Annotated in this window: 47 protein-coding genes, 2 tRNA genes and 3 pseudogenes (2 of these 52 cut by a window edge); 8 read left to right on the forward strand and 44 right to left on the reverse strand. The window is 40.1% G+C overall.

Features of this window, described 5'->3' with window-relative positions:
* The 9 genes from DW152_RS04865 to DW152_RS13720 all read right to left on the reverse strand — a co-directional run.
* Positions 1-203, reverse strand: the 5' portion of a protein-coding gene (locus DW152_RS04865) for a hypothetical protein (RefSeq protein WP_118288092.1). The gene continues 34 nt to the left of window position 1, outside the view; 203 of the gene's 237 nt are visible here — the first part of the coding sequence; the start codon lies at positions 201-203; its stop codon lies beyond the left edge, outside the window.
* 40 nt (positions 204-243) lie between these two features.
* Positions 244-807 (reverse strand): HD domain-containing protein, encoded by a 564-nt coding sequence (locus DW152_RS04870; protein WP_118288093.1) that lies wholly within the window; start codon positions 805-807, stop codon positions 244-246.
* Between the two features lie 534 nt (positions 808-1,341).
* Positions 1,342-3,180, reverse strand: coding sequence for a fibronectin type III domain-containing protein (locus DW152_RS04875; protein ID WP_118288094.1), 1,839 nt, complete (start codon positions 3,178-3,180; stop codon positions 1,342-1,344).
* Between the two features lie 73 nt (positions 3,181-3,253).
* Positions 3,254-6,073, reverse strand: coding sequence for a transglutaminase domain-containing protein (locus DW152_RS04880; RefSeq protein WP_158570020.1), 2,820 nt, complete (start codon positions 6,071-6,073; stop codon positions 3,254-3,256).
* A gap of 510 nt (positions 6,074-6,583) precedes the next feature.
* A complete protein-coding gene (locus DW152_RS04885) occupies positions 6,584-9,028 on the reverse strand; it encodes an ABC transporter permease (protein ID WP_118288096.1) in 2,445 nt (814 codons plus the stop codon).
* Entirely contained in the window at positions 9,025-9,699 is a 675-nt protein-coding gene (locus tag DW152_RS04890; RefSeq protein WP_006426335.1) for an ABC transporter ATP-binding protein, read from the reverse strand. The genes DW152_RS04885 and DW152_RS04890 overlap by 4 nt, the downstream gene beginning before the upstream one ends.
* Positions 9,700-9,877: 178 nt before the next feature.
* Entirely contained in the window at positions 9,878-11,143 is a 1,266-nt protein-coding gene (locus DW152_RS04895; RefSeq protein ID WP_118288097.1) for a sensor histidine kinase, read from the reverse strand.
* On the reverse strand, positions 11,119-11,808 hold the full coding sequence (locus tag DW152_RS04900; protein ID WP_118288098.1) for a response regulator transcription factor: 690 nt from the start codon (positions 11,806-11,808) through the stop codon (positions 11,119-11,121). The genes DW152_RS04895 and DW152_RS04900 overlap by 25 nt, the downstream gene beginning before the upstream one ends.
* 40 nt (positions 11,809-11,848) lie before the next feature.
* On the reverse strand, positions 11,849-11,989 hold the full coding sequence (locus DW152_RS13720) for a DUF6783 domain-containing protein (protein ID WP_334294653.1): 141 nt from the start codon (positions 11,987-11,989) through the stop codon (positions 11,849-11,851).
* Between DW152_RS13720 and DW152_RS13725 the strand changes: the two are divergent.
* Positions 11,927-12,079, forward strand: a pseudogene (locus DW152_RS13725) (DUF6783 domain-containing protein); the annotation flags it as partial. The gene DW152_RS13720 and the pseudogene DW152_RS13725 overlap by 63 nt on opposite strands.
* Positions 12,080-13,222: 1,143 nt before the next feature.
* Here DW152_RS13725 and DW152_RS04910 read toward each other — a convergent pair.
* The 8 genes and pseudogenes from DW152_RS04910 to DW152_RS04950 all read right to left on the reverse strand — a co-directional run bounded on the left by DW152_RS04910 (position 13,223) and on the right by DW152_RS04950 (position 20,885).
* Positions 13,223-13,678 (reverse strand): XRE family transcriptional regulator, encoded by a 456-nt coding sequence (locus DW152_RS04910; protein WP_199663804.1) that lies wholly within the window; start codon positions 13,676-13,678, stop codon positions 13,223-13,225.
* A gap of 64 nt (positions 13,679-13,742) precedes the next feature.
* Entirely contained in the window at positions 13,743-15,356 is a 1,614-nt protein-coding gene (locus DW152_RS04915) for a recombinase family protein (RefSeq protein WP_117518367.1), read from the reverse strand.
* Positions 15,357-15,467: 111 nt separating this feature from the next.
* Entirely contained in the window at positions 15,468-15,695 is a 228-nt protein-coding gene (locus DW152_RS04920) for a hypothetical protein (protein WP_009273378.1), read from the reverse strand.
* A 653-nt stretch (positions 15,696-16,348) separates the two neighbouring features.
* Positions 16,349-17,371, reverse strand: a complete 1,023-nt coding sequence (locus tag DW152_RS04935; RefSeq protein WP_279209161.1) for a replication initiation factor domain-containing protein — start codon at positions 17,369-17,371, stop codon at positions 16,349-16,351.
* Between the two features lie 9 nt (positions 17,372-17,380).
* Positions 17,381-17,476: pseudogene (locus tag DW152_RS13570) on the reverse strand (helix-turn-helix domain-containing protein); the annotation flags it as partial.
* Positions 17,477-17,702: 226 nt separating this feature from the next.
* The gene (locus tag DW152_RS04940; protein ID WP_118288099.1) at positions 17,703-19,814 is read right to left on the reverse strand and encodes an immunoglobulin-like domain-containing protein; all 2,112 of its coding nucleotides are present in this window, start codon (positions 19,812-19,814) and stop codon (positions 17,703-17,705) included.
* Positions 19,815-19,874: 60 nt separating this feature from the next.
* Positions 19,875-20,030: a hypothetical protein gene (locus tag DW152_RS04945; RefSeq protein ID WP_158552490.1), complete on the reverse strand. Its 156-nt coding sequence runs from the start codon at positions 20,028-20,030 to the stop codon at positions 19,875-19,877.
* Between the two features lie 234 nt (positions 20,031-20,264).
* On the reverse strand, positions 20,265-20,885 hold the full coding sequence (locus DW152_RS04950) for a helix-turn-helix domain-containing protein (protein ID WP_009242236.1): 621 nt from the start codon (positions 20,883-20,885) through the stop codon (positions 20,265-20,267).
* Positions 20,886-21,411: 526 nt separating this feature from the next.
* On the opposite strand from DW152_RS04950, the gene DW152_RS04955 reads away from it, so the two are divergent.
* The 3 genes from DW152_RS04955 to DW152_RS04965 all read left to right on the forward strand — a co-directional run bounded on the left by DW152_RS04955 (position 21,412) and on the right by DW152_RS04965 (position 24,025).
* Positions 21,412-22,554, forward strand: coding sequence for an XRE family transcriptional regulator (locus tag DW152_RS04955; protein ID WP_004610987.1), 1,143 nt, complete (start codon positions 21,412-21,414; stop codon positions 22,552-22,554).
* Positions 22,547-22,753 (forward strand): excisionase, encoded by a 207-nt coding sequence (locus DW152_RS04960; RefSeq protein WP_002341493.1) that lies wholly within the window; start codon positions 22,547-22,549, stop codon positions 22,751-22,753. The genes DW152_RS04955 and DW152_RS04960 overlap by 8 nt, the downstream gene beginning before the upstream one ends.
* Before the next feature lie 78 nt (positions 22,754-22,831).
* Complete coding sequence (locus tag DW152_RS04965; RefSeq protein ID WP_009242235.1) at positions 22,832-24,025, forward strand: site-specific integrase; 1,194 nt, start codon at positions 22,832-22,834, stop codon at positions 24,023-24,025.
* Positions 24,026-24,578: 553 nt separating this feature from the next.
* Here the strand turns inward: DW152_RS04965 and DW152_RS04975 are convergent.
* The 16 genes and pseudogenes from DW152_RS04975 to DW152_RS05055 form a co-directional block, all read right to left on the reverse strand.
* On the reverse strand, positions 24,579-25,109 hold the full coding sequence (locus DW152_RS04975) for a dihydrofolate reductase family protein (RefSeq protein WP_002303421.1): 531 nt from the start codon (positions 25,107-25,109) through the stop codon (positions 24,579-24,581).
* Positions 25,110-25,290: 181 nt separating this feature from the next.
* Complete coding sequence (locus DW152_RS04980) at positions 25,291-25,947, reverse strand: hypothetical protein (RefSeq protein ID WP_002303420.1); 657 nt, start codon at positions 25,945-25,947, stop codon at positions 25,291-25,293.
* A gap of 50 nt (positions 25,948-25,997) precedes the next feature.
* Positions 25,998-26,705: a nicotinamide riboside transporter PnuC gene (pnuC, locus tag DW152_RS04985; protein WP_199484358.1), complete on the reverse strand. Its 708-nt coding sequence runs from the start codon at positions 26,703-26,705 to the stop codon at positions 25,998-26,000.
* A 97-nt stretch (positions 26,706-26,802) separates the two neighbouring features.
* Positions 26,803-27,303 carry a pyridoxamine 5'-phosphate oxidase family protein gene (locus DW152_RS04990; protein WP_118288100.1) on the reverse strand — a complete coding sequence of 167 codons (501 nt, stop codon included), beginning with the start codon at positions 27,301-27,303 and terminating at the stop codon, positions 26,803-26,805.
* Between the two features lie 486 nt (positions 27,304-27,789).
* Positions 27,790-27,912 (reverse strand): annotated as a pseudogene (locus tag DW152_RS04995) (helix-turn-helix transcriptional regulator); the annotation flags it as partial.
* A gap of 149 nt (positions 27,913-28,061) precedes the next feature.
* Positions 28,062-28,808, reverse strand: coding sequence for a hypothetical protein (locus DW152_RS05000; protein ID WP_118288101.1), 747 nt, complete (start codon positions 28,806-28,808; stop codon positions 28,062-28,064).
* 85 nt (positions 28,809-28,893) lie between these two features.
* A complete protein-coding gene (locus DW152_RS05005; protein ID WP_118288102.1) occupies positions 28,894-29,259 on the reverse strand; it encodes an SdpI family protein in 366 nt (121 codons plus the stop codon).
* 55 nt (positions 29,260-29,314) lie between these two features.
* Entirely contained in the window at positions 29,315-29,659 is a 345-nt protein-coding gene (locus tag DW152_RS05010) for a DUF2116 family Zn-ribbon domain-containing protein (protein WP_118288153.1), read from the reverse strand.
* Positions 29,660-29,789: 130 nt separating this feature from the next.
* Positions 29,790-30,164 carry a TnpV protein gene (locus DW152_RS05015; RefSeq protein ID WP_118288154.1) on the reverse strand — a complete coding sequence of 125 codons (375 nt, stop codon included), beginning with the start codon at positions 30,162-30,164 and terminating at the stop codon, positions 29,790-29,792.
* Between the two features lie 4 nt (positions 30,165-30,168).
* Positions 30,169-30,906: a hypothetical protein gene (locus tag DW152_RS05020; protein WP_243059804.1), complete on the reverse strand. Its 738-nt coding sequence runs from the start codon at positions 30,904-30,906 to the stop codon at positions 30,169-30,171.
* 807 nt (positions 30,907-31,713) lie between these two features.
* Complete coding sequence (gene tuf, locus DW152_RS05030) at positions 31,714-32,907, reverse strand: elongation factor Tu (RefSeq protein WP_117537566.1); 1,194 nt, start codon at positions 32,905-32,907, stop codon at positions 31,714-31,716.
* 137 nt (positions 32,908-33,044) lie between these two features.
* Positions 33,045-35,162, reverse strand: coding sequence for an elongation factor G (gene fusA / locus DW152_RS05035; protein WP_118288103.1), 2,118 nt, complete (start codon positions 35,160-35,162; stop codon positions 33,045-33,047).
* Between the two features lie 17 nt (positions 35,163-35,179).
* Entirely contained in the window at positions 35,180-35,650 is a 471-nt protein-coding gene (gene rpsG / locus DW152_RS05040) for a 30S ribosomal protein S7 (RefSeq protein ID WP_021861466.1), read from the reverse strand.
* A 161-nt stretch (positions 35,651-35,811) separates the two neighbouring features.
* The gene (gene rpsL, locus DW152_RS05045; protein ID WP_021861467.1) at positions 35,812-36,234 is read right to left on the reverse strand and encodes a 30S ribosomal protein S12; all 423 of its coding nucleotides are present in this window, start codon (positions 36,232-36,234) and stop codon (positions 35,812-35,814) included.
* Between the two features lie 193 nt (positions 36,235-36,427).
* On the reverse strand, positions 36,428-36,991 hold the full coding sequence (locus DW152_RS05050) for an HD domain-containing protein (protein ID WP_118288104.1): 564 nt from the start codon (positions 36,989-36,991) through the stop codon (positions 36,428-36,430).
* A gap of 80 nt (positions 36,992-37,071) precedes the next feature.
* Positions 37,072-38,292, reverse strand: coding sequence for a substrate-binding domain-containing protein (locus DW152_RS05055; RefSeq protein WP_118288105.1), 1,221 nt, complete (start codon positions 38,290-38,292; stop codon positions 37,072-37,074).
* Positions 38,293-38,518: 226 nt separating this feature from the next.
* On the opposite strand from DW152_RS05055, the gene DW152_RS05060 reads away from it, so the two are divergent.
* Positions 38,519-38,689 (forward strand): DUF362 domain-containing protein, encoded by a 171-nt coding sequence (locus DW152_RS05060; RefSeq protein WP_021861470.1) that lies wholly within the window; start codon positions 38,519-38,521, stop codon positions 38,687-38,689.
* Between the two features lie 185 nt (positions 38,690-38,874).
* Entirely contained in the window at positions 38,875-39,231 is a 357-nt protein-coding gene (locus tag DW152_RS05065; protein WP_118288106.1) for a hypothetical protein, read from the forward strand.
* On the opposite strand, the gene dnaB is transcribed toward DW152_RS05065, so the two are convergent.
* The 5 genes from dnaB to DW152_RS05090 all read right to left on the reverse strand — a co-directional run bounded on the left by dnaB (position 39,205) and on the right by DW152_RS05090 (position 45,283).
* Positions 39,205-40,554: a replicative DNA helicase gene (dnaB, locus tag DW152_RS05070; protein WP_118288107.1), complete on the reverse strand. Its 1,350-nt coding sequence runs from the start codon at positions 40,552-40,554 to the stop codon at positions 39,205-39,207. The genes DW152_RS05065 and dnaB overlap by 27 nt on opposite strands.
* Positions 40,555-40,564: 10 nt before the next feature.
* Complete coding sequence (rplI, locus tag DW152_RS05075) at positions 40,565-41,014, reverse strand: 50S ribosomal protein L9 (RefSeq protein WP_021861473.1); 450 nt, start codon at positions 41,012-41,014, stop codon at positions 40,565-40,567.
* Positions 41,014-43,083, reverse strand: a complete 2,070-nt coding sequence (locus tag DW152_RS05080; protein WP_118288108.1) for a DHH family phosphoesterase — start codon at positions 43,081-43,083, stop codon at positions 41,014-41,016. Before DW152_RS05080 ends, rplI begins: the two co-directional genes overlap by 1 nt.
* 153 nt (positions 43,084-43,236) lie before the next feature.
* Entirely contained in the window at positions 43,237-44,256 is a 1,020-nt protein-coding gene (gene galE / locus DW152_RS05085; protein ID WP_021861475.1) for a UDP-glucose 4-epimerase GalE, read from the reverse strand.
* Between the two features lie 103 nt (positions 44,257-44,359).
* On the reverse strand, positions 44,360-45,283 hold the full coding sequence (locus DW152_RS05090; protein ID WP_117537558.1) for a sugar phosphate nucleotidyltransferase: 924 nt from the start codon (positions 45,281-45,283) through the stop codon (positions 44,360-44,362).
* Between the two features lie 357 nt (positions 45,284-45,640).
* Between DW152_RS05090 and gnpA the strand changes: the two genes are divergently transcribed.
* Positions 45,641-47,803: a 1,3-beta-galactosyl-N-acetylhexosamine phosphorylase gene (gnpA, locus tag DW152_RS05095; protein ID WP_117537556.1), complete on the forward strand. Its 2,163-nt coding sequence runs from the start codon at positions 45,641-45,643 to the stop codon at positions 47,801-47,803.
* Between the two features lie 421 nt (positions 47,804-48,224).
* Here the strand turns inward: gnpA and DW152_RS05100 are convergent, their stop codons facing one another.
* From DW152_RS05100 to DW152_RS05120, 5 genes are all read right to left on the reverse strand, one after another.
* Positions 48,225-52,061, reverse strand: coding sequence for a S8 family serine peptidase (locus tag DW152_RS05100; protein WP_158570021.1), 3,837 nt, complete (start codon positions 52,059-52,061; stop codon positions 48,225-48,227).
* 329 nt (positions 52,062-52,390) lie between these two features.
* The gene (locus DW152_RS05105) at positions 52,391-52,903 is read right to left on the reverse strand and encodes a nitroreductase family protein (RefSeq protein ID WP_118288110.1); all 513 of its coding nucleotides are present in this window, start codon (positions 52,901-52,903) and stop codon (positions 52,391-52,393) included.
* Positions 52,904-52,981: 78 nt separating this feature from the next.
* Positions 52,982-54,466: an AAA family ATPase gene (locus tag DW152_RS05110; protein WP_118288111.1), complete on the reverse strand. Its 1,485-nt coding sequence runs from the start codon at positions 54,464-54,466 to the stop codon at positions 52,982-52,984.
* A gap of 223 nt (positions 54,467-54,689) precedes the next feature.
* Positions 54,690-54,760: transfer RNA gene (locus DW152_RS05115), tRNA-Cys, on the reverse strand.
* Between the two features lie 42 nt (positions 54,761-54,802).
* Positions 54,803-54,874, reverse strand: a tRNA-Glu gene (locus DW152_RS05120).
* 175 nt (positions 54,875-55,049) lie between these two features.
* Between DW152_RS05120 and DW152_RS05125 the strand changes: the two genes are divergently transcribed.
* Entirely contained in the window at positions 55,050-57,299 is a 2,250-nt protein-coding gene (locus DW152_RS05125) for a DNA topoisomerase III (RefSeq protein ID WP_118288112.1), read from the forward strand.
* Positions 57,300-57,319: 20 nt separating this feature from the next.
* Here DW152_RS05125 and DW152_RS05130 read toward each other — a convergent pair whose 3' ends face one another.
* On the reverse strand, positions 57,320-57,671 hold the end of the coding sequence (locus DW152_RS05130) for a S66 peptidase family protein (RefSeq protein WP_243059806.1). 572 nt of this gene lie beyond the right edge of the window; only the last 352 of its 924 coding nucleotides appear in the window; its start codon lies beyond the right edge, outside the window; its stop codon occupies positions 57,320-57,322.

Here is a 57,671-nt window from a genome sequence, read left to right on the forward strand (position 1 = left end):
ATGTTTCCGCTCACTTCTCCGATATCTTTTGGCACTCTCGTCAGCAGAAAAATGACCGGTGTCAGGAAAAATGTTCCTCCCAGTGACACCGCCAGAAACAGATTGGCATAATCGTTTCCCATCATAAATAATATTATTGTAATGATATATAGCACCGGTATTGCCAGTGCCGCAATAAGTGCAATCACTCGTTTTGCGTTCATAGTATATCTCCTTTATAATTCATCCGTTTATTTTTTATACTCATGATCTTCCTTTGTCTCTCTGTAGATTTTCATAATACTTCCTGAAAATCTGCAAATACTCTGCCTCCGCCACATCAAACGAACACACCGTATAATCCAGCTCAATGCGAAGCTCCGGCTTCTTCTCCTGCTGTTTTTCTTTCAGTAGCACTTCCAGATCATATAAGACCAGAGCATGATCAATTTCATCTAACTGCTCCTGTTCTTCTTCCGTCAATGCCGAGCCAAGAAATTTCTCATAAATCATGCGAAGCAGACGTTCTTCGCGCTCCTCGTACTCCGGGAGCTGCTTCTTAAAAGGTGTCGGGACATCCGACATATAACACTCGCTGGCGTCATGAAGCAGGCACGCAAGCACCATGCGGTCCGGCAAACCTCTGGCTGCCGCTTCCTTCGCACAACAGATGCAATGTTCTGCCACCGACCAGAATGTATGCACATGTCCATTTCCCCGGCAAATCATCGAGAGCGCATGCGCAATGTCTTCCACCCGGATTAGCTCCGGTTCCGGTTCTGTCGGTTTAAAATGTATTCCTGTATAAGTCGTTATATATTCACTCATATGACTGTTCCTTCGTTTTGTACTTTATTTTATAGTTTAAGTTCTATCTCCAGTTAAACAAGTCCAGTATAACACAATCACTAGCAATAAAAAAAGATGCCAGAACCATCTGACACCTCTTCCTGTCATTTATTTTTCATTTATAATACCAACAATAATGCACTCGCAATTGTTATAACCGCGCCACCCCCGTTTCGCTTGGTCGCGCCTTTCTCTACCAGTACTACCTTTTCTCCCTTGACTACCTTTCGTTTTCATCTTTTATTTGCATTTTGCAAAATGCATAATATATCATGTTAAATAGACTATGTTACTTCTCGCATTAATGTCAAGCAGTGGTACCCCCATGCATAACCTCATATGAGATTTCTGTTCGTCAGACCAGAGATTTGTCCATGAGTTAGTCGGCTATATCCTTCCCACTATCGGGTGGATTCGGAACTTTAACCCGTTAGAAACGTGCGCCGCTAGGCGCACATATGCAAAAAAGGATTTCCAGAAACCTCCTGGAAATCCTTTTCGCATCTCATTCTTTTACTTTGTAATCTTTATTTTTTTTACAGTACTCCATCCAGAGTAGTATGTCTTTTTCGCAACTTTCTTACAAGTGCGGATACGTACATAGTATGTCTTGTTTTTGCTCAGTTTACTGATCGTACAGCTTGTTGTACTATTTTTACTGATTGTCTTTGTCTTATTTCCTTTGGCAAATTTACTGCTTGTAGAATACTGGATCTGGTAACCATTTCCGGATGTATTCTTTTTCCATTTTACCAGCATCTTTTTGCCTTTTACATTTTTCACGCTGGAAAGAGTTGTCATCTTAACTGAAACTTTGTTTGTGATCTTAACCTTTTTTGTCACAGTTTTGAAAGCTTTTCCATTGCGGTAAATCATTCCGGTGATTGTCAATGTTCCCGCTTTCTTTGGAGTCAGGATACGGTTTGGTACACCTCCGCCGGCACCAATACCAATATTGGCAAAATCTGATTTCAAACCCTTTTCATTGTCATCAATGTTAAGTGTTTTACCGTTTTGTGAAAGCTTGATCTTATAGAATGTATGAGATCCATTCTTATAGTTCCAGCCCCAGTCTGCACCACCCAAGTTAAGCCAATAAGTTTCTCCTACCTTTAATGGTTCTGTTGCTTTCTTAAATGTCTTCATATCATTGATGGAAACAGCTAATTTGCAGTTTCTAACATTCACAGCTTGCTCGTATGAATATTGCACAGGTTCTCCGTCAAAACATGGAGAGATATCTACTGTACCTTCGCCAAGAGAAGATGGTGCTTTTACCGTACAAGTAGATCCACCCTGGGCAATATTATATGCCATTGAATTCCACATATATGTAACTTTCTTACTCTCATATCCTTTAATATTGGCTTTCAGCGTCATACTTTCTTTCGGAAGCATGTTAATCCACCCGTACGGCGAATCACATCCTTCTACCGACAGTTCAAAACAAGTACATGGTAACGTCTGTTTGAACAATGTAACTCCTGTTTCCGGAGATGTAATTTCATAAGTAATTTGGGTAGAACCTGTTTTTTCTGTTGAAAGTATGTCATCCTCTGTGCTTACAATCTTTGGCGAAGCACTTGTAAGATCCAGTGCGAAAATATCTCCCAATACACCATCACTTGTGAATTCTACCGGCATCTTACCTTCATCTGCTTTGATCGTGATCCAGTAGCTGAACTTTGCTGTACAATTCTTCGGAATGAACACCTTGTTAGTTTCTGTTGTGAGGCTATTTGTCACTTCTCCATCTTCATTTTTCAAACCAACATCAAATGTAAATTGTACTGCCTCATCTGAGAGTTTCTTATAGGATACAATTGCACCGTCATCATTAAACTCTAATATTGTATAGTATGGTTTGAGATCTGGCTCTTCAGGATCAACCCAGACACCATAGTCATCGTTTCCGTCTTCTGATTGTCCAAGCTCAATGCACTGCAATGAGTCTCCACCATATACTCCTTTGATTGTCACTTCCTGCGTAGCACTGTCATAGGAAAAGAAATCATTTTCTCCGATATTTGCCAATTTCGATTCATCAAAATCTGTCGCTCCTGCAAAAGTATTCTTTACCTGATCGCAAAAATCATCTGCAGAAACTGATTTCACATCATCCCAAAAATATTCTGCTGCAGTATAGCTTGCAACTGTTTTGTCTGTTGGTTTTTCCGTGAAATAAGCGTCCTCGCCAAGCATTGCTGCAACCAACGACCACTTCTTCAACCGACTCATCTCTTCGGCAGCAGATACTTTCATCTGTGGCAATGCAGCTAATGAAAATAACATCGACATTGCTACAGCAAGCGAAAGTACTACCGCTCCTGCCCTTTTCATCATCTTTCTCATGGCATATCCTCCTCATAAATTCTAACACTTTAAGTATATAACTCGTGATACGTAAACACAAGAAGATTGTTTTTTATTTTGTCACAACCGTTTTCTTGCCACTCCATCCAGAATAATATTTTACTTTGGACACTGTTTTATATGTACGAATCTGAACATAATATTTCTTATTTTTCTTAAGATGTGTGATCTTTTTGGATGTCGTCTTGTAGTTTTTAACTGTCACTACTTTTGATCCAGCCATGGAAGATTTCATGCTGTATCGAATCTGATATCCAGAAGCTTGCGTAGCTACTTTTCCCCATTTTGCTGTAAATCCATTTAATCCTCTTTTGAGTGAGGTCAGCTTTGCTGATTTTGGATTGATCGTGAAGTAAGCTATCTTTTTCCCTTTGTATCCATTTTTAAATGTTATTGTATATTTGTATTTACCAACATTTTTACGGCCAGATGACTTCTTTACTGTGTAATATTTGGAAGAAATCTGTTTGCCTTCTGTATTGTATACTTTGATCGTTGGATTTTTCACTTTTCCATCGTAAGTATAAGATGTTTTGGATAGCGATACTGCTTTGATTGTTGGTGCCGTGCTTGGTGTCACATTTGGTTTTGGGTGTTCATCGGATGAAACCTTTGAATCTTTATAGCTGTATGCCGGCTTATCTTTATTTGTAATGTTAAACATAATAGAATCACCAGTTGTTATCCAGCCCTCTTCACCTTTTTCGCGAACAGCAATTGTATACCATACATACCCTGGTTTCAAAGTTGTAACTGTATGCTTATCACGATCAATCTTAAGCAGAGTCTTTCCATCTACCGTATCCCCTTTTTCATCAAAGGCCTGCACATATTCATATACAATCTCATATTTGGGGTTGTCTAAATATGATCCTGCAATATCCGTAGTGACAATTCGTCCACTTACCCCTGTTTTTACGTAAAGTTGTCCTTTGTACATATAATATTGATCTGTTTTCATATTTAAAGTCTGTTTCTTACCATTTTGATCAAAATAATATGTTTTCCCATCAATGGTTCCGATATCCATATTTCTTAAAACACTATCAGGATCTGCAAAATACTTACCATTGCCGTAGCTTACCCATCCATCAACATAATTATAACCACTTTCTGGATTTTTTCTTCCATCTTCATACTTAAATCCATCATGCCTACCTAACCTATCACTATACGGATAATATTGCTGGAACGATGCAAGTGTTGGAAAATATAAATCTTCCATCCAAATAGAGCAAAGCCCAACTGTAGCCTCTTCATATGTTGAGCTGCATACTTCTCCATCCTGATCTACGCTATAATCATTTCCACGATTGCATAAAAGGCCGCCGTCAAGCGTAACAATATCTCCCTTATAGTATGCGGCTGTGATGGTTCTTCCAAGCGAATCGTCCATTCCAATCAAAGCTGGGTCTACACCATTTCCCACAATTGATATTCCTTCCACCCAGCAAAAATAATATCCTAAGTCTGCCATCTTTTTGGCATCTGTCATATCATAGTTATCAAATAAAACATCATACATATGCCATTTTCCATCGAAATAAATCATATCCCATCCATGCCCGGCAAACTTGTGGCGGTCATAAGAATGATACAGATCATCGATCGTCCATTTTGTAAGATCAGCTTTCCATCCAGATGCATATGCTGCAGGCATTCCTAATGCACGGCAAAAATCTGCGATCAACGAAGACATTCCCTGACAGTCTCCTCTTCGATTTTTAAAGACTGCGGTAGAATAAGAACTTGTATTGGTATCATAAGTAATATTATTTTTTACCCATTTTGCAATGGCATCTACTTTCTGTTTGTCTGTAGTACATCCTTTGGTAATGATACCTGCCATCTTTTTAAATGCTGCAATATCATTCTGATCCACATGATCAATGCGTGTTGAAAACGATGGATCAGGTGCATAAATTTTATTCAAATATTCAATACTTGTCTGAGCTTGTGCTTTTGCGATTGTTGAAGCTTTTGTTTTTTTTCTTATTGCAAAGGTATGTTTTTTATTGAGATAAGTTCTTGTCTGACTGATTTTCTTTATGGAAACATTGTATGACGTTGCTCCTTCAAAACTTGTACAGGCAATATAACATACAGCTCCCTCTTTTAAATCATAATAAGAAACTCCATCTCGCACAACCTCGCGTCCTGACAGATATTCCAGACGATTCTCGGATACATTCAATAAATCCAACCGTGCCGTGTTTTTTGTATCTTTATAGGTAATCTTATAACGTCCTTTTTCCGGTACCTTAAATTTAAACCAGTGAATATCTTCCGAAGAAGATACATCTACATGTTTGCTTTGTGAATTACTAAGTTGCTGTGCATTCGAAGGTATCTCTATTCCTTCCCATGTATTATATATATTCCCTTGGCTTCTAATTTCAAAGTTTCCACAACAGTCATCTACGCCGCCTAAATAAACATAATAGTCGGTATCTTTATCCATATGAAAATTGAATTGCTTGTAGCCCTTATTAAGATCCATCTCTTTTATCTTTTCATAAGAATTGCCCGATTTTTTCCAAAATTCAAAGGTCATAAGAATCTTGTCTGATTCATAATCCTTCATTGTATATTCTTTATCTGGCCAGAATTCTATCCTATGCCAGTTTGTATCTGCTCCTTTGAAATGATACCAACCTGGTAATACATCATTTTCATTCGCCTTGTCTCTCCATTCTTTGATATCATTTGCATCGACTTTTCCGGGATTTGTATTACTGCCGTATGTCGTATTTGCCGATTGTTCTGCAGATTGATCTACAGTTGTTTCCGCCTTCACACTTAATGGAACTGCGGAAGAAATGGTCGTTGCCACAACCACCGATAACAGTACTGATAGTATTCGTTTTTTCATACTCTTCCTCCTCGAATATTTATAAATATTTCTCCTTTTCATCTGCTTCTTCTTGCATTATAATTAAAAAAGGCTCTCAACAAGAGCGGGTTATCCATTATTCGTCCTCTCGATCCCATATATCATGCCAGTCTTTGGCACTTTCCCACAAGAATACCTTTCCTTTGATCAGTCTTCTCTGTGGCACAATTGCCGGTTCAATTCTTTCCACGCGCATGTCCTCCTAATCTGTAAAAAATATGTCAGCTTACGCTGACCCTAATCACACGCCAAGTCTCGCGGCTGCTCGACTTGAATATGTTGCTTATATAATAATTTTATTCTGCATATGAAGATGAAGCAATGTTTTTTTTATGCAAATATATAAATTGTCTATCTCGACATTTCAGTGCGATATTCGATTACTCTTTGTGCATGATCTTTTAGCATATCAATTATATATTGGTCCATACATTTTTATCCCTTTTGAACCATATTGGTGACAAGCGCTATGCATTTTCTATTTACTTGCTATCCCTGATACCTTATTCTTTCTACCAGCGTTTCCTTTTTCAGATTACTGCTTAAAACGCAGGAAAGTACAATCTGCAACAGACCGACCAAAAAAATCATAATAAAAATTGGTACGATTGGAACATGATAGATATTCATTCCAAATATTCCATTATGTTTTGCATAGGAAAAAAGTGCATAGCCGAGCGGCAGACCAATGATCAAAGCTACGCATATGGTACCAACCGTAAACATCATTCCCTGTAACTGCAGACATAAATTTAATTGTTTATTTGTCATACCCACAGCCTGTAATACACCATATTCCTGCTTTTTTGTCGTAATATTCATGATTATGGTGTTTGCCATATTCATAAAACCGATGAGTCCTACAACCGCCATAAACAGATAACAGCCAAGCTTCATCATGCGAGCTGTGAATTCTGCAGATTGTAACTGTGCATGATAGGTATCCATTTTTATATGCGAAGTATTAGAAATCAAAGTATTCAGACTCTGTTCCACAGATGCAACATCTTTTTTATCACAGTCCACCCACAGATAGCCATAGGCTGTTCCCCTCGGATTCATGGAACGGTATACACCTTCCGGAATGACAAGATAAGTGTCCGCACTTACAAAGGATCCTGCAATCTTTCCCTGATAGGTATAGGTTCCACTTCCATTCTCAAAGTCAAATGCAATGGATTCACCCGGAGCATATCCATCTTGTTCCATCCATGCCGACCAACCAAAGAAAATATCACCATTCTTTACCGCCTTATCATAGTCCATAGAGCCAATATCACCGTCTTGGCGCATAAAATCAAAATCATTTTTACTCACAATATCAGCCGGAAATCTTGTTCCGTTCAGATTTACAGAGACAATCTCTCTCGTCATGACATCTGTCACTCCTGGAATGCTTTTGATTTCTTCAATCATTGAATCATTCAATGGATTATCCGTCAGAATCGTATCCAGATTATTCTCCGGATATCTTTCATCGTACTCAGCAGAATAGTCAAGCTGCAGTTCAAATTGTCCATGATTAACGGAAAGACGTGCTTCATGCTCCGTATCAATATTTCCTACATAATTAGAGATAATCACAAACAATGCGCAGGAAAGCCCCAGTGTGAGAATGGTACCAATGGTTCTTTTTGGATTACCCGTTATATTTGCCATTGCCATAGAAAACACGGTGACATTTTTTCTGCCATTTCGTTTTCCTTTTTTGTGTGTTTCTGCATTTTCTAAATACCGTGTTGCTTCGATAGGTGAAATCCGTGAAACAATTTTCATTGGTTTACGCAGTGCCAAAGCAACGGTAAAAAATGACACGAAAATACATAGAAGCATAACAGGCAGGGAAAACAGAGGCACCTGCTGATTTTGAACTCCCATAGAGCCAGTTCCGGTTGATACAAGGTTCCCCTGTTCTACCAGCCAGTTAAAACCGCATTTTGCAATCAGAAAGCCAAAAAGCAATCCAACTGGTATTGAAAAAAATGTCAAAAAAATGCCCTCTCTGAAGATCAGTTGTTTCATCTGCTTTTTTGTCGCTCCCAGAGCCTTGATTTTTCCATACTCCTGTATCTTGTTGGCAATACCGACCTGAAAAATATTATAAATGACCACAACAGAGAAAAGTACAATTGCAAGAATCAAAACCCCGCATACCGCAATCGTTTCATAACTCGGCTGCAAGACCCATTGCAAATAGAGATCATTGACTATAACGTTTTTTTCTTCGATCCCACAAGCTGCTGCAATCTGCTTTATAACCGAATCAATATTATTCATAGATACATTTGCAGAATCATTTAAAGTAAAATAAATATTATACTGTCTGTCATTCTCTGCGACGTGCTCATCATAAAACTCCTGTGACCCGAAAGCAACATAAGATGCCTCGATGGTATACTCATCCCGGTCATATAGGATTCCGCTGACAACAAATTCTTCCGGCTTATATTCTGACTGCATCCCTGCGCGGTAATCCAGTGTAACCGTATCTCCGATCTTTACATCACCATACCCCATTGCACGAAAAAATGCTCTTCCTGCGGCAATTTCCTGCATTTTTTCCGGATACTTTCCTTCCTTCATCTCATATTCTTTATTATAAGGAAGCATTTTTCTTGCAGTCTCATCCATGCAGACAAACCCGCCTTTTTCATTGCCTTTTATGATACCTTCGGTGCACATAGTGCCTGTAGCATCTATTTCCGCACGGCGGTTTACTTCTTTTAGCTGCGATCCGTCTGCGGAAACAAACAGACCATAATTGCTTCCATATGATCCTGCCGCTTGACTTTTCTGTAAATGAATTACCCCATTTCCCACAGTACTGATGATAACAAGCAGCATCGTGGTCAGACAGATTGCCATCATGATCAGTATACTTCTTGTCCTGTTCCTTTTGTCATTGCTATATGCAATCCTGCTTATTGTCTTCATCTGAAATCCACCACCTGTCCGTCCTCAATCACCAGAATACGGTCAGCGACCTGTGCAATTTCGTCATCATGGGTAATCATTACAATTGTCTGTCCATATTTTTTTGCTGTCATCTTAAGCAGAGCGATTACCTCATCACTGGTCTTAGAATCAAGATTTCCTGTCGGCTCATCTGCAAATATAATTTCCGGACGATTCACCAGTGCTCTTGCAATTGCTACTCTCTGCTGCTGTCCTCCGGATAACTGATTTGGCAGATTATAAATCCGGTTTTCAATCCCCAGAGTTGCAATGATATCATTTACATACGCTTCATCCACTTTTCTTCCATCCAGCCCCAGTGGCAGTACAATATTTTCCCAGACATTAACAGATGAAACCAGATTAAATGCCTGAAAAACAAATCCGATTTTTCTTCTGCGGAAAACAGCAAGGGCATCTTCCTTCATCCTGTATAAATCTTTCCCTGCTAAAGTAACACTGCCTTTTGTCGGGGTGTCTAGCCCTCCAAGCATATGAAGTAATGTACTTTTACCGGAACCTGACTTTCCGACAATTGCGACAAATTCTCCCTGCTCAATCTGAATGTCCACCTGATTGACCGCTTTGACCTGATTCTCACCCGCGCCATAAAACTTACAAAGCTGCTTGGTTTCTAATATCACACTCAATGTGCTACCTCCTTTTCAATTCTGTAAAACGTACCTTTTCAGCACACTTTCTTTGCCTGTTTATATAATTGGTCATTTTTCAACCTACATCCAAATTGTATCAGGATAATCTTTCATTTCACTTTCAAAAAACGAGCAGAAGTCTTACAGAATTGTAAGATTTCTGCCCACTTAAAATTTAACCAACATATGGTAATTGAATCACAAACGTGCTTCCTTTTTTCTTTTTGCCGGAGGTTACCATGATTGTACCTCCGTGTTTTTCGATAATTTCTCTCGATAGAAAAAGTCCGATTCCTGTACCACTCTTTTCCATGACCTTCCTGGAACTTCCTCTGTAAAATCGTTGAAAAATTTTGTGATACTCATTCTGCGGAATACCAATTCCCTGATCCTCAATTTCCATTCTTACAAGATCGTTTCTTTTTTGTAACCGGATAAATATTTTTGAACCACACGGACTGTACTTGACCGCATTATCCAGAACGTTGATCACAGCTTCACCAAGCCACCTTTTATCCTGCATAATCGTGCATGTTTCCAGCTCTTTTGCATAGTCAAAAACGAATTCAATTTCTTTCTCATCCGCTTTTGGATAAGTACAGTTCACAGCAGATATGACAGTATCCATAAGCGGAAGTTTTTTCTTATTAATCTGAATCAGTCCAGTTTCCATCTTGGATATATCAAGAAGCGACTGCAATAATGTCTCCAGTCCATCCAGAGCACTCCGACAACGGATACGAAACTCCTCCTGTTCTGTGGCACTTAAGTCATTCTGCATCAGCACACTAAAACATGTATCCAAAGCTGCAACCGGTGTCTTTAACTGGTGAGAGATATCAGAAACCATTTCTTTCGTGCTCTCTTTTTCTTCCCGTGCTTCTTCCTTTAGCAACTGAATATGATGTCCGATTGCTTCAAGCTGGTCATTCAATTTTTCCAGTTCTGCTGGATTTTCCGTTTTCAGTAAAGCATCAAATTTATTTTCACGGAATCTGATCAGAATTTCTTCCAACTGGTCTAAAATTTTCTGATGACACGCATCTTCTTTTTTCTTCCAATAAAGTAAAAAAGTCAAAAGAAGCACGCATATCACAGTACTTACAGCACCGGTCACCATAACCTGATGCCGGAATTGTGAATAAAATGCATTCCCTTTATTCCCCCAGTATCCATATTGCTCCAATAATCGCCTTCCCTGTTCGTTAGTTTCAATATCCTTATCCTTAAGCAATTCCGAAACAGCATCCAGCCCGGAAAATTCTTCCTTTGCAGCAATCTCTGTCATAAGATTCATTTTATATTTATAATCTTCATAAAACACATACGTGGTAAAGCAATTTAATATTGCAAACAATAATATGACAGGCAAAACCAAGGAGAGCGCTACTGTGATCTTCTTGCAATATCTCTTTATCACTGCCTTACCTCCTGATTCCATATATACCCAAGACCTCTGATATTCTTTATATAGACCGGTGCAGCCGGATTGTCTTCAATTTTCTCACGGAGTCTTCTGATATTAACAGCGATTGTATTTTCATCCACAAAATCCCCTTCCAGATCAAACACATTTTCCAATATTTGTGTTTTTGAAAGAATCTTTTTCGGATTCTGAAGAAAAAAAGTCAGCATTTTCAACTCCGTTTTTGTCAGACTGATTTCACGACTCTTTATCAGGACTTTCATTTCTCCTGCGATAAATACGATATCTCCCGAAATCATCTTTCTAGCTTCCGTTTTCTCCTGTCTGCGACGGAAATATGCTTCTATTTTCAAAAGAAGTACCGAAAGACTAAACGGCTTTGTAATATAATCATCTGCCCCTGCTTCATATCCCATAACCTGATCCATCTCCTGGTCTAGTGCTGTAAGGCAAATAATGTATGTATTATAATTGCATCTCATCCACCTTACAAATTCCAGTCCATTCCCATCCGGAAGATTCACATCACAAATGATAACATCCACATTATTATCACTTGCAATTCTTTTCGCTTTTTTCACTGATTCTGCTGAAAAAACCTCATATCCGGATTTTTTCAGTGAGAATGTAATTCCACGATTTAAATTTTCATCATCTTCAACCACGAGTATCCCTGGCATAGCATATGCACCTCTCTTTGTTAACTATTTCTCCTCTTCGTTAAGACCTAGAGCGTGTCTGAAAAAGGCTTTTCGTGAGCTGCGAGTCCCAGTTTGTGGGAGATTTTATCCGAATAAGGGCGGCGTAGCGGGCTACGGCAACCGAATGAGGGTAAAATATACCGCAAAGTGGGGCTTGCAGATTGCGGAAATGATTTTTCAGACACGCTCTAGGTCATTACCTCTGTCAATTCCGATTTTCATCACTTTATTTTACCATAGTGTTTTCTAAAGTGCTATTCCAATATATACAAAAGTGTAAATGAACGATCATACCTATCAGAAACACCTTATAATATATCTTTTTCGGCATCTGAATCATTGTTCTCACTGTCAGCTAGATAAGCTGAACGCTACCCAGGAAGAATGGAAACTGCGTGCTACGGGAACTACAATAGGTTGTCATACCATCGTTAGGAAGGGCACTGAAGGTAATTCCATCAAGACATATGATCTGACATAATTTTTGCAAAAGAAAAAGAGCCTTTATGAGCTCTGAGTTTTTAGTGGTCTGGGTGGGAGTCTGCTTAGTATGTTAAACCGTGCAACCATTACACTTCACCATCGCATACTCCCAGACCAAATATTAATATATATTCTTTTCTCATCGAATCAAGTCCTTTCTTGCAAATATGTTTGACTGCATCATAAATCAATCCAGAAACTAGGCAATTCGACAATGCTCCCAATATTGGTTTGATGGTGTTTGGAATCGAACCAAATCCTGTTACTAACTATGTTATATTCATAGTATAACATAGTTTTAAAAATTGTTACTTTTCATATTTTGTTATCATTCTGTTATCACAAACGGTTGTCAGGACACTCTCCAAAATACAGTGAAAAACGGCTGAATTGCACCACCTATTTTGATTTGCCTGATTTCTTGGCACCGTTTTGGCACCGGAGAATACTCAAACCGATTCTCTTCTGTAGATACTAGATACTTCTCTACCAACTTTATATTGCACCGGTAATTTTTAACTGTTATAATCGAAACATGGGTGCTACCATAACGGTAGGCGGTTAGTCCTTCTCCAGAGGGACTGTGACCCTCTGATTACATAGAAACCTGTAAAGGAATCCAGTGGAAAGGAGGGCTAAGCCAATGAGTATTATTGACTTCATAGCAGTAGTGAGCTTCGGCTTAACCTGCTTTGGTATCGGATATACATTAGGCAAAGATAATCATAAACCACAAAAATAACCGCCCTGGTCTGGTAAACTAAGCGGTTATCTTTGATAGATATTCTAAATAGTAAAACGGACTAACCGTCTATCGGTAGCACTCTTTTTCTATAATCATATTAGCACGCATCTGTGGAAATGTCAAAAAGTTCTTTTTCCATAGTATGTAATACGAATTTGAAAATACTTATAAGCCGAAAAAATACACCAGTACCAGCTTGATCACAGCAGCTCCACTAAAAGCAACAACTGCAGTTACAACTAATTGCATAGGTTTTGGAAAATTTTCGAACACAAAAACTTTCCTACTCTTGCTCCGCACCTTGCTTAAAGATCCTGTCGTAAATGCTGCCATCATTATGACTGACACAGATACCAAGGTCTCACAATAGCCGGCAAGCTTTCCTAACACATCATTATACATATATGCACCTGTTTCATGCAGAATCCAGTATAGAACCAATGCACAAACTCCCATAACACTTTGGAGCTTCATTTCCTTAAAAATCTTTTCTTTCTCTGTAGTTGCATAATCTGACATTGTTTTAGCAATTTTTCTTTCTTCTTCGTTCATCATCTCGCTTTTCCTTTCTCCACTGATAATCTCAGGAATGCTGATATCATAATAATCTGCAATATCCACAAGAATACTGATATCCGGCATATTGTTTCCAGTTTCCCTTAGTTAAAGATATGAACCCTATTTATCAGTCTACTTTTCCAATAAATCGGTAGTATATCTCTATTTCCTGTATTCTTTCATTGTCCTCATTCGTTGTTGCTTCGTGAATAAGGATTTTTTCTATCATTGCATTTAATAACGGTGCTGTCAGTTCCTTTGGTACGGAATACTCCTTGATTAACTCAATCCACTTTTCAGCACCTATCATATCCTGTTCCATTTTACTTAATTCTTCTCTTAGGTTGGTTATCTGCTGTTCCAGTTCTATCTGCTCCTTTTGATATTTCCCCGACAGCATGATGAAGTTTCGTTCCGTTATCTTCTCACAGGCTCTATCTTCATACATTTTCGCAAACAAGCGGTCAATCTCATTTTGTCGGTTCTCGGCTTTCTTCAAAGCACTTGCCTTTTTCTTCTTTGCCCGTATTCGCTCTGCATTGCCAGCCTTTTGTATCTTATTCACCACCTTTTCTTCGTCCTGCTGTACTGCCTTAGTCCAATATTGCAATCGTTCCAATACTGCTTGATACAACACATCATAACGGATATAGTGCATAGAACAAGTACCTTTTCCAAACTGTCCGTAGTAACTGCAAGCATAATAACTGTAAGGCGTTTTATTTGCCTTATTTGTCGCAAACCGCATAGACCAGCCACAATCCGCACACTTGACAAGCCCTGCAAATATCGGCGTTGCTTTTTCCTTTGTCTGTCTACGCCTTGATTTTATCTGTTCCTGCACACGATAGAATACTTCTTTGTCAATAATCGGCTCATGCGTGTTTTCTACTCGAAACCATTCACTTTCGGGTTTTCGTACTTTCTTCTTGCTTTTGAAAGAAATAGTTGACTGTCGATTATGAACGCTGTTGCCGATATAGACTTCACTTTTTAAAATTGCCTTAACATGAGCAATCGTCCATTCATAACGCTTGCTGTCGGGCTTTCCCTCAAAGATATGTGCAAAAGTACCATACCTTGTAAAATTCAGCCAAGACGCTGTCGGAACTTTTTCTTCTCGCAGTACCTTTGTGATTTTGGCACTACCGTAACCTTGATAGGCTAGGGAGAAGATTTTTTCAACAATCCATTTTGTTTCCTCATCAACCAGCAGTTTTCCTTTGATGTCGGGGTGTTTCTTATATCCTAACGGAGCATAAGCCCCATAATACGCACCCTCTGCAAATTTTGTCTTAAATGCAGATTTCACTTTACGGCTTGTATCTCTTGCCACCCATTCATTGATGATATTCTTAAATGGTGCAATCTCACTTTCGCCTTTTTCGCTGTCTACACCGTCGTCAATCGCTATGTAACGGACATTATGGCTGGGAAAATACAATTCTGTATATTGTCCTGTCATAATATAATTTCTGCCAAGTCGGGAAAGGTCTTTCGTTACAACACAGTTGATTTTTCCTGCCTCTATATCTTCAATCATTCTCTGGAAACTCGGTCTTTCAAAATTTGTTCCCGACCAGCCGTCATCAATATATTCATCAATCACATTCAAATGATGTTCTTTTGCATATAGACGCAACATACTTCTTTGTGTGGTAATGCTGGAACTTTCGCCCTGTAATTCATCATCTCGGCTTAACCTAAGATAAAGTGCAGTATTGTAAATCTGTTGTTTCATTGTCAGTTATCCTCCTTTATAACTAACCCGTGTTTACAATACCTGCTTGCAAGTAAAGTATAACACGGGTACTTTTTGTCATTCAATCTATTTCTTACAACTGCACCGATTTTATGCGATTGTCTGCTTTGCTTTTTCCAGCATAACATCTGTCAGAAGTTCTCCCATTGTCTTTCCCTTTTCGGAAAAATGCTCTTTTATAACAATCTTTGTTTTTCCTCTGTTGCCAATGCCACGCTTATTATTTGTCTTTTCCTGCCTTGTTTTTACAATATCAGCAATAACACATACCCCCTTTCTGTAAAAATCTTTTCTAAGCAATTCAACGGCTTTTGTCATAGCCCACAGGAGTTCCACCTCTGCATAGTTCTTATGTAGCCGTACCCATTGCGTGCGACGCTCTGAACGCTCAAGCTGTGGCTGTACGGGAGTATCATTATCAGACAGGACAGGTCATGGCGATAAAAGAGAACAAATCTTTTACAGGAACACAAATAAGTTGTCGCTCGCTTTTGCAGGGGAAAGGTCATGGCGTATCTGTTTCAACGGCTCGCTGTCTGTCAAACGTATTGAACTGCTTTATTCAGTTGTCAAAGAACATGAAAGAAGAAAATCGTCTTTCCTATATACCGCGTTGGAAAAGAGCAGAAGCGTAACCAATCTTCAAAACTTTTCTCTTTTCCTGCACCATATAGGGAAAGAAAGTGTCATTCTGCTAAGTTGGTGATGAAAAAATCTGATTTTCTTTTCACACCCTAACTACCCATGCAACACTATTACTACCAACTATGGAATGAAAGATTTTCTTTGCTCCATATAGGGAATGGAAACTACGGATTGTTAAGTTGAAATTGAAAATCGTTTCTTCTTTCACATCATATAGGGACAGCAACCACCGATTTAATGACCTGTTTTCAAAAAAAGTCAGATTTCCTTTCCTTGCACCATATCTGTACGCAAGTAACCGTTTTGTTGCAGATTTTTTGAAGAAATTAAAAAATACCGTCATTCCCTTGTGGAACAGCGGTATCTTTCTCAATCATATCTGCTATGTCTGTTGTCATTTGTTTAATTTTTAATTCCTGCTTTTCTGTTAGTCTTGTATGTCTGTCGATTTCTTCCAGATAATTTGCTCCTGTTTTCTTTTCAATCTCTTTTATCATCAATAAAGAGGGCATGACCTGTCTTTCTAACCAGCGTTTTGTTTTCTCCATATTGACAGCAACAGGCGTCATAATAAACGGAAGTGAGGTCGTTACATTATCTAAAAATATATCCCATAAAATATAATCGGGAAAATCTATCTGTGTGAGGATAAGGCTTGCTATGGTCTGTTCGGGATTTCTTGTAAAAACAAGTTGTTCTATCGTTTGTTCTGCTTTTCCATTTTTTAAACGAATTTCAAAGCGGTTCTTAATGTTTGTTTTTATACCTTTGCTTTTTTGTTCCTTTTCTTTTTCATACAGGCAAAAGTAGATGGAACTATTCTTTGAACCGATATAAAAGGTTTTTGCAGTATCTCCATGTGTACCCGATAATTTCCCGCTGTCTACTGCTTCATGGGTTCTTGAACGTTTCCATACCTTGTTGGCATAATAGCGTTCCCTTAGAATTTCTATATCCAGCAGTCCGCCCATATCATTGACCGCTAAATCTATGCGTTTAAAAACACCTTGATAATCTATACAACATCTTAAAAAGTAATACCAGTCTATCCCTCTTGCCTGTAAAACATATTCCAAGTTCCGACACCCCATACCTCTTAATTCCAATAAAACACCCATAGAACTATCTTTAGAAGCATTTACACTAATATCCCCATAGACATACTGTTCTTCATAGCCATACATTCCGTAATCTTCATGGATAAAATATTCGCTCTTCATTGCCAGTACATTTTTTATAATTTCCAATGCGTCTGTGGTGAGAAAACGAACACGCAGGTAGTCAATCGTTAAAGTGAAAGGCTGAGTACAATTACAATAATCAAGATAATGTAGAAGTATATGTTTCATTTCTTTACTGGCTTTTGTTTTTCCGTTTTCAATTTCATTTAAGTTCTGCCTGCTGATTTGCAATTCCTGTGCCAGTCGTGATTGCGAATAATCACAGTCTTTTCTCTTTTGCTTTAATGTCTACATAAATTTTATATCTGATTTTTGATTATCCGCATAAACACTATACTTTCAAGCATTTTGAAATATAGGAAAGCACTCATTTTACCACGAATTTACCACGATTGAATGAGCCTTGATATGACGTAAGAATTTGAAAAGGACACCGTATAGTTTGGTGTCCTTTTACATGAAAATCATTAGTCGCTATTGATTGTTATTATACATTTTGTTAATTGTTCTTATTTCTTTTACGTTTTTTACCGAATAAAACAGCTAATACACCGGTTGAACCAGCAAACATAGAAGTAAACAATCCTACGTTTGTCATATCACCTGTTTTTACAGGGTTCTTTTGTCCGCTAGGCTTTGTTGGAGTAGTTGGCTTGCTCGGTTTCTGTGGCTGTTGTGGACTTACAGGTTTATTTGTTGCTTTTTCTTTTACGGTAACTGTAATTGTTTTTTCAGTAATTGCACCATTTTTATCTACTACACGGAAAGTTACATGATAAGTGCCAGCCTTAGAAGTATCTACATCATTTGCAATAATGTTATCTTTTGTTAAAATAATCGTTCCGTCCTCTTTATCTGTTGCTGTCACATTTGCCAATGGATCGAACGTATCGCCTACATTCAATGTAACATCATTTGCTGAAATGATTGGAGCAGAGTTAAGGTCGCCTGTATTTTGTTTCACAGTTACAGTAATCGTTTTTTTAGCAGAAGCTCCGTTTTTATCTGTTACTTTATAAGTCACATGGTAAGTACCAGCCTTAGAAGTATCTACATCATTTGCAACAATATTATCTTTTGTCAAAGTGATAGTTCCGTCCTCTTTATCTGTTGCTGTTACATTTGCCAATGGGTCGAAAGTATCGCCTACATTCAATGTAACATCATTTGCAGAAATAGTTGGTGCTGTATTATCTTCTCCTTGTGAGTTTAACGATAATTCTACTTTTAAAACAACGTTTCCGTCTTTATAAGTACCGCAATCATACTCATAAGTAACTGGTTTTTTTACATCATCTACCGTTATAATTCCTGTATCTTTATCTAAAGTTCCATTTGCAGTAACTTTTACTTTTGAAATATCTATTCCTTGTTCAACATCTTTTTTTAAGTCGATTTTATTCCCTTTAATATCAATATAACCGTTGCCTACAAAAGCATGATTATTTTCAAGAACTTTATTCTCTCCGACATTTAACCAGTATAAATCATCGCAAATTAATTTTTTAATTTTTGTGTTTTTACTTATATCAAGACCTCTTATCCCTTGTTCAAAAATTTCACCGCAACGTAGCATTTCAAGTTCTAAATTATTGCTTAAATCTAATTTTTTAATAGTTGTATCATGACAAAAAAGGCGTGTCAGTTTTGTGTTTTTTGTTACATCTAATTCAGCTATATTTGTCATATAACATGATAGTTGTTTCAAATTAGGGTTCTTACTTATATCAAGTGTTTTTACTTTTGTATCTCCTATATCTAAAGTGACTAATTGCGGATTATGTGTGACATCAAGTTCCATTAATCCTGTATTGCTACAAGATAGTTGTTCTAAGTTAGGATTGTTTGTTACATCTAAATTGGAAATAGAGGTACTATCTGCAAATAACGTATTCAATTTTTCATTCTTAGATACATCAAGACTGTTAATTGATGTATTATCGCAAAGGAAAGCTTCCAAATTCGGATAACGTGTTAAATCAACGCTTCCTACTTTTGAAGAACGACAATCTAATCTTTTTAAAGATGAGTTTTTAACCGGACTTAAGTCTGAAACAGAAGTCGTAGAAACATCTAAAGACTGCAAATTTGTTAGATATTGAATACCCTCTAATGAAGATATCGTTTTCATACCATGTAAGTTTAAGAATTGGGCTTTTGATATTTCATCAACAGATAACACACTATCGCCGTCTTTATCAAATTCTGCAATGATTTGTTCTCTAAATACTTTGTCTGGAAAATGTGTTTCATCAATAGCAATGCTTCCAGCTTTTACTTCTGTATTTTTGCTTGCTTCAACGGTCTTATCTTCGGTAACCACTTCTTTTTCTGGTGTTGCAGGTGTTTCCTGTTTTGCACTTTCTTCTTTTAAAGTTTCTGCATTTTCAGCAGTTTCTTCCTGTTCCTTGTCTGTTATATTCTCTTGTACTTCTGCGTTTTCTGTTTTCTGTTCCACAGGAACTTGCTCTGTCTTGTTTTCTTCTACAACGGCTTCCTGCACAACTTCTGTGTTTTCCTGTGCCATGACAGGAGTAGGAAGCCCTGTAAGTGCAGTTGTTGTTCCAATCATCAATGCGGAACTTACTGCAAGGACTTGTTTTTTCTTCATAGTTTGTTCACTCCTTATTTTTCATAAATTCTTTGCATAGAAAAACGCACAAACTCCCCCTTATAACTGGATAATCTGTGCGTTCTGTTTATTATTGATAGAATTGAAAAAAGGGCAGAATTTACTTGTCTGTCTGTCTGTCTGTCTGTCTGTCTGTCTGTCTGTCTGTCGCAAGCGTAACAATGTGTGAACATGACTGTCAACCCTTTCTTTCAAAAAAATTCAATCCTTGCTTCTATACAAAAAACATTATACTGGAAACAAACACCTCTTTCAATCTTTTTATGCGTGCAAGATAAAAAAATTGAGACATCACACTTTTCCTTTTTTCCTCTTGAGTACCCACAACAGAAAAGAAAAAGCCCTGTCAAGAGCTTGCCACCATTGGTGGTGCTTTGCACTCTTGATCGGGCTTTTTGTTTGCTGTATCTTCTCGCAAGAGGAAAAAGATTACTCGTCCTCATCATCAAAATGGTTATTCCTTAATACTTCCCGTAACAGTTCCATATCCTCTTTTGAGTTCGGATTTATCATTTTCACGACTTGATAAGGTGTCCTATATTTATGTCCCTCTATGCTTTCCCCAAACATATCCATACTGTATAAATCATCATAGCGGTCTAGTAATTTTTGAAACTTCAAATGCTGGATAAATTCTTTGATTGGGTAAAGGTCGGACGCTTCAATGCTTTTCCCGTTGATATAGTCTGTAATGTATTCCCGTAACTTTTCCAACTCATATTCCAGCCATTCTTCCTCGCTGTCAAAGAAGTTATCATAGTGTCCGTGTTTCAGTTCTGCATTTAGACGTTCTTCTGTTCTTAAAAACTGACAGACTTCTTTTTCAGACTGATTGACATACTTCCATTCTCCCGATAATAATTCATTCGGCGTTACGTCCAGCACTTCCATTATCTTTTCCAGCGTTTCATAAGCAGGATAGTTCAACCCTCTTTCAATCTTGGAAAGGCTCTGCATATTGATACCGATTTTGTCCGCAAGTTCCTGTTGTTTCATTCCCCTAAATTTTCTTATGGTCTGTATATTATTTCCTAAATGGCTTATTTTCATTGCACAACCCTCCATATCTCGTTATATCTTCACTGTTATAAGTCTATCATGCTTAATATGATTTGTAAAGACAAAAAAAGATATTGACAAATAAGCATATAAGAATTACTATGCTATTGTGAGTGAATAAGCACAATAGAATGAAATACAAAAACATTCAAAAAGAAATACCCATCTGATTAAACCCGTAGATATGAATATTGGTTGAAATGGAACTTGTTAGAAAAGGCAAAACAGGACTTGCTGACAAAGTATTTCTGACACGGTGGCGGAAGCCTCTCAGGCTTACCGCCATGACACCTTGTGTCAAGGGGAAGAAATGCTTTGTCGGCTGGCGAGCCTGCGAGCCTTGACTGTGCCCCCGTTATCTAACAGGGGGGCACTATTTCACAAAAGACAAGTCAAAAACCATACAACCCCAAACCTGTGAGTAGTAATGAGAAGTTTTAAGAAGATAGTAATTTCACATTCTTTTGAATAGTGGTTTACAGGTATTTCAAGGCTGTTGTGGGATTGGAGGAATACAATGAACAATTTAGAATTTGCACTTGAAATGAAGAACAAACGTCTTGCAAGCGGTCTTTCACAAGGAGAACTTGCAAGTCTTACCCATGTATCAAGATATAGTATCAACCGCTTTGAGAACGGAAAAGCCAACGCAAGTAAAGAAACACAGAACATTATCCTGCGTTGTCTGAATTACTATGTCTGTGACAAGCCTTTTTATCTGCTCGTTGATTATCTGTCTGTCCGTTTTCCAACGACTGACGCATTAGAAGTTATCCGAAAGGTGCTTGGCATGAAAGCGGACTATTTTATCCATTATGACTATGGGTATTATGGCTATAAGGAGCATTATGCCTACGGGGAAATCAAGGTCATGGCTTCTGATGATGAACACATGGGTGTATTTTTAGAATTAAAAGGGGCAGGCTCACGCAACATGGAATATGTCTTACAGGCACAGAACAGGGATTGGTATTCATTTTTAAACCGCTGTCTTGACTGTGGCGGTGTTATCCGACGTTTTGACTTGGCAATCAATGATATGTGCGGTCTGCTGGATATTCCCGTTTTGTCTGAAAAATACAAAAATGGCGGTGCGGATTGTCGCTGTAAAAACTATGAAAATGTACAAGGTGGAAAACTAAGCGGAAAAAACCGTAATTTAGCAAGTACCCTTTATATCGGCTCAAAGGCAAGCACAAAATATTTCTGCCTGTATGAAAAACAAAAGGAACAGGCAACCAAAAAGAAACATACGGATATTATCAACCGTTTTGAAATTCGTCTGCGTGATAAAAAGGCAGTACAGGCAGTTGAGGAATTGTTATTGACATATAACCCTCATGGGTTGGTGTTTTACCTTATTACTGATTTTGTGCAATTTCCCGATTATCCGCTGTGGGAGATATTCATTTCCCATGACAGTTTACCTTTTGAAATGAACCCCGTACCTGTCAATATGGAACGCACTCTGCAATGGCTGGAAAGACAGGTCATGCCGTCAATCGTGATGATAGAGGAAATCGACAGGCTGACAGGCTCAAACTACATGAAAATGATTGATGAATGTACCCACCTTTCCGAAAAACAGGAAATGCTTGTAGAACAGATGTGTACGGATATAGCAGATGTAATCGAAAGTGAGGGGGTGTTTTATGAGTAATGCACAGGATATTCCCGTATGGGAAAAATATACCCTTACCATTGAAGAAGCGTCAAAGTATTTCCGTATCGGAGAAAACAAGTTAAGACGCTTGGCAGAGGAAAACAAGGACGCTGGCTGGCTCATTATGAATGGCAACCGCATACAGATTAAACGCCGACAGTTTGAACAGGTTATTGACAAATTGGACGCAATCTAATGCAAATGAGCCTTGTATGTGTTATGATGAACACAAGTCATATCAAGGCTCTTTCCAACAAGGAAAGGAGCAGACACCATGAAAGAAAAAAGACGGGATAGTAAAGGACGTATCCTGCATACTGGAGAGAGCCAACGAACAGACGGAAAATACTTATATAAATATGTAGACGCATTTGGAAACACAAAATATGTGTATGCTTGGAGATTGACACCCACAGACCCGACACCAAAGGAAAAACGGGAAAAACCCTCACTTCGTGAACTGGAACAGCAGATAAGACGGGATATTGAGGACGGTATCGACAGCACAGGCAAGAAAATGACACTTTGCCAACTTTATGCCAAACAGAACGCACAGAGAGCAAATGTGAAGAAAAGTACACAGAAACAACGGGAACAACTCATGCGGTTATTGAAAGAGGACAAGTTAGGTGCTAGGAGCATTGATACGATAAAACCCTCTGACGCTAAGGAATGGGCGTTACGCATGAAAGATAAAGGCTTTTCCTATAACACCATTAACAACCATAAACGCTCGTTAAAAGCGTCATTCTATATCGCCATACAAGACGATTGTGTAAGGAAGAACCCTTTTGATTTTAAGTTAAGTGAAGTCCTAGAAAATGATACCAAAGAGAAAGTCGCATTAACAGAGGAACAGGAACAAGCCTTACTCTCATTTATCAAGACAGACAATGTGTATCACAAGCATTATGATGATGTGCTGATACTGTTAAAGACTGGACTTCGTATCTCGGAACTGTGCGGACTGACAGTAGCTGATATTGATTTCAAGAATGAAGTTGTAATTATCGACCACCAGTTACTAAAGAGCAAGGAACAGGGCTATTATATTGAAACGCCTAAGACGAAAAGCGGAATAAGACAAGTGCCATTAAGTAGAGAAACAATACAGGCATTTCAACGGGTTATGAAGAAACGCCCAAAGGCAGAACCATTTGTGATAGACGGACAGAGCAATTTCTTATTTGTCAATCATAAAGGCAAGCCCAAAGTTGCGATTGATTACAACGCCTTATTTGTCCGTATGGTAAAGAAATATAACAAGCACCACAAGGACAATCCCTTGCCACATATCACACCGCATACGCTACGCCATACATTCTGCACAAGACTGGCAAGCAAGAACATGAACCCAAAAGATTTACAGTATATCATGGGACATTCAAACATTAGTATCACAATGAACTGGTACGCTCATGCGTCCATAGATACCGCAAAATCAGAGGTTCAGCGTCTAATCGCATAGAAGTATTTACCACGATTTTAACCACGCTTGATAGCGAAAATATAAGAAGATAGACCTAGATATGTGAGGTTCACCACAAAAGCAAAATGCCCGTAGAGCCTATAAAATAAGGCTTTGCGGACATTTAAGGAGATATAAAAAGATAGTCAAAAAGACATATATAATTTTTCAATAAATTTCATATCATTCATGCTTTATTCCTCCAATCAAAAAAGGCATATACTCATAGAAGCATACGCCTTGTATCTTATCATTATTTGCTATTGATATGCTGTTTTAGACCTGTCGGATCGAAAAAATAGGATGTGAAGTGAAATAAGTTCTTATAACCTTGTAAATCGTTGCATATCAGCAGTTTTGTATTTGTTTTTGCTCTTGTCTTTTGTAATAGTACCCCCCTGTTAGATAACGGGGGCTTTGAACGGCTCGCAAGCTCGCCGAACCGCCGAAGCGAACCGCCCCCTTGCAAGCATGGCGGAAAAATCTTAAGGATTTTCCCGCCAACGTGGTCGGATCGCTCCGTCGGTTTAACAGCTTTTCTGTTTCTCTCTAGTTATCTACGCATATAAATCAAATCGGTTATTCCGTTATAAGTCTGTGTTTTACAAAGCCTTAACTTTATTTCCCTGTCTATGTTGCCCAAAAGACGAACCCCATTTCCTAACAGAGTAGGAATAACAGAAATGTAATATTTATCAATCATATTTTTGCTTACCAACTGCTGAACAAGATTTGCTCCGCCACAAATCCAGATATCCTTTCCTGCTTCTTGTTTTAGCCGTTCCAATAATAAAACAGGATTTTCACTTGTAAAATGAATTTGTTGGGAAGAATTGCACTCTTTATGTGTTAATACATAAGTTGTAAATTTATTATATACCCATTCTTGCGGAGAAAGTTCAGTAACAACCTGATGAGAAGTATTCCACCCCATTAAGACAGTATCTATATCTTTGGTAAATTCTGTATAAGTGTCGATGTTTTCATTGTCATTTCCATGACCATTTAGCCAAGCTACTCCACCATTACCGTCCGCAATATATCCGTCAAGGCTCATGGCAATAAATAAAACTACTTTTCTCATTTTTTCTCTTTTATAAATACAAACAGGAATTTATTTCTCTTTTTTACTCATAAGGGAACAACTGATTGCTACAAATAAACCCATTAAAATCCATGGAAATGCTGCTCTTATAAAATCACTAACCATACTTTATTCCTCCTTAAATTCCAATTTCCTTAGTTCTACAAACTGAAATTTTTGCCTATGAATGTATCTTGTTCTTTATACGCAAACAGGCTTCTGTGTGCATAATCCAATGTCTTGAAAACGGCATTTGAATTAGTCCACAAATATCTTTATTACACCAATAATCAATCAGCCAAATTGCTTTTTCATTGTCGTTTACTACATTCAACGATTCTAAGTATCCTTTTCTTTCTTTCGGTATTTTTCTTTTCAATTCATCATAAGATAACCGTTCAAGCATTTTCTCAGTGCTTTCCCATACTTCGAAAATATATAAATATAATTCTTCCAGATTAAGCTGTTTTGAAAAGTCTGCAATCTGCTGTTTCATGAGTTCATTTCCTGTTGTAATGATAGGTGAATTGATACGCTCTTGATAATTGCCTGCAAAAAATACTTGTTCATCTTCATTTATCACTGTATGCACAACTATATCTTCAATGCGGAAAATATGCCAAATAGAATAAGCAATCGTCTTACTATGATAACCATCAGCGTTTATGAAGGGGATTGAGTTAAAATCTTCTCTGCATAATTCTTCTTTGAAAGATACTAAGGTTTGTATTAACTGACTTCGTAAAGTAAGTAAAGTATCAATACCCCTCTTATAAGTATCTTTCTTTTTTATTTGTGCCTGCATTGTTTTATTAAGTTCAGACCATTCCTTATTCATATTCAATCCTCTCTCAAATTCTGATTTTATCGCCCCATACAAACTGGAATTTACATTATGCTCACAACATTAGTTATTTCTTGCTGTCTGGTTTTCATTTTTCTCCAACTTACAAATCCGTATATATCATTAGCAAAGAACGCAATAAAACATACTACCACCGAAACATATCTAATATCATACAGACTTGCCAATATCCATAATATAATCAAAACAATATCATTGGCAGCGTATGCCAATGCAAAATACGGACTTCTCCTAAAGGTAAGGTATACTGCAAGAAAACTTGTTGTTACCGATATAGTGCTCGGGATGATGTTAGCTGTATTAAAACACTTCAAAATCAAATAGAATAGAAATGTAACAACAAATGTCACAATCCACATACAGACATTTTCTCTTTTTCCAATGCTATTAACTTTAACCTCCGCTTTGTTTCCGTTATACGGATTCTTCAGCCATGATATTAAGGCAAAAATTGCCATCGGCATTGTCATTCCAAGATATGTAATCATCTCCCCATAATACGAAAAGGTATATGAAATAATCCCATACAGCAAACTGAATACAACCATAAGTAATTGTCCAAACGGATTTCCCTTTGCGTTAAATATCAAAGATGTTACTCCTATTAGCGATGCACACAAAGTCATATAATTTATTCTGTCAAAAACACAGAATGAAATTATAATAACCATTACAGAAGAACTCCACAAAACAATTTCACTTTTTGAAAAATAGTCCTTAAACTCTTTCATAATAACCTCCAAAAAAATAAGCATCCGAATATACATCTTCAAAGACCTAACGATGTACAGTCGAATGCTTTACGCATCTACTACCCGGTGGCAGTGCTTATTCTTTATCAACTTTTTTCATTTTAACCAGTTCAATTGCTTCTTTACCAGTCAGGTGTTCAATTGTCATTTCAATGATTGCCATGTTTCTGATAGAAGAATCAATTTCTTTAGGAATTCCATCTTTGTAATCTGCTGAATATTTCATAAAAAGCAAGGTTGCAATACGACGCATTTCATTCATATCTTCTACAAGATGTACTTTACCGAACGCAATGACGCTTCTGAAATATGTAGTATATTTCTCCGGCACAATATGATCTTGATCAATTACGCAAAAAGATGCTTTTTCATGTTTAATAATTGCATCAATTTTGTGTCCGCTTTTAGCAGAATGGAAATACAGTTTTCCATCTATATAAACATAGCTTATAGGAACGGCGTATGGATAATCATTATCTCCGATTAACGCTAAAGTTCCGCTTGTATTTCTGTTCAAAATTTCTATAGCGGTTTCTTGTGGCAATAACTGCTTAAATCTTCTCATTTCTCTAAACATGGTTCTTCTCCTTTTAATGTTATAAAAGAAAAAGCATTTGAATTCACATCTTCAAAGACCTAACGATGTACAAACAAATGCTTTACGCATTCACTACCCGTTGGCAGTTTTTATTCTATATTAACATTATCTATTATAATAAATAACACCTCAAAAAACAATAGAAAATTCCTTTTTTGTCTTCATCTGCATTATATCATATTGTTATAAGCATTGCCATTTCTTTTCTGCTTTTGAAAAGTTACTTATCAGCCTATGTTTTGTAAAGGGTGATATTCAGCATTTCTCACGCAACAAGCCCTTGACAAACCATAGACTAATAAGTTTTAAGGTAATCAAGCAGAAATGAAATAGTCTGCTGTTTCACGGCAACAAAAAAGAGATACCAACACACTTATGTAGTATCTCTTAGTCTAGTAGCAATATTCTTTTGTTTGCAAGCAGGTAAACATGGGCTGTTTCTTAATATCTTTTTGTTTGGGAAACACCGGTTTCCCATCTGGATACGGTCCTTCCAGAGACATTTAATATTTCTGCCAACTGCTCCTGTGTAATGCCTTTTTCTTTGCGAAGTTTTTTTAAAAAATTCCCGATTTTTACTTGGTCCACCTCAACTCCTCCTTTCATCATCAAATATAGAAGCTGTTATCTGCAAATAATACGACACAAAGCGAGAAATGTCGTATTTTCACTAATAGACACAGTTGTCTATGCGTTTTTCATTTTTTCAATTATACAAACTGGAATTATCTTGCAGCTTATAACCTATCATTAGGGGTTAGCAAATACTTTTCTAGCCAATCATATTTGTTTTTTATAGATTTCTGCATTTCTTCTGTTTCTCTTGTTTTGTTTCTTTCTGTATCACATAATTGAAGAGCCGTTTCTATAACATTCATATATTCCATTTGATCCATACCTAATTTTCCACTGTTTAAATAATTTAAATATATGAAATCATCCATATCGCGGCACAAAATTTTACCATTAAACATTTTTCGTTCAGGATTACTGCGATATTTGTTTTCATTAAATTCAAATAAATTATCTGCGTATTCAGGATCTATAATAATTCTAGGAAATATCGCTTGTTTTGATTCTAGATAATAAGCACGATTCATTGCTGGACCAAACCAAATATTCTTTTCATTATCATAAAATAAATCGCCATACGTAATGGCACCACGAGCAATAAATCCATTCTTTAAAAATTCATATAACACTTTTTCGGTGTTATAGCATGCTATTCCCATTAATTCATACATATCTTTTCGACTATCTTCAATATCATCTTTATAGTCATAAATAATGTAGGCACAATCTGAAAAAATATGTGTCTCCCTTTTATAAACAGTCCATGAATGATTATTATCCAGTTTTTTTTCTCGCTCTACCATCCGGCTAAAAACGCTCATAACATTATACCATTCATCAAAATTTACTCTGCTCTGTGAACCTAGGATATCTATGAATATGACCACTACTTTTCTAAATTTTTTCTCCATATAGCCACCTCTTGTAAAATATATATTATATTTTATAATTTTTCTCCACATCTTCCAATTTTCATTTCCACCAATCGGAAGTTAGCTATTTTTTCATTCCTTGCTTTGTAAAATGCTTATGCAACATAAATTCTGTCGGAATAATTGTAAGCACCATAATTCCTAGTTGTGAAAACACCAAATAAACAGAAATCATTTCAAAGTTTGTATCATTTTTCGTTAAGATCAAAATAAAAATCGATAGTATCACCATGATGATTCCTAAAACAAAGTTTATCCTGCCCCAACATCTGTGTGCATATTTCCATGTTTCATCATTCATCCTTGACATAGTAGTTCGATATCCTGAAAGCCCCTGCCGATTTTTAGGAGGCCTATCTTTCCACGTATACCCCAATATAATCATAGATAACGGTACTAAAAGTGAACACACGGATAAAAATATAAACATCACAGAGACCTCCTCTCAACTTCTGATTAATTTGCTCTAAAGACTGAAGTTGTCATCAAATAAACCTTACCCATATTCCAACCGCTATAAGTATCATTCCTAATATTCTTCCTATAAATCTCGACTTTTTATTTCCAAATAAAGCAATTGTTTCTGGAGTAGTAAATGGAAGTAAAACAACAGTGATACCCATTACTATAATTCCACTTCCAATCATGCAATTGCGACTTGTCACAATGCCATAAAACATAACTAAAAACCCTAAAATAATACCAAAAATAAAATACTTAATTTTATGTCTATCGTTTTCAATTATCTTTCTATAGCTGTTTTCACATTCATTGCTGCAAAATTCCAAATTATTATCTAATTCTTTACCACAATACCTACATTTTTTCATAGTAACTCCCTCGATAATTTTCAAAATTTTATTCAAAAAATTCCGATTTATCTCTTACATTTTATCATATTCTATCCCATAACTCTATTCTTAGATTGCCAAAGAGCAGCCTTCCGACTGCCCTTTCTGCTCACATATACACGCTCTCTTTCAACACAATTTTCTCCGCACATGCCTTTATATTATTTATCAATCCAACCCATTTCATCAGATCCTGCATTTTCAGTTGTTCCGTCACACCTTGTTTTTCCTCAATCTGCTTTACCAAGGTTTCCACCTGCTCTCTGGTCTCCTGATCGACTCGGTTCAGATGTGCCGTCAGCTCCCCAGTCATCAATAAATACTGGTATCGTGCCGGTCTATGCTCTTTCAGGAACTGTTTCCGCAACATTCCGTATTTACCATATGTCGGTTCTCCCTCATTCACTGCCAGATCTGGCAGGTAATAGTCTCCATGCAGTGTGTAACTTAATCCATTGCTTTCATCATAAATGTGCTTTTTCATCATCTTATCTCTCCATTCCTCTGTTTTTTATTTTATTTTTCTTACGCTGCTGATTCTCCATCTCGCTCTTTCTGGCTCCCCAGGCAAGTCTTTCGTGAATACTTCCTGTTGGCATTTGCTCCATTTGTCGCTTTTCTTCTAATACCTTCTGCTCCTGTATATCCTGTTGTACCGCATCATCTACAGCATTTTCTCCAAGAACACGCACTACCCGGTCATATCTATCAGAAACATCCTGCAATTGTTGTTTTTCATCAAATAACTGCTCTTCTTCTTCACGCACTGTATCTAGCTCTCTTTGTATTCGGTTATATGCTTGCTTTGTTTTCTGATATTTGTGTTTCCATTTTTCTACTTCTTCGGCAAGTTCTTTAACCTGTGCAGCCATCGCAGCAATTTTATTTTTCACCTGAGTAAACAGTGGTTTTATTTTCTTATCCCGGTAGGTTGTTGCACGTTCCAATGCACCAGCTTCTGGAAGTAGAGTTTTCACTGTTCCATATTCCTTTATTTCTTTGCTGACATTATCCATTACCGGCTGTAACCGTTCTCTGCGTTCTTCCAGGCTATACAGATCTTTCTCGGCTTTTTCCGCACGCTTCTCAGCTTCCTCTTTATCTTTAACTGCCTGCTCCTTGCCATCTTTTAAAAGCTGGATATCAGCTCTTGTTTCCGCAATCTGTGCAGTCAGTCCTTCATTCTCAGCAGTAAGATATTCTTTCTCCTGTTCCAGTGCCTGCACTTCCTTTTTACGCTCTTTTTTCTTAAAATTATAAACGTCCAGATGTTCCTCATGAGTACCTTTCTGTTTCCATTCAATTCCATGATGCTTTGCAATCTCTGCCAGGACTTCTTTTTCATGATTTATCCACTGATTCAGTTCCGTATCATGCTTATTTCCACCTTGAAATCCAAGACAGGACTTTTTCAGGAAATGGTGTCAATTTAAAAATGTCTATGAAAAGGAAAAAGCTGAAATATTAGCTATTGAAGATAAAGATAAAAAACAGGAAGAACTTAATAAGCTGAACGCTACCCAGGGCGAATGGAAACTGCGTGCTATGGGAACTACGATAGGTTGTCATACCATCGTTAAGAAGGGCACTGAAGATAATTCCATCAAGACATATGATCTGACTTAATCCACAGTCACATCTCTGATTTGTGGATAAATCCACTTTATCTGTTATCATATTTACGAAAATTATATATTTTGTTATCATTCTGTTATCACAAACGGTTGTCAGGATACTCTCCCGGCAACCGTTTTTCTATACTGTTCGTTATTTTTTACTACTCTTTTACATATTTTCGAGCAACAGAAAAACCCGTAGAACCGAAGTTCTACGGGTTTCTTACGTTTGGACACAACGTTATCTTGCGATAACAAATCTATTGTATATGCGCCAATCTCACGACTTCGTCGTTCGTTCGCGGGCATTCGTAAAATGCCCACTTCCAAAGCGATAAAAAAAGAGACTTGCAAGCAAGCTTGCAGTCTCTTTTTTTATCGCCTTGATTGGCGCTTTATTCATTGCTTTCGCGTATATTACTCGATGATTGTAGCAACACGTCCTGATCCTACAGTACGTCCACCTTCACGGATAGCGAAACGAAGTCCCTGCTCCATAGCAACTGGGTGAATCAGTTCGATTGTCATTTCTACGTTGTCACCAGGCATGCACATTTCAACACCTTCTGGAAGTTCGCAAACACCTGTAACGTCTGTTGTTCTGAAGTAGAACTGTGGACGATAGTTGTTGAAGAATGGAGTATGACGTCCACCTTCATCTTTTGTCAGAACGTAAACCTGAGCTGTGAATTTGTGGTGGCATGTTACTGAACCTGGTTTAACAAGAACCTGTCCTCTTTCGATTTCAGTTCTCTGGATACCACGAAGCAGAGCTCCGATGTTATCTCCAGCCTGAGCCTCATCAAGAAGCTTACGGAACATCTCAACACCTGTTACAACAGTTTTCTTTGTTTCTTCGTGAATACCAACGATTTCAACCTCGTCAGATACATGAAGAACACCACGCTCTACTCTACCAGTAGCAACTGTTCCACGTCCTGTGATAGAGAATACATCCTCTACAGGCATCAGGAATGGCTGGTCTGTTGCACGCTGTGGGTCTGGAATGTAGTTGTCAACAGCATCCATAAGTTCCATGATCTTGTCTCCCCACTCTCCTGAAGGATCTTCAAGAGCTTTAAGAGCTGATCCCTGGATGATCGGTGTGTCATCTCCTGGGAACTCATACTCGTCTAACAGTTCACGAATTTCCATCTCTACTAATTCAAGAAGTTCTTCGTCATCTACCATATCACATTTGTTCATGAATACAACGATGTAAGGAACACCTACCTGACGAGAAAGCAGGATGTGTTCTCTTGTCTGAGCCATAACACCATCAGTAGCAGCTACAACAAGGATAGCTCCATCCATCTGAGCAGCTCCTGTAATCATGTTCTTTACGTAGTCAGCATGTCCTGGGCAGTCAACGTGTGCATAGTGACGTTTCTCTGTCTGGTACTCAACGTGAGCTGTAGAAATTGTGATACCACGTTCTCTCTCTTCTGGAGCTTTATCGATATCTTCAAAGTTCTCTGCTGTGTTTCCTGGTACTCTTGCTGCAAGTGTCTTTGTGATAGCAGCTGTAAGAGTTGTTTTACCGTGGTCAACGTGACCGATAGTACCGATATTACAATGCGGTTTTGTTCTTTCAAATTTAGCTTTAGCCATTTTGAATAATCCTCCTTATTATAGTGCCATAAAAGGCAAATTTATAATTTACGTTTGCTCGGCTATCTCTGATTATATTTCATATCAGTAGGTTTTTCAAGCACTTTTCAAGCTTTTTTCAAGCTTTTTAACGATTATTAGTCGTTTTTGCTGGATAATACTTTTTCCTGTACAGACTTCGGAACTGGTTCATATTTCTCGAAGAACATTGAGTAGTTACCACGTCCCTGTGTTCTGGAACGAAGATCTGTAGAATATCCGAACATCTCGGACAACGGAACATATCCACGAACGATCTTACCGCCGCCAAGATCATCCATTCCTTCGATACGTCCACGACGTGAGTTAATGTCACCAATAACGTCACCCATGTACTCTTCCGGCATAGTAACTTCAACCTTCATAATAGGCTCAAGAAGTACCGGAGCTGCCTTCTTCATAGCATCCTTGAATGCTAATGATCCGGCAATGTGGAATGCCATTTCACTTGAATCGACTTCATGGTAAGAACCATCATATACGTTAGCCTTAAGACCAACAACCGGGAATCCTCCAAGGATACCAGACTGCATAGCCTCTTCGATACCTTCACCAATCTTCGGAATGTATTCTTTCGGAATAGCTCCTCCGACTACAGAAGATTCGAATTTGAATGTCTCCTCACCGTTAACATCCATTGGCTCAAATTTAACTTTACAGTGTCCGTACTGTCCACGTCCACCTGACTGTTTAGCATATTTGCTGTCAACGTCAACTGCTTTTGTAAATGCTTCTTTGTAAGCAACCTGTGGAGCACCTACATTAGCCTCTACCTTAAACTCACGCAGAAGTCTGTCTACGATGATTTCCAGGTGAAGCTCACCCATTCCGGCGATGATTGTCTGACCAGTTTCCTGATCTGTATGAGCACGGAATGTCGGGTCTTCTTCAGCAAGTTTTGCTAAAGACTCACCAAGTTTACCCTGAGAAGCTTTTGTCTTAGGCTCGATAGCGAGCTCGATAACCGGCTCTGGGAATTCCATGGACTCCAGAATTACCGGATGCTGCTCGTCACAGATTGTATCACCTGTTGAAGTGAACTTAAATCCGATTGCTGCAGCAATATCTCCAGAATATACTTTTGAAAGTTCTTCTCTCTTATTAGCATGCATCTGCAGGATACGTCCCACACGCTCTTTTTTGTTCTTTGTTGCATTCAGTACATAGGAACCTGCGTTCATTGTACCAGAGTAAACTCTGAAGTATGCCAGTTTACCAACGAATGGATCTGTCATAATCTTAAATGCAAGTGCTGAGAACGGTTCTTCATCTGAAGAATGTCTTACAACATCATTTCCGTCTTCGTCAACACCCTCGATTGGAGGAATGTCTGTCGGAGCCGGCATGTATTCAAGAATAGCATCCAACAGTTTCTGTACACCTTTGTTTCTGTAAGCAGATCCGCAGCATACCGGAACAGCTGTACACTCACATGTAGCTTTTCTTAAAACTTTCTTCATATCTTCGATAGAAGGTTCGTTTCCTTCCAGATATTCCATCATAAGATCATCATCCAGATCACAGATCTTCTCTACTAATTCTGTACGATAAAGTTCTGCATCATCTTTCATATCTTCCGGAATATCTACGATAGAAATGTCATCACCTTTTTCATCATTGTAGATGTAAGCTTTCATTTCCATCAGGTCGATGATTCCCTTGAAATCATCTTCTTTACCGATTGGCAGCTGCAGACAGATAGCATTCTTGCCAAGTCTTGTCTTAATCTGCTCTACGGCATTGTAAAAATCTGCACCAAGGATATCCATCTTATTGATGAATGCCATACGTGGTACGTTATATGTGTCAGCCTGACGCCAAACGTTCTCTGACTGTGGCTCAACACCACCCTTTGCGCAGAACACACCTACAGCTCCGTCAAGTACACGAAGTGAACGCTCAACCTCAACTGTAAAGTCAACGTGTCCCGGTGTATCAATGATATTGATACGGTGCTCTAAAGCGCCCGGTTTCGGTTTGCAATTCTCTTCCAATGTCCAGTGACAAGTTGTAGCTGCTGAAGTGATTGTGATACCTCTTTCCTGCTCCTGTTCCATCCAGTCCATGGTAGCAGTTCCTTCATGAGTATCACCAATTTTATAGTTTACACCGGTATAGTAAAGAATACGCTCTGTAAGTGTAGTCTTTCCTGCATCAATATGAGCCATGATACCGATATTTCTGGTTCTCTCTAATGGGTATTCTCTTCCAGCCATTGTAGCCTCCTAAATAATTAGAAACGATAATGAGCAAATGCTTTGTTTGCTTCTGCCATCTTGTGCATATCTTCTTTCTTCTTTACAGATGCGCCTGTATTGTTTGCTGCATCCAGAAGTTCGTTTGCCAGTCTCTCTTCCATTGTCTTTTCTCCTCTTTTACGAGAATACAATGTGATCCAACGAAGTGCTAAAGCCTGTCTTCTGTCAGCTCTGACCTCGATCGGTACCTGGTATGTTGCTCCACCGATACGTCTTGCCTTTACCTCAAGTACTGGCATGATGTTGTTCATAGCCTCTTCGAATACTTCGATAGCTGGCTTATCGGCTTTTTCCGCAATTCTTTCAAATGCTCCATATACAATCTTCTGAGCTACGCCTTTCTTACCATCAAGCATGATGTTGTTGATCAGCTTTGTAACCACTTTATTGTTGTATAACGGATCCGCTAATACGTCTCTTTTCTGAGTATGTCCTTTACGTGGCACGGTCCTTCCCTCCTTAAACATATAATTTAATTCATCGGTACTCACATGTGTCTTTCTAATGATCATGTGTAGCGCTGGGCATACATATCTATATACCTTGCAGCTTACTTAATCATAGTTCTGTTTGTGACTACAGTTTCTAGATTCGCTAATTATTTGATTTATTTCTTAGCGTCTTTTGGTCTCTTAGCACCGTATTTAGAACGTGCCTGTCTTCTCTTAGCTACACCTGCTGTATCAAGTGTACCTCTGACGATGTGATAACGTGTACCTGGAAGGTCTTTTACTCTTCCTCCACGAATCAGAACAACGCTATGCTCCTGAAGGTTGTGTCCTTCACCTGGGATGTAGCTTGTTACTTCAATACCGTTTGAAAGACGAACTCTGGCGATTTTTCTAAGTGCTGAGTTAGGCTTCTTCGGTGTTGCTGTCTTAACAGCTGTACATACACCTCTCTTCTGTGGGGAAGATGCGTCTGTACTTCTCTTTCTTAAAGAGTTATACCCTTTCTGAAGCGCTGGAGCTGTAGACTTCTTTACAGATGTCTGACGTCCCTTCTTTACTAACTGGTTAAATGTTGGCATTCTCTTTCACCTCCTATGATTTTAATAAGCTGCTTCATTTTCATGAATCTTTGGCGCACAAAAACACAATGCATTTTCATGCACGCCTGTTTATCTTAGTACGAATCCTCGCTGTTGTCAAGGGTTTTCACTAGTTTTTCCTGTTTTTTTAGCGGAACCTTTCTCTTGCTTTTTCACTGTAAAGCGTCACGTTTTAAAGTCCCAGTTCATCTGCAATCGCACACATTTCTTCCAGCGCCACATCGATCAGATTGTCCAGGCTCAGACCTGTAAATTCGATTGCTTCCATATAATCTCTGTTAGCGCCTGCTGCAAAACGCAATTCATTAAATCGTTTCATCACGGATTTATGTTTTACACTTGCGACTTTTTTATCCGGATAAATCTGTGCTACAGCCTTTACAAATCCGCTCATCGGATCTGCTGCCAGAAGTGCATACTGGATATTTGTCTTTGCCTTCACTCCGCTTTTCGGATTGTGTGCACAGATCGCATCAAACAGCACCTGATCTTCCACACCTTCTTTTTTCAGGATTTCCACAGAAGTCGGTCCGTGTACGCTCAGGTCATTCTGCCAGTCGCACTGTTCCTCATCCAGGTCATGCAGAAGTCCCGCGATTCCCCAGTATTCCACATCATCCGGAGCCAGTTTCTTCGCAAGCCCTCTCATAATCGCTTCCACTGCATAAGAATGTTGAAGGTAACGCTCTCCTTTCATATATTTGTGTAAAATCTCATATGCCTGTTCTCCGTTCATTTTCTTTTCCTCCCTTGCGTTTCTTATCTTATGATGTCTGCCGATCACTTTTCATTGTGTACTCTCACAATTCATTTTCTTTATTCATTATATAGCATTTTCTTAACTTCATTATCATTCAGATTACTCTTCGTGATCCATGTATATCCGGTATCCACGACAGATTCATTTCCCATGGAAAGGGCTGATCTCGCCGCTGCGATCACAGATGCATATCCCATTGCGTATGGATTCTGTACAACCAGGCCATCAACTTTTCCTTTTTTGAGCATATCGATTTCTTCTTTGTCCGCATCATAGCCAACTACCATAACATTGTCTTTTTTTGTTCTGTCCATGCCGGAAACAATGGTCTTTACAGCAGTCGCGTTCGTTGCAAAGCATCCGCACACATCTGGATGTTTCTGCAAATAATAATCAATGATATCATCTTCTGTGATATCAGTCGGATTGATTTTCTCATCACCGGTACGCAGTCTTGCGTCTCCGTCCGTACTTCTTGCATAAGTACCAGTGTTGATCTCAGCAGCAACATTTTTCTGTAATTTTTCAATGTTATCCATATAATAAACGCTTGCAACTGACATCTTCGGATATTTCTTTTTTAATTCTGCCTTGAATCCTGCAACTCTCTCTTTTGCCGCCATGGATTTTGAATCATGTGCAAGGATAAGAACTTTGCCTTTGCTGCTCATCGCCTCTGCCAGTTTATCTGCTGCTTCTTTTGCCGACTTGGTGTTATCTGTCGATACCGTTGCCATCAGTCCCTGATAATCACTTCCGCAGTCATATGCCACAATCGGAATCTCATTGTCTGCCGCCATATCAAACTGTACTTTGCAGGACTGCTCATCGGCTATGGAAATTGCAAGTGCCGCCGGCTCTCTCGCCAGTTCTTCGTCCAGAAGATTCACCTGCTGGTCTACATCGTCCGCATCCGCCGGTGCATTGAAAGTTATTTTCACTTTATCTTTGCCTGTATAGCCCAGATTCTCATTGATATCATCAGTGGCTTTCTCTACACCTTTCTTTACTTCGCTCCAGTACTCACCGGTACTCGCCTTACCTATAATAGAAATATAAGTTCCTTTTTCCAGTTTTAATCCTTCTGCATTATTGTAAGCAGCCGGATTAACCACATCCAGCTTCGCCTGCGCAGATTCTTCTTTAGTAATTTTTTTATTCTCTGCTTTCTTCGTCGTTTCTTTCTCCTCTTCAGAAGAACTCTTCTGCGAACCGCATCCTGCTGCCAGAAGTGTTATGCTTATCAATAACGCAACGATCTTTTTGAAATTTTTCATGATTTCTTCTCTCCCTCTTCTGATCTGTCACATTTTTTTCATATTATTAAATGCAGATGTAATCTTAACAACAAACACTATACACCATAATTTTGAAAATTTGTTGAAAAATTTCTTAAATTTTCTTTTGAATTGATTTTTCTTTTGTCCTCTTGTATATTTTTTTCATTTGTATTATTATAGTGAGAGACGTAAATTGTCAATCATAAAAAGGAGGTACATACCTATGGCACACGTAATTGGTGATGAATGTGTTAGCTGTGGAGCATGCGAAGCAGAATGTCCAGTAGGAGCTATTTCTCAGGGAGCAGATCATTACGAGATCAATGCTGATTCTTGTGTTGACTGTGGAGCTTGTGCAGCTCAGTGTCCTACAGGAGCTATCTCTCAGGGCTAATCGTTATTCATATGAACGTAACAAAGAGCATTGTTTCCGGATTTTCCGGGAGCAGTGCTCTTTTCATGTAATTAAGAAACTTCGTTTTTATTTATTCACCTTTCACCGTTTGACGTATTTCGCACATTGCACATGCTATACTTGTCCCGTCAGAAGTTCTATTATTATAATAAGGGGGTTTTACAATGAGCAAGGCACTGGAACAACTCAGACGTGAAACAAAGGACGATGCCAGACTGTATAACTGTGTAAAAGAATTATACGAACAGGGAGTACCTTTTTCCGAACTCAAAGCATTGATCCCGGATATCCGCCGCACAAAAGAACAGTTACATATGAAGCGGATGCTGGAAAATAACAACGAAGTACTGCTCTCCATGTTCAGTAAGGAAATGTCATTCCTACTGGATGCAAAGGAGCGTCAGGAAGAACAGCAGTTTAAAAAACTGGACCAGCTAATCCGGCAACAGCAATCCTTCCGGAGAGCTGCCGCAGACCACGGTCCAGTCAGTAAACTAAGGCGTATTTTCTTGCCTGCTTAGATTTGCGAACTTCGTGTATTCGCCGAGCCAAGCCAGATGAACGGTCCCTACCGGGCCGTTTCTTTGTTTTGCAATAATAATCTCTGCCTGCTTCTTATATTCAGAATCTTTGTTGTAATATTCATCACGGTAAATAAACATAACAACGTCCGCATCCTGTTCGATTGCTCCGGATTCACGCAGATCCGAAAGCATTGGACGCTTATCCGGTCGCTGTTCTACTGCACGGCTAAGCTGTGACAGCGCGATCACCGGCACATTCAGCTCTCTGGCGAGCGCTTTTAAAGATCTGGAAATATCCGAAATCTCCTGCTGTCTCGATTCGGAACGTCCTCCGACACTTCCGCTCATCAACTGCAAGTAGTCAATGATGATTAAATCCAGTCCGTGTTCCATCTTGTATTTTCTGCATTTGGACCGCAGTTCTGAAATCGAAATACTCGGTGTATCATCAATGATCAGATTCGACTGCCCGATAATTCCTGCTGCTTCAATCAGTTTCTCCCAGTCAGAATCCTTCATATTACCGGTTCTGAGTGCCTGCGCATCTACCTGTGATTCCAACGAGAACAGTCGGTTTACCAGCTGTTCCTTCGACATCTCAAGGCTGAAAATAGCGGTGCATTTATCTTTCTTAAATGCAACGTACTGTGCAATATTCAAAACAAACGCCGTCTTACCCATGGAAGGTCTTGCCGCAACCAGAACGAGATCCGATGGCTGCAATCCGGACAGTTTATAATCCAGATCAATAAATCCGGTCGGAATTCCCGTAACAGTTCCCTTGCTCTTCGATGCTTTTTCAACTTTCTCCAGTGCATTCATAACAACCTGTCTGATTGGCACATACTCTCCGGCATTCCGGTTCTGAAGTAGCTGAAATACAGATTTTTCTGTCTTCTCCAACACAGATTCCAGTGGTTCATTTCCCGCATAGCAAATATTCGACAACTCGTCATTCATCTTGATCAGCTTACGCATGACTGCTTTATCCGACACGATCTGCGCATAGTAACGCACATTTGCCGATGTCGGCACTGCCGCAACCAGATCACGCACAAATTCCAGACTGGAGATCTCCGGCGGCACTTCCTTCTCTTTCAGACGTTCCTGCAAAGTGATCAGATCCACCGGCTTGCCTTCATTAAAAAGCTCTACCATAGAATCAAAGATTACACCGTACGCATTCTGGTAAAAATCGTCACCGCAAACAATCTCCGAAGCTGCAAGAATGGCATCCTTGTCCATCAGCATCGCACCAACTACTGACTGCTCTGCTTCCACGCTGTGAGGCATCACCCGTTTGATGAGTGTCTCTTCCATCGTTTTCCTCCTACGCTTCCTCTTTCACGACAACCTTTAATTTGGCTGTTACTTTCGGATGTAATTTGATCGGCACTTCGTATGTTCCAAGTGCTTTGATCGCATCTTTCAACTGTACTTTCTTCTTATCTACTTCCAGTTCCATCTGTGCTTTTACTTCTGTTGCGATCTCTTTGGAAGATACAGAGCCAAAGGCTTTTCCGCCTTCTCCTGTCTTAATGGAAACCTCAATCTTACCTGCTTCGATCTTCTTGCCAAGTTCTACAGCAGCCTCGTAATGCTCCTGTGCTACTTTGTCATCATTTGCTTTCTTGAGTTTCAGATCGTTTAGGTTCTTCGTATTTGCTTCGATACCTTTTCCTGTCTTCAGGATGAAGTTTCTTGCATATCCGTCACTTACATTTACAATCTCACCTTTTTTCCCAAGGGATTTTACATCTTCTTTTAAAATTACTTTCATTATTCGATTTCTCCTCCTTCTATCACGTCATCGATGACCTGTTTCAAATCTGCAACAGCCTCATCCATGTCTGTGTGGTCAAACTGTGCCCCGGATGCGTTCATATGACCGCCACCACCGAGACGCTCCATAATGATCTGTACATTAACTTCATCAATTGATCTGGCACTTACATAGATTCTTCCATTGTAAGTAGTCAGTACAAAAGAAGCTTTTACTTCGTTAATATCCAATAATTCATTTGCTGCCTGTGCACCGATAATCGTCGGGCTCTCAATCGTCAGATTCTCTCCTCTGGCGATCGCATATTTGTTATGGTATACTTCCGCACTGCTGATGATCTGCGCTTTTGCACGGTAAGATTCCATATCGTCACGGAACATCTTACGCACCAGTGTAATATCCGCACCGCTTCTTCTCAGAAATGCGGCTGCTTCAAATGTACGCACACCTGTCTTATTCATAAAATTATTCGTGTCGATCATAATACCGGCATAGAGACTGCTTGCCTCCAGATTCGGAATCTTAATATCATCCACAATATACTGCAGAACTTCCGAAACCATCTCGCACGCCGAAGACGCATACGGTTCAATGTAAGACAGCAGCGCATTGTCAATATTATCACTGCTCTGTCTGTGGTGGTCAAGCACAACGATCGTCTTCGCAACATGAAGCAGTTCTTCACATTCTGTCATACCCGGGCGGTTCGTATCCACAACAACTACCATCGAACTTTCATCTGCGAGTTCCAGCGCTTCTGCTGAATTTAGGAACAGGCGCTCCGGATAATCCGGATTGTTCTCATAAGCAGTATACAGTGGTTTCAGAGAGGCAGACACTTCGTTGATAACGATATATGCTCGTTTCTCCAGTGCGTTTGCCGCACGGTAAATACCGATCGCCGCACCAAAAGAATCCACGTCCGTAAGCTGATGTCCCATAACAAAGATCTTATCCTTGACGGTAATGAACTCACGCAGCGCTTCTGCTTTCACGCGGGCTTTTACACGTGTATTACGGGAAGTCTGATCCCGCTTGCCGCCGTAATATGTAATTCCATTGCAGTCTTTAATAACCGCCTGATCGCCGCCTCTTGCAAGTGCTAGGTCAATAGCTACACGGGCATAGTTATAACTCTGCGAATATGCTTCACTGCTAAGTCCCAGTCCGATACTTAATGTCGCCGGTATTCCATTTCCTATATTCACAGACTTCACATCTTCCAGAATCGAAAAACGGTCGTCTTCCAGCTGTTTGAAATATTGTTTCTGGACAACGATAAAGTATTTATCATTCTCCATCTTCTTCACAATTCCATCTACTTTGGCAATATACTGATTGATCTTACGATCCACAAGCGCCATCAGAAGTGATTGTCGGACTTCTTCTACACTGTTGATCACTTCATCATAATTATCAATATAAATAAGTCCCGCTACAAGCCTCTGTTCTTCATTTGCACGGAGCGCCTTATTCAGATTCGTCACATCCTGTAAATAAACAGCGATAAAATATTCTTTTTCCTCCGGCAGTTCCAGAACCTGTTCCCTCTCGCTGAATCCTCTTGCAGAAACTCTCCTGAGTTCTGCCTGATACTCCCGTTCCTCAAAAAATACATCCATATGTACCACATCATTCTCCTGACGTGGGTAAATAGATCGGTTCAGTTCCGGCATGATCTTGCTGATATATGTGTCACCTTTTGCACGGTCGCCTATCAGCTCTTCAAACTGACTGTTCAGCCATATGATCTTCCCGTCTTCAAGCAGAATCGCATACGGAACTGCCAGTTCCTTCAGCAGCGTATTCTGTATAATGCCATATTGCGCAGCAAATTCGATCAGATCCTTTACCATCAGCGAGTTCGTGTACAAATACATAACCGCCGAAAGTATAATATAGATCAGCACAAATACACCCATTAAAAGACCTGCGCCCTTATTGATGGCATAAATCCATATGTTAAGTGCTACCAGTACGACCGCCATGATCGCCGGCCACTGCATATAGAATTTGAGCTGTCCTTTCAATCGAATCTTCTGTCTGTCTTTCTTCTTTTCTTCCATGACTATCCCCTAATTTGTGAATTCAGACTTTTCAACATATGGTAACATTATACCACTCCTGCCAGAAAATGAAAAGCAACAAAAAGATCAAAAAATGCGAAGGCTTTTTCATCCTTCGCATTCTCATCTCGTATTTATTTTTTTGTTATAAATCTATGCTTCATATCCTTTCGGATTTGCAGACTGCCATCTCCAGGAATCTGCACACATCTCATCCAGACCTCTCTCCGCTTTCCAGCCAAGCACTTTCCATGCCTTCTCCGGATCCGCATAGCACATAGCAATATCTCCGGCTCTGCGAGGCTTGATCTCATACGGAATCTCTTTGCCGCATGCCTTTGAAAATGCTTTTACCATATCAAGAACAGAATATCCGACGCCAGTTCCGAGGTTGATCACTTCCAATCCCGGATTTGTAAAAATGTAGTTGATCGCTTTTACATGTCCGATTGCAAGGTCTACAACATGGATGTAATCGCGGACACCGGTTCCGTCCGGTGTGTCGTAATCGTCTCCGAATACACCCAGTTTTTCAAGTTTACCGACTGCAACCTGTGAAATATACGGCATCAAATTGTTCGGGATACCTTTCGGATCTTCTCCGATTCTTCCGCTCTCATGCGCGCCAACCGGATTGAAATAACGAAGCAGGATTACATTCATCTTCGGATTGGCTTTCTGCACATCTGTCATGATCTGCTCCATCATGGATTTAGTCCATCCATACGGATTCGTGCACTGTCCTTTTGGGCAGTCCTCTGTGATCGGCATTGTCTCCGGATTGCCATATACTGTTGCGGAAGAACTGAATACTATATTCTTCACGCCAACCTGCTGCATAACTTCCATTAGCGTCAGTGTACCTGTTATATTATTACGATAGTATTCCAATGGCTTCTGCACAGATTCTCCAACTGCTTTTAATGCTGCGCAATGGATAACCGCATCGATCTTCTCTGCTTCAAACATTGCTTTCAAAGCTTCTGCATCCATTACATCTCCTTCATAAAATGTAATGCTTTTTCCAGTCAGCTCTTCCACTCTCTTCAGTGATTCTCTAGAAGAATTGCAGAGATTATCGTATACAACAACCTCATAACCTTCTTTCAGAAGTTCCAGTGCAGTGTGACTTCCAATATATCCTGCGCCACCTGTTATTAATATCTTTGCCATTTTATTGCCTCCTAATCGTCCTGTGCTCATTTCATTTCCTGCAAAGTATAGCACTTTTCGCCTGTACTCTTCAAGAAATCTGCACATTCCTGCTAATATCCTTTTATTTTTCCCATAAATTCTTAGGATACAACCCTTCCTCTTTCATACGTTTCATCGCCGCAACAACAACCGGTTTATCTTCTTTGTAAGTAACACCGTACCATTTATCCTTTGATTCCAGAACTGCTGCCGTTGCCTTCTCCTCTCCGAGCAGTCTGCTGACAACTGCCGGCAGGAAATATTCACATTTCATCGGATTTTCTTTTAATCCTTCATCCAAAAATGCCGGAAATCCTGCTTTAATCTCACGCAGAATACTCTCTGTAAATCCCCACATATTCATGGAAACAAGTGTATCTGCCGGAACTTCCGTCCAGTTTGCGCCGTCATCTTCTGTATAAGCGATGCCACCATTTCTCTTCTCAATACGGGTTCTCTCGTTGATCGCCTCCAGCTCGCCACTCTCATTTAACGTGCATACACCACGCGCTACATGTCCGTTGTCAGTCACAGTATTTCCAAGATGGTATCCGACCATTGCATAGCGGTATTTCTCATCGTCCGGATGACTGGATAGATAATCGTAGATCAGGCGGAATGCTTCAACGCCATAGTAGTCATCTGCGTTGATGACGGCAAATGGTCCATCAATCTGATCGATGCAGCTTAACACTGCGTGCGCAGTTCCCCATGGTTTCACTCTTCCTTCCGGAACTTCATATCCCTCCGGAATGTTAGAAAGCTCTTGAAATGCATATGAAACTTCCATGTATTCTGACATCCGGTCACCGACTGCTGCCCGGAAACTTTCTTCATTTTCTCTCTTAATAATAAAAATTACCTTTTCAAATCCGGCTCTCTTTGCATCATACATGGAAAAATCCATAATGATATGTCCTTCTTCATCTACCGGGTCAATCTGTTTCAATCCACCATAACGGCTACCCATTCCTGCCGCCATAATGACCAATACTGGTTTGTTCATAAATCTGTACCTCCATATCAATATCAAAAAATCTGATACTATTTCTTATCATAACGAAACGCGCAAAAAAAAGCAATCCCACAACTTGTTTTCCCTACTATTGCGTCCGGGAAATCTGTGGTATACTGATGATATCAGGGTTCCAAAGTCATACGACCACATGAGCTTGCTCATAAGTGGATGTATGACTTTGGAACCCGCCCCGACATGAGCATAAAAGCGGGATTTTAATCCTGCGATATGCGAATGGTGGGGATAGATTGTGAGAGTGCGTAGCACGGAGCAATCTATAGATATCATAGCCGAGAGTTTTAACTATAACATTACCATATTACGCAATATAAGGGGAGATATATTATGTCAAGAACCAGAGGCAGAGTGACTCTGCCAGTCCAATCTATTTTTTCAGAAGATGCGAAAACATTCACCGAGCGGTGGGGCGCTGATGTGCTTCGTCTTGATGGAAACAAAACACCGGATGAACACTCCAAATCTCTGGATGTTAAGATCTGTACAACATACACACCCGTAAAAGGCGACAACGATTTTGCCATGGAGCATATGGATGAATGCCAGCAGGTACTTCTGATGTCCAGACATTTTCTGGCAAAAAATACAACTTTAACAATTGATTTTCTGGACGGATTTTACCGCGAACAATTCGTTGCCGATTATATCCACGATCCGAAGAGATGGTGGGAAGTCATCGACCGCACAGCCGGCAAGACCGTTCCTTCCCACAAATGGGAATACGACCGCATACATGACAATCTGACGATCACAGATGCCATTCCATTTCACGAATATACGGTATCTTTCTTCGTCTTTATCATATGGGATCCGACGCAGATGTACGAGCTTCTCTCAGATGATCTGACAAATGAGCCGCATCACATTCCGATCGATGTGCGCCAGCCACTCTCAGCAGCTTATTCCAAAGAACGTCTGAAGAAATGGCTCAGCAAACATTCTCATACAGATATTGTGCGTTTTACTTCTTTCTTCTATCATTATATTTTGATTTTCAACGAAGAAGCAAACGAACAGTATACGAACTGGTTCGGCTATGGCACTACGGTTTCCACACAGGCGCTGGAAACTTTCGAGCAGGAATACGGATATGCCCTGAAGCCGGAAGATCTGGTCGATAACGGATACTTCAACTCTACTTTCCGTGTGCCGACCAAGGCTTACCGGGATTACACTCATTTTATCCAGAGATTCGTATCCCGCCGTGCAAAAGAACTGGTGGACATGGTACATGCAGCTGGCAAACAGGCTTCCATGTTCTTCGGTGAGAGCTGGATCGGAACAGAGCCTTACGGCCCATATTTTCAGGATATCAGCGTAGACTGCATTTCCGGAAATGTATATAACGGAACAACGCTCCGGATGCTCTCTGATATTCCGGGTATCCATGACACAGAGGGACGGCTTCTTCCATATCTGTCCGAAGAGACATTTGAAGATGAGAATCATGCATGTATCACGGCTTCTGCAAACTGGATCGCAGCAAGACGTGCCATGATGCGAAGCCCGCTGGACCGCCTTACTTTTGACGGTGATCCTGGAACTGCCACATCTTCAACCACTTTTGTAAACTACATTGAGAAAATAACCGACGAATACCGTACCATTTACGACAATGTAAAGGGACGCAAACCATACAGCGGACTGAAAGTTGCCGTCCTTAATTCCTGGGGTACACTTCGTTCCTGGCAGGCGTACACCGTTCTTCCGGGACGAAGTTACAAGAAAACCAATCCTTATTTCGGTATTCTAGAAGCACTCAGCGGTTCGCCTGTCGATGTATGCTTTTTAAGCTTTGCGGATATCCGCAGGGACGGTGTGCCGGATGATGTTGATGTGATCATCAATGCCGGAGATGCTGGAACTGCTTTTTCCGGTGGAAGAGAATGGCTGGATGCAGACCTCGTTACGATCATACGAAAATGGGTTTATGACGGCGGCGGATTTATCGGTATCGGAGAACCATCGGCTGTTTTACACGGTGGTCGTTTCTTCCAGCTTGCCGATGTACTCGGTGTAGACCGTGAACTTGGCTTCACACTTTCGACTGCCAAATACCACATTGTTCCGAGACTTGCGCATTTTATTACAGATGAGCACTGGGGAGCTTACCAGCTCGGTGAAGGCACACCAGACGTGTACGCACTTACCGGCAGTACAGAGATCATTGATTATTCCAATGATGAAGTCCACATTGCCGCAAATGCATACGGAGACGGACGCGGTGTATATTTCTCTGCACTCGCTAACGATCCGGACAACACAAGACTTCTTCTGCGCGCCTTATATTACGCTTCCCACAAGGAAGATAATTATTACATCTGGAATGCAGACAATATCAACTGCGAAGTCCACGCTTATCCGGAAAGCGGTAAATACGCAATCCTGAACAACTCTGATTCCCCGCAAACAACCGATGTCTACGACGGAAACGGATCCCGCGAAACCATCAACCTCGAACCACGCGAGATCATGTGGAGAATCATGTGATACCAGAGTACCAGATCTGAGTACACATGAGCTTGCTCAAATGTGGACGAAAGATCTTGGGACTCGCCCCGTCATGAGCAATACAGCAGGATGCTAATCCTGCGTTTTGCGAATGTCGGGTAGGATTGCGAGAGTGCTCTGCACGCAGCAATCCGATGGTATCACATTAACTCCCTCGAGCACATCTGCAGGATGCTAATCCTGCGTTTTGCGAATGTCGGGTAGGATTGCGAGAGTGCTCTGCACGCAGCAATCCGATGGTATCACTATAACTCCCTTGAGCACATCTGCAGGATGCTAATCCTGCGTTTTTTTGCGAATGAAACTTCATTATATAAAAAGAACAACTGCTCCACGGAAACTCCACAGAGCAGTTGTTCTTTTATTTTAAATTATTGAAATTCAATGAGTACTCCGGCGCCTACTGGATCTTCACTTTGCAAACAACTTTCTTTCCAGAACCATCTGTTGCTTTAACAGTAATCTTCACCGTCTTACCTTTTCCAGCTTTCAGCGCATGCACTACACCTTTAGAAGATACTGTTGCATATCTCTTGTTGCTGGATGTGTAAGATAACTTCTTATTCACCGCACTCTTCGGTGTGACTTTCACCTGAATCTTTGCTTTCTTTCCGGCTTTTAAAGTCAGCTCTTTGTCTTTCAGTGTCAGTTTGGAAACTGCTTTGCCAAAGCTTGCAGAAGCAGTTGTATTTCCAGTCAGGCGGATCGTTTTAGACGTACCGCTTACTTTCTTACCTGCCACTTTGAAAGATTTCACTGCATAACCTTTATTTGCTTTTGCAGTAAGTCTTACTTTATTTCCCGGAAGGATACCTCTGTTCGCTCCGGAAATCTTACCGGCTTTGGATGCCTTTGCAGTTACTTTTACAAGCCCACTGCCAATGGTTGCCTTGTAGCCTTGTCCGTCCTCATCGAAGATGTAGAGCGTACTGCCGACAGCAATAGCATCGTAATCTATGCATTCTTCATCTGCATCATCGTCATAGTCATAATCATAATCCTCATCATAAACATCCAGATTTGTTATCTGATTATATTTCGTAGAATTATAAGTATCTTTTGCTACATTATAAGTAAATGTATCACCTAATCCAACCATAGGATTACCCACATATACAAGTCCTCCCGCACAGATATTTACACTGACATCATACTTTTTAAATGCTTTACTTCCATTTACGACTTTTGTAACAGCTCCATATGTCGATAAGGTCTTCTTGGATGCTGTCCACTTATTTCCACTTAATATCAAATTAACCGGACAAGTCTGTTTTTCATATTCCACACCATCCTGTTTTTCACCATATCCGAGTGTATAAATCAGTTTTCCACCACTCTGCAATGCTTTTCCACCGGCTCTTCCTTCCGGAAGGGATGGACCCTGATTCCATTTCTTTGTACCCGGATTGTAGATGTAAACTTTCTTACTGCATGCTTTCTGCTGGTAATCATATCCGCCAATGAGGTAAATTCTTCCATTATAAGCTGCAAGCGTCCAGTCTTCCGCTCTCTTCACTGCTGACGGAAGTGCTCCAATACACTGTACCTTTCCGTTTGAAGTATTAAATGCAAATAATTTATATTCGGAAGAATATGCCGATTCCGTAGTATCGTCATCATCGTCGTCATCACCCTCATCTATATCATCATCTGTACTTCCCTGTACTTCTGAATATGCGCCAATGTTGTATAACATTCCATCAGCATAGACAAGATCATTTCCAAATGCAAAATCATATCTGCCCTGACTGTCTGCCTCTTTCTTGAAATATTTTGTCGGCTTTACAACTGTCAGTGGGTATTCATCCACTTCTTCCGGATCAGACTGGTCTAATATATTAATACTGTCTGAATCAGAATCAGCCATGTAAATATTTCGACCATCTGTTGCCATATTAGATGAACTTTCTACTTCCAGACCTTTTACTTTTTTGTAAGAAGATTTTCCGTCTACCAGATAAATATTCTTCTTTGTTGCCGTCCTTCCATTCCCTGTAACCGCAATAGATGCCACTCGATTCAGCCATGCTTTTCCATCAATAACTACCTGTTTTTCTGTTTTCTTTACAATCTTTGCTGCTTTTGCAGTCGTGCTGCCTTTTTCGGTTACATTTACGCTCAGATCTGTTGCATCCAGCCCACTTCCATTAATCGTAATCTGTCCGTTACTCTGATTTACTTTCACAGTACTGATTCTTGGCGCATTTGCGACTTTCTGTGCATAATCCAGCATTCCTCCGGTTGCTACTTTTCCTTCCAGTGCATCCGTACGCTTCACCTGGGATAATACTGCCGAAATACGCTCCACCGCACTGCTCTTTGGATTCTCTGCTGCCTCTAACGCAACCGCTCCTGTAACGAACGGAGTTGCCATAGATGTTCCACTTTCATATTCATATTTACCAAAATTAGAAGAAGCAACATTTTCTTTACTGAGTCCCAGATCATCCAGTGTAATTGTATAATCGCCTTTTTTAGCTGCCATAAGCGATAGAAAGATAGAACGTTCTCCTGTTTTTGGATTTTTTTCTTCCTGTGGTACTTCCAGATGTACCCAATCTTCCATTTCGCCACTAACTGGATAGCCGTTAAAATTATATGCGAGTTCCGAATCTTCACTAATTAAGTCATCTTCACTTACCGGTAAATCACGGTCAGCAGCACATTCTCCAACGATTAACAAACTTCCATTTGAGAAAAGAGACTCGGATGATTTTGGACCGTTTACTTTCGTCATTGCACTAAATTCCGGAAATTCTTTTGTTCCTTCACTTACTGTATATGGAATCCGAACAGAAACCGTCTCACCTGCACTGACACCTTTCAGAGAAATTTTCAAAGATTTTCCTTTTGTTTCTCCCAAATTGTCATCACTTAACTCTGCCTTGTACCCGGATTCTTTTTCATTCAATGTACTTGTGATCTGAATATTTTCAGGACTCCAATCAGCCCATGTACTCTCTCCATTGAAATTTTCAAACTTCTGCGTTACTTCCTTCTGTTTTTCTGCTGAATAAATAGATGGATTATAACAATCCATTGCATAAGTAGAGAGAATATCACTTCCAGGTGCGGCAATATCAACCTTTTCACTTCCATAGTTCGAATAATTGCTGAGCTCACCCTTTTCATTTGTAGCAGCTACACTGATCTTATAAGCGCAATCATCGTTTGCCGGATAAATAGCCGTTTCATCATTATCTGCCGACTCATTTCCTGCTGCACATACAGATACCGCGCCCTTTGCTCCAACCAGATCCATCAGTTTCTTAAAAATGGCGCTCTTTCCTTCTCCACCCCAAGAATCGTTGATTGCCGCAACATTTACTCCCAGGTTTATAGCTTTGTTAATATAATTATAAGCATCAATCAAATCACTATCGGAACCACTGCCTCTTTCATCTAATGCTTTCAGTGCCATAATCTTCACATTGTGGTTCATACCACTGACACCGACACCATTATCGCCCTTTGCTCCGATAATTCCGGCGCAGTGTGTTCCGTGTCCTTCATCATCCATCGGATCTGTATCAGCATTCGCAAAGTCATATCCATATTCGCCTCTTAACTTCGGCTGGTATGTATTCTCCCACATATTGTCTTTCAGATCTTCATGTGTATAATCTACACCGGTATCTACAACAGCAACGACAACATCATCAGAACCTTTGGTCTTTTCCCATTTCTTCTCTACGTTCGTGGCATTTCCTTCCACGCCGCCATTCTGACCCGTATTTTTAAGTCCCCACTGCTTACTGAAATATGAATCATTTGTCAGCGCATGTACACGGTAGTTTGGCTCTGCTATCTGCACATCACTGTCCGCGGATAATTTCTCAATTAACTTCTTCGTGCTTAATGTCTTCGAAGTAACCAATCCGACTGTAAGTGATGTTGTAGTCGCACTTGACTGTGCAGAAGCCGCACTCTGCGTACTTGCCCTTCCCTTTGATTCTTCTGCTGCATCAAAATTCCATACCTTTGACACGCTGATATCGCTTACATTAAGCGCTCTCTGCGCAGCCGCTTTCGTTGAAATCTTGTTGTCCTTATACAAAACCAGCGCCTGTCCTTCTACATAATCGCCTTTATTCGTGCTCTCTTTCTTGCTAATCTTATCTCCGGTCTTAATCTTCTGATACGCACCCGTCCCGGCTGCTTCCGTTGTTATCGTACTGGTCGCCAGAAATGTGGTCACCATCATGAGCGATAACAATTTTACCGTTCTTTTCTTCATATGGTTCCTCCTTTTTCTCCCTTCAGATTCTATTCTCTCCTCTTCAAACGGGTTATTTACACTCATTATACTTTGTTTTATCAGAAAAATCTTCCATTTTGTGTCTTTTTTGCGAAAATTAAGAATATCTTAACTTTTATCGTTTTATGTATTTGAAACTGTAGAAATAAGTGAATTCTTATAAAGAGTTCTTATTGTGTTCTATAACGGAATGCAAAAGAGACCGGAAAAACAGGGTTTTATCCTAACGCAAAAATGCCTGTATATAACTACAGGCATTCACAACAAATAAAAATGTAGAAAATCAGATATCAATGGCATCCTTTTTCTTACTTATACGTCACCAGTTCATCCAGGCTGATTCGCTCTGTTTTATGACGATCCGATCCTTTTTCTTCTGTATCCGCATAACCAAGTGCCAGCAGATTGATTGGTTCCAGATTATCCGGAAGTTCGAACTCTTCTCTGACAATCTTTGGATCAAACCAGCATACCCACAAGCTTCCAAGTCCCTGTTCGGTTGCTTCCAGCATCATATGATCTGTCAGAATCGAAGCATCGATATCTGTCGTCTGCATCTGGTCGTATTTGCGCACCCATGCTTTATCGTGATCGGCGCATACGATAATAACTGTCGGTGCACCATAAAGGCGAGCGGCTTTGTCCAGTTTTGCACGGCCCACTTCACTCTGTACCACGATCAGCCGCACCGGCTGCGCATTGGTAGCTGTTGGTGCAACGTGTGCTGCTTCCAGGATTTTCGCCAGCTTCTCCGGCTCTACCTGCTGCTCTTTGTATTTGCGTACTGAAAATCTTTTTTTCATTACATCAAGTAATTCCATTGTCATATCCTCCTGCTATCCGTTCCTGTAATACTGCTCTGCTTTTTATTGCCATATGTAAATATTTATTGCGACAGATTAACCAAGCAGTTCATTTACCATTTCTCTTGTGTATGTGATCGCTCCTTTATGCTCCACTTCGATTTGATAAAGTGCATTTGCTGCAATATGCTCTGCTGCCTGCTCCAGATCACGGATACCTGTCGTATCTGCATATTTTTCAATAACCGCATCCAGTGCATCGTCTGTCACGATACACTCTTCTTCTTTCAGGCTCATTCGTTTGAGCACTTTTGGAAGTGAGAATTTTGAGAAAATCACTTTCTTCTCTTCAAATGAGTAATCCGGAATGTCGATCACTGCGAAACGTGACATCAATGGCGCACTGATCTGTTCTTTGTCATTAGCTGTTGCGATCGGATAAACACCCACAGTCGGCACCATACATTCCATATAATTGTCTGTAAATCCAAGGTTATCTAACAATGTCAGCAGAACATCTGCTGGGTTGCCGTTGCCTTTTCCGGATGCGGCCTTGTCCAGTTCATTAATAATAAATACAAGATTGGATTCTCCTGCCATTGCAAATGCATCCATAATAATTCCCGGCTTTGCGTTGGAATAAATACGGGAACTTCCGGTAAGCTGCTCCGGATCATTGATGGAACTCATATCCAGTGTTGTCCACGGCAGTTTCAGAATTCTTGCCACTGCATAGGCGATCTGGGATTTACCGGTTCCGGCAGGACCTACCAGCAACAGTCCGTATGCCGGCAGCGTATGCGTACGATTGATCTGGATGATCGTCTCAATGATACGTTGTTTTACTTTTTCCATTCCATATAATTCTTCATCCAGAATCCGTCTTGCTTCTTCCGGATCGATTGCTTCAAAATAATCACTCTTCCATTGCACATTCATCATAATGGAAAGCGCTCTCTGTGCATGTCTGCGCTCTTCCGGTGAGACTTCGTGGGATCTTGCAACCGCCAGGTTTCTTCTCGCCCAGAGACGGATATTATCCGGCAGTGTATTTCCGGCACAGTCCATAAAATCAATGATGCTCTGTAAGCTGGTGAGCTTCATGCTGTCACCCATCTCTTCCAGTTCTTCGTCACTGACCTGTGAAGTCGGCGCATCGCTGGCAAGCAGACGCTCAATCATAAACTGTAAAAATCCATCTTCCGCCGAAAGCTTTGTTCCACCGCCGAAAGCAATCTCACGGATCTTGTAAACTGCATAACCTTCTTCTGTATTCTCTCCTGACAGGCGGACATTGATATGATTTTCGCCGAGCCATTTCAGAAGGCTTACAAATCTTGCGTCAATTTTCAGAATGTCCGCACTGACAGTTCCCGTCTCCTGCTGAAATTCAAATGCAGTACGTTTTACCGGGTTTGTAAACATTCCAAGGGAATGATGTTCCCATTTTTTCATCTGGTTATCCAGCACCATCATTGGTTTTTCCGGTGTTGCTTCTCCTTCACTGGAGTAAAAAATCGTGTATGTGCACTCCGCTGCTTTTTTGTCATCCGGAGTATTGTTAAAATCAAATACTGGCATAGCGCTCTCCTTTTATATCTTTGTAAATATTTATATTTCTTTTCTTATGTATTGCCTTACTTTTATGCATATCCATGCATAATTATAACGTATCTGCCGGAGTGCGTCCACCCTTAAAATACTTCTTTTATGTTCACGAAACTTTATCACCTGCAGAAATGCCAATAGATACTTTTTTTCTAACATCAAAAAAGCTTCAGGAATTAACCTAAAGCTTTTTTAGAGGCGCCAACCAGATTTGAACTGGTGATAGAGGTGTTGCAGACCTTTGCCTTACCACTTGGCTATGGCGCCATATTATAGATACTATATATGAAAAAGCCCGAAAGCTCTGAGTGACTCCAACGGGAATCGAACCCGTGTTACCGCCGTGAAAGGGCGATGTCTTAACCGCTTGACCATGGAGCCTTATATAAATCACTATCAAACGTGACCGAAGATTAATATAACACACTCACATACAGATTGCAAGTATTTTTTAACTTTTTTTGCAATTTTTTTTGCAAATATCTGAACAGTTGACACCCCGCCCGAAATCCGCTATGTTGAATAAAAAAACTCTTATTTAAGGAGACTTACATCTATGAAATCACTCGTTTTAGCAGAAAAGCCTTCGGTCGCACGCGATATTGCGCGCGTGCTGAAGTGTCATAAAAATCTGACCGGTGCAATCGAAGGCAATTCCTACGTTGTCACATGGGCGCTCGGACACCTGGTCACACTGGCTGATCCGGAAAGCTACGATAAAAAATTCAAAGAATGGAATATGTCTGTCCTGCCAATGATTCCGAAGAAATGGGATCTTGTCGTCATTAAACAGACTTCTAAACAATACCAGCATGTAAAAACACAACTATTCCGGAAGGACATTTCAGAAATCATTATCGCAACCGATGCCGGTCGCGAGGGCGAGCTGGTCGCACGTTGGATTCTGGATAAGTCCGGCTGCCGCAAACCGATCAAGAGGCTCTGGATTTCTTCTGTCACAGACAAAGCGATCCGGGAAGGATTCCAGAATTTAAAAGACGGCAGAAAATATAACAATCTTTATTATGCAGCAAGAAGCCGCTCCGAAGCCGACTGGCTTGTCGGCATCAACGCGACCCGTGCCTTAACCTGTAAATACAATGCGCAGCTCTCCTGCGGACGTGTCCAGACACCGACGCTTGCTATGATCGCCGCAAGAGAGACGGAGATCCGCTCTTTCAAACCACAGGATTATTATGGTATGACTCTGCAGGCAGGCGGAATTACCTGGACATGGCAGAGTGAAAAATCCAAAAGCACCCGTTCTTTTCACAAAGAACATCTGGAACAATTACGTGAAGCACTGACAAAAAACCGCACAGCCGGTGTAACCTCACAAACCAACTCCGCAAACCGGCAGTCTTTACAGATTACAGATGTGCACAAAACAAAGAAAAAAACATTTTCACCAGGTCTCTATGATCTGACAGAATTACAGCGGGATGCCAACCGCTGTTTTGGTTTCTCCGCAAAAGAGACGCTGAACATTATGCAGCGCCTGTATGAAAATCATAAAGTACTGACTTATCCGCGGACAGACAGCCGCTATATTAGCTCGGATGTTGTTCCGACGATCAAAGAGCGTCTGAAAGCTATCAACTTCGGTCCGTATAAAGCCTTTGTTCCAACACTTTTAAAAGCTCCGATCCACACAAGCAAATCTTTTGTCGATGACAGGAAGGTCAGCGATCACCATGCGATCATTCCAACAGAGGAATTTGTCCAGCTGGATCATATGACAAATGAAGAGCGAAAAATCTATGACCTCGTCGTGCGCCGTTTTATCAGTGTCCTTTATCCTGCTTATGAGTATGAGCAGACTTCTCTCAAGGGAACTGCCGCCGGTCAGTCATTTTCTTCCAAAGGAAACAAAATCCTTACTCCCGGTTGGAAAGCGGTGTATGAGAATGACAGCAATGCACATTGGGAGGACGATTTCGATAATGAAACGCACAATTTTTCTGTATCCGGGCAGAATCTTTCAGAGCTTAAAAAAGGAGAATATCTTACAATTGACCGCGCCACTCTGACTTCCGGCAAAACAAAACCTCCGGCAAGATTTACCGAAGCCACACTACTTAGTGCAATGGAAAATCCCGTCAAATATATGGAATCAAAAGACGCTGCTGCCCGCAAAACACTTGGCGAAACCGGCGGACTCGGAACCGTTGCGACAAGAGCTGATATTATAGAGAAATTATTCCACACATTTTTGATAGAAAAAAAGGGACAGGAAATCTTGATCACTTCCAAAGGAAAGCAACTGCTTGAACTGGTTCCGGAAGATCTGAAAAAGCCGGAGCTTACCGCCTCCTGGGAGATGGAATTGTCCCACATCGCGAAAGGCACACAGAAAGAGCAGGTTTTCCTGCATGATATTCAGGATTACACCCGATCTCTGATCCAGGATATCAAAACAGCGGACGGCACCTTTAAGCATGATAATCTTACCAATCATAAATGCCCACGTTGCGGAAAGCGCATGCTTGCCGTGAACGGCAAAAACGCAAGACTTCTCGTCTGCCAGGACCGCGAATGCGGCTACCGCGAGACAATCGCACGCACAAGCAATGCCCGCTGTCCGAACTGCCATAAGAAAATGGAGCTTATCAAGAAAGGAGATACGGAGACATTTGTATGCTCCTGCGGACACAAAGAAAAACTGGAAGCATTTAAAGCAAGACGCCAGAAAGAAGGCGCAGGTGTTTCTAAAAAAGATGTCCGCAAATATCTGAACAAGCAAAAAGAAGAACCTGTCAACAATGCCTTTGCACAGGCATTGTCCGGGATCAAATTAGATAATTAAACCATGTATCCGGGCAGTTCTTATATTGCCCGGAACTGTACACCGTATTCCTCCACTGCCTCTATGCGCACCTGTGCGTGCAATGGCAGTGTCATGGAATCTCCGATATGCCCGGCCCTCACTCCATAGATGACCGGGCATTTTACATCTTCAAGTACCTCTTTCACCGCTTCCAGTGCTGTTCCCGGACGGTCTTTCGTATCACAACCACTCAGATCTCCGACAATGATTCCTTTTACTTCTTCAAATTTTCCTGCCATCTTAAGCTGCGTCAGCATGCCATGCAGCCTGTATGGCTTCTCGCCTATTTCTTCAAAAAACAGGATTTTCTCACGCGTATTCACTTCATAAGGCGTTCCGGTAAGCCGGCTT

Origin of the sequence: Dorea sp. AM13-35 (assembly GCF_003473885.1) — a bacterium.
GTDB lineage: Bacteria > Bacillota > Clostridia > Lachnospirales > Lachnospiraceae > Dorea_D > Dorea_D hominis.

Bases quoted from the DNA above. Each gene is read 5' to 3' on its own strand.
- DW152_RS05005 (WP_118288102.1), bottom strand. From the start codon at position 29,259: ATGTTTATATTTTTATCCGTGTGTTCACTTTTAGTACCGTTATCTATG.
- DW152_RS05065 (WP_118288106.1), top strand. From the start codon at position 38,875: ATGAGCAAGGCACTGGAACAACTCAGACGTGAAACAAAGGACGATGCC.
- DW152_RS04880 (WP_158570020.1), bottom strand. From the start codon at position 6,073: ATGAAAAAACGAATACTATCAGTACTGTTATCGGTGGTTGTGGCAACG.
- DW152_RS05060 (WP_021861470.1), top strand. From the start codon at position 38,519: ATGGCACACGTAATTGGTGATGAATGTGTTAGCTGTGGAGCATGCGAA.
- DW152_RS04965 (WP_009242235.1), top strand. From the start codon at position 22,832: ATGAAAGAAAAAAGACGGGATAGTAAAGGACGTATCCTGCATACTGGA.
- DW152_RS04980 (WP_002303420.1), bottom strand. From the start codon at position 25,947: ATGAATAAGGAATGGTCTGAACTTAATAAAACAATGCAGGCACAAATA.
- DW152_RS05100 (WP_158570021.1), bottom strand. From the start codon at position 52,061: ATGAAGAAAAGAACGGTAAAATTGTTATCGCTCATGATGGTGACCACA.
- DW152_RS05090 (WP_117537558.1), bottom strand. From the start codon at position 45,283: ATGAACAAACCAGTATTGGTCATTATGGCGGCAGGAATGGGTAGCCGT.
- tuf (WP_117537566.1), bottom strand. From the start codon at position 32,907: ATGGCTAAAGCTAAATTTGAAAGAACAAAACCGCATTGTAATATCGGT.
- DW152_RS05015 (WP_118288154.1), bottom strand. From the start codon at position 30,164: ATGAAAAAGCACATTTATGATGAAAGCAATGGATTAAGTTACACACTG.
- DW152_RS04870 (WP_118288093.1), bottom strand. From the start codon at position 807: ATGAGTGAATATATAACGACTTATACAGGAATACATTTTAAACCGACA.
- DW152_RS04875 (WP_118288094.1), bottom strand. From the start codon at position 3,180: ATGAGAAAGATGATGAAAAGGGCAGGAGCGGTAGTACTTTCGCTTGCT.
- DW152_RS05080 (WP_118288108.1), bottom strand. From the start codon at position 43,083: ATGGAAGAAAAGAAGAAAGACAGACAGAAGATTCGATTGAAAGGACAG.
- DW152_RS04990 (WP_118288100.1), bottom strand. From the start codon at position 27,303: ATGTTTAGAGAAATGAGAAGATTTAAGCAGTTATTGCCACAAGAAACC.
- DW152_RS04900 (WP_118288098.1), bottom strand. From the start codon at position 11,808: ATGCCAGGGATACTCGTGGTTGAAGATGATGAAAATTTAAATCGTGGA.
- galE (WP_021861475.1), bottom strand. From the start codon at position 44,256: ATGGCAAAGATATTAATAACAGGTGGCGCAGGATATATTGGAAGTCAC.
- DW152_RS05055 (WP_118288105.1), bottom strand. From the start codon at position 38,292: ATGAAAAATTTCAAAAAGATCGTTGCGTTATTGATAAGCATAACACTT.
- DW152_RS04940 (WP_118288099.1), bottom strand. From the start codon at position 19,814: ATGAAGAAAAAACAAGTCCTTGCAGTAAGTTCCGCATTGATGATTGGA.
- DW152_RS05010 (WP_118288153.1), bottom strand. From the start codon at position 29,659: ATGAAAAAATGTAGGTATTGTGGTAAAGAATTAGATAATAATTTGGAA.
- DW152_RS04960 (WP_002341493.1), top strand. From the start codon at position 22,547: ATGAGTAATGCACAGGATATTCCCGTATGGGAAAAATATACCCTTACC.
- DW152_RS04920 (WP_009273378.1), bottom strand. From the start codon at position 15,695: ATGACAAAAGCCGTTGAATTGCTTAGAAAAGATTTTTACAGAAAGGGG.
- DW152_RS04955 (WP_004610987.1), top strand. From the start codon at position 21,412: ATGAACAATTTAGAATTTGCACTTGAAATGAAGAACAAACGTCTTGCA.
- DW152_RS04975 (WP_002303421.1), bottom strand. From the start codon at position 25,109: ATGAGAAAAGTAGTTTTATTTATTGCCATGAGCCTTGACGGATATATT.
- pnuC (WP_199484358.1), bottom strand. From the start codon at position 26,705: ATGAAAGAGTTTAAGGACTATTTTTCAAAAAGTGAAATTGTTTTGTGG.
- rplI (WP_021861473.1), bottom strand. From the start codon at position 41,014: ATGAAAGTAATTTTAAAAGAAGATGTAAAATCCCTTGGGAAAAAAGGT.
- DW152_RS05110 (WP_118288111.1), bottom strand. From the start codon at position 54,466: ATGCCAGTATTTGATTTTAACAATACTCCGGATGACAAAAAAGCAGCG.
- DW152_RS05000 (WP_118288101.1), bottom strand. From the start codon at position 28,808: ATGGAGAAAAAATTTAGAAAAGTAGTGGTCATATTCATAGATATCCTA.
- DW152_RS05105 (WP_118288110.1), bottom strand. From the start codon at position 52,903: ATGGAATTACTTGATGTAATGAAAAAAAGATTTTCAGTACGCAAATAC.
- DW152_RS04915 (WP_117518367.1), bottom strand. From the start codon at position 15,356: ATGAAACAACAGATTTACAATACTGCACTTTATCTTAGGTTAAGCCGA.
- gnpA (WP_117537556.1), top strand. From the start codon at position 45,641: ATGTCAAGAACCAGAGGCAGAGTGACTCTGCCAGTCCAATCTATTTTT.
- dnaB (WP_118288107.1), bottom strand. From the start codon at position 40,554: ATGGAAGAGACACTCATCAAACGGGTGATGCCTCACAGCGTGGAAGCA.
- DW152_RS04935 (WP_279209161.1), bottom strand. From the start codon at position 17,371: ATGAAACATATACTTCTACATTATCTTGATTATTGTAATTGTACTCAG.
- DW152_RS04885 (WP_118288096.1), bottom strand. From the start codon at position 9,028: ATGAAGACAATAAGCAGGATTGCATATAGCAATGACAAAAGGAACAGG.
- fusA (WP_118288103.1), bottom strand. From the start codon at position 35,162: ATGGCTGGAAGAGAATACCCATTAGAGAGAACCAGAAATATCGGTATC.
- DW152_RS05125 (WP_118288112.1), top strand. From the start codon at position 55,050: ATGAAATCACTCGTTTTAGCAGAAAAGCCTTCGGTCGCACGCGATATT.
- DW152_RS04950 (WP_009242236.1), bottom strand. From the start codon at position 20,885: ATGAAAATAAGCCATTTAGGAAATAATATACAGACCATAAGAAAATTT.
- DW152_RS05050 (WP_118288104.1), bottom strand. From the start codon at position 36,991: ATGAACGGAGAACAGGCATATGAGATTTTACACAAATATATGAAAGGA.
- DW152_RS04895 (WP_118288097.1), bottom strand. From the start codon at position 11,143: ATGGAATCAGGAGGTAAGGCAGTGATAAAGAGATATTGCAAGAAGATC.
- rpsL (WP_021861467.1), bottom strand. From the start codon at position 36,234: ATGCCAACATTTAACCAGTTAGTAAAGAAGGGACGTCAGACATCTGTA.